Below are 56,263 nucleotides of genomic sequence, written 5' to 3' on the forward strand. Positions count from 1 at the left end.
TGGGTCTGGTTGCCCGCCTCGTCGTAGGCGTACCGCTCCGTCCAGCCGGCCGCGTGCACCGTTGTCACCCGGCCTGCCGCGTCCAGGTCGAAGCGCCGGGAGCCGGACAGGTGATCGTCGATACCGATCAGGTTGCCGTCGGCTCGGTAGCTGTACGTACGGTGCTGCACCGTCCGATTGCCGACGCCGGTCACCGACTGTGTCGTCAGGCGGCCCAGGGAGTCGAAGGTGTGGTCAAGGGTGATCGTGCCGCCGATGTGACGGGACAGCTCTCGGCCTGCCTCGTCGTAGGTGAAGTCGATGGCGTGGCCCGATGCCGTCAGCATGCCGGTGCGGCGGCCCGCGGCGTCGTAGGACCAGGTCGTCGTGGCGCCGGTCGGGGTCGTGCGGCCCGTGCGGCGGCCGAGGGCGTCGTAGGTGTAGGTCAGGGTGCGGCCGTTGACCGTCTCGGAGTGCAGGCGGCCGTAGCGGTCGCGCAGCAGCGTGAGCGTCGTGCCGTCCGGGCCCGTTACCTGGGCGAGTTGGTCGGTGAAGTCGTAGGCGTAGGTCGTGACCTGGCCGGCCGCGTCCTTGCGGACGACTTGGCCCAGTTCGTTGCGTTCGAAGGTCAGCGTCTCGCCGAGATCGTTTCTGCGGGAGATCAGGCGACCTGCGGGATCGTACTCGTACGTCAGATTTTTGTCGTCGAAGTCCGTCTCCGTGACCAACTGACCAGCCGCGTCGTACTCATACGTCCAGGTCAGGCCCTGCGGGTTCGTGACCTTCGTCAGCCGCAGTTCCATGTCGTGGGTGAACTCGTAGCGCACCCCGTCCGGACCGGTCCGCGCCGTCAGCAGGTCGAAGTGGGTGTACTCGAAGCGGGAGACGCCACCCATCGGGTCGGTGTGGCTCGTGCAGTTGCCCTCGCCGTCGTACGTCCAGGTCTCCGTGGTGCCGTCGGGGGCAGTGCGGTGGGTCAGGTGGCCTTCCACCGACCAGTGCAGCCGTGTCACGGCTCCGGTCGGGTCCGTTACGGCGACGGGCCGGCCCAGCGCGTCGCGTTCGTAGCGAGTGGTCGCGCCCAGCGCGTCCGTGATCTGCAGCGGGAGGCCGGCGCGATCGCAGACGACCCGTGTCGTGTTGCCGAGCGGGTCGGTCACAGACGTCAGATGGCCGGCCTCGGTGTACGTGAAGCGGGTCGTCCGGCCCGCCGGGTCCGTGACCGACGTGCGGTTGCCGCGCTCGTCGTACGTCTGGCGGACCACCGATCCGTCGGGGTTGACCACCTTCACCGGCAGGCCGAGCCCGTTGTACTCCGCCGTCGCCTCGCGGCCGTCCGGGCGGACGGCCGACGTGAGGTTGCCGTCCTCGTCGTAGCGGAACGTCGTCGTGTGGCCCAACGGGTCAGTCTGGGAGAGCAGGCGGTTGTAGCGGTCGCGGTGGAAGCGGGTGGTCGCACCCAGGGCGTCGATCTGCGCGACCACCTGCCACGCGTTGTTCACGAGGTAGCGGCGAGTGTGGCCTTCGCCGGTCGTCGCGGTTGTGGTCCGCAGGCCGGTTTTCGGGTCCGGGTCCCCGAACGACAGGGTCAGACTCATGTGGCCCGCCGAGCCGCCCTCGGCGACGCAGCGGTCCCGTTCGTCGTACTCGTACGTGTAGCTGCGGTCGTTCGTGTCCGTCCAGGACGTGACCCGGCCGACCTCGTCGTACGCGAACTGGAGCGGCAGCCCGGAGGAGTTGACGACCTCCGTCAGATTGCCGTCCGTGTAGCCGAAACGCTTCAGTTCCTCGCCGGTCGTGGCGAGGTGGAGGGCCGTGATGCGACCGGATTCCGTGGTGATGCGGACGCCCTTGCCGCCGCTGGAGACCACGGCCAGCGGAGTGCCCTCCGCGTCGTACTCGAAGGTGATCCAGTTGCCGTTGCGGTCGTCTATCTGTTCCAGCACCGCAAGGTTCTCGCCACGATCGGCGAAGTGCCAGGTGCGGCGGGTCCGCGGGTCCGTGACCGTGTATCCGCCTTCCACCCGGTCAAGCGACCGGCGAGGGCCGTGACGAGGAAGCGTGGGTAGGCCGGGTGCGGGATGCGGGTACGCCAGCAGCAGGCCGTCCTCGGTGACGAAGACGACTCCCTCCGCATCGATCTCCAGGCGCTGATCCAGCGTTGAGGACCACGAAGGGCCGAACCAGCGGCCCAGGTGGTAGCCGGACTCCACCCGCCGTTCCAACACCAGCGGCAGCACCCCGGGCAGCGTGACGTCCGTCTGCGGCAGATACATCTTGCCGGTGGCGAGGTTGATCGGGTCGGTGTCGTCGCTGTGCGTACTGGTCTTGTCGTGGGCGGTCGCCGGGGGATCCTCATCCACCGCCTCCCGCGCGCTCTTCCCGCCCGCGCCCTCGGCCCCCGCCCCCTCACGCTCAGCGACCTTCAGTGAGTCCCGCATCGCGAGTCTCTCGGCGGCGGCGGCCCGTACCCCGTTCACCTCCAGGCCCACTCCGTCGGTCAGGAGTACCTGGGGCGCGAAGCGGCCGCCGAACTCGGCGGGGTCCTTGGCGAAGTCCTGGAGTGTTTGTTTGAGCGTCCGCTCGGGGTGCGTCGCGCTGGACACCAGGCCGGCCAGGGTCATGGCCTGGTGCTGCAGTGCCTCGGCGGGGTGGGTCACGTTGTACGGATCGAGGGGGTTGGCGCCGCGGACCATGCTGTAGAGGCCCGCCGTGCCCTTGATCATGCCCCCGCCGACATGGAGCATCTCGGTGTTGAAGGCGCCGTAACCGTCGACCGCGTCCACCTTCAGCTGGGCCAGCGGGGGCGGTTCTGCCGGTGCGTGGGCCATGGCCGACTCGACGGCCTTCGCGGCGGCGCCGGCGGCCTCGTTGCGCTGCTTGCGGGCGTCGTGGAGAAGCTCCTCGGCCTCCTTCACGAGCGCCGCACCGGGGTCGTCGAAGTCGCCGGGATCCGGGCCCGGCGCCTTGTCGCCCGACTTCACCGCGTCCGTGTAGGCGGTGACACGCTTGTCGTACGCGTCCTTCGCCGTTGCGGAGGCCTCCTTGCCCTTCTTGTACAGGTCGACCGCGCCACGGGCCTTCTGCTGCGCCCAGACGACAGTCTCGGCGTAGGTCTCCAGTGCCGTCGCCGCCTTGGCGCAGGCGTCCGCCGCGTGCAGCCAGTTCACCGGGTGCATCTCGAACTTCTTGCGGAACGCGTCGGCCGCCTCGCCCTGCCACTGTGAGGAGTCCAGCTTGCGCATGCCCTGGCCGACCCGGTCGAAGGCGGTGTGGAAGTCCTTCAGGTGCTTGGCGGTGGACCGGATGTCCCCCGCGTCACCGTGGATCAGGTCGGTCGGTTCGTCGGTCTCGCCGAGCTGCTGCTCGCCCGGGGTGGCGCCCAGGGCGGAGGCGGCCCGGTCGCCGTAGTGGTGGACCTTGTCCGCCCAGTCGTGGGCACCGACCTTGTCGAGGGCGTCGGCGGTGACGTCGCTGCCCTTGTCGATGCCCTCGCCGATTTTCTTCTTGCCGGCGTCGTAGACGTTCTTGCCGTACTTCAGACCGCTGTTGAGGCCGTCGTCGATGTCGCCGAGGATGCCCATCAGCCCTCACCGTCCTGCCCGGCCGCCTTCGCGCGTTCCTCGGGGGACGGGCCCCACATGTCGTCGAGGACGCGGTTGTAGTCGTCGCTGGTCCCGGTCGCCTGGTTGACGCGGTCCATCGTGACGCCCGTCGGCAGGCCCAGTGATCCGGTCATGGCGTCCCGCCCGGCGTCCTTGAAGCTCTGCTCGGACTTCTGCCAGGCCTCGTCGAACGACTTCTCGCTGTAGTCGGGATCGGTGACGGCGTCGACACTGCTTCGGCGCAGCTCGTCCCAGCTCATCTTGGTGACGTCGTCCTCGGACGCGTACGGGTTGCCCACGCCCGCGTTGTAGGCGACCTTCATGGCGCCGCTGATGTACTGGTCCGTCTCGTGCAGGGTGCCCGCCGACAGGCCCACGTCCTGGGCGAACTTGTTGCCCTCCGCCACCAGGCCGCGCACGCCCCACTCCCAGCGCTCGCAGAACGACTTGAACCTGGCGGTCAGGTCCTCGTGGCCCAACTGGATGCCGGAGAGTTCCAGGTTCGAGAAGCCCCGGCCCACACCGGCCAGGCTGTCGACACCCAGATCCTTGAGTTCGGCCAGGGTGAGCGTGATGCCCTTCGCTATCTCGTCCAGCCCCGCGGCCTTGATGTCCTTGCCGCCCTTGCCCCCGCTCACCGCCGCGCCTCCTCATCGGTCGCCCCGGCGGCCAGGTCCACGGCCACCGCGTCCGGCACGATCCCCGCGACCGGCGGGAACAGCACGCCCTCGTCCCCGTCGGCCGCGTCCAGAGCCACGCCGCACGGCACCCCGACGGCCGGGACCCCGGCGTCCAGCAGCCTGGCGCCCAGCACCCGCCGGTACGCCCATTCCCGTTCGCCCTCGTCCCTCGCGATCGCGAACCGGGCCAGTGCCGGCTCGTTCGAGAAGGCCAGGATCCAGCGGACGCCTCCCCGGTCGGCGGTCAGCGGGTTCTCGTCCGAGTCGAGGGGCACGAGAACCGCCGTACGACGGAACTCACCCAGCAGAGCGGCGAACTCCCGACGTCTGCGCCGCACGTCGACCGCTTCCGGGGCAGGTACGGAACGTACGTCGTGTGAGATCTCGTCGGGTGCCTCCGCACCCGTCATCTCCGCGTACTCAGAAAGCGACGACCTGCGTATGTCCCCCGCCCGGCCGCCGTCACCCCCGTGATCAGCCATGCCCGGGATCATCACACCAGCCCATTGCCGAACGCAACGCGGTACCCGTCACGGTGAAGGGGCTTTGGCCGAATGTGTCCGGCGGTGGACATGCGGCGATGCGGACACACGAACGCCCGGATCCCCCCGGACATGGGTGCCCGTTCAGTGGAGGCTTCACATAACGGCATCGCGTGCGCATGCGTCCCTCCGCGCCGACTACGCGCTGCTGGACGAGGCGTCTCAGTGGTCCCGGGTACACGTCGCCCTCATCGGCGAGTGAACCTGGCTGAGCACTACTGGTCCTTCGCCTCCCAAACGATCACCTTGGCCGTGCCGGCGGTGAACACATCGCCCATGGAGGTGATCGTCAGGGCGGCGATGCGCCCGGTGCGCGTCCTGACACACAGCACGCTCTCGTCAGCCGCCTGGGCCATGAAGCCGCCGTGAGTGGCGAGCTGATCGGCGCACTGCTTTCTGCTCGGCGTACCGGGGCCGGGCCACGCCGCCACGTCGGGAGCGCCGGATGGATTCGTCATCAGTGCGTCGCTGCTGCTGTACAGCGCGGCGTCGTAGGAATCGTCGGTGCTCTGGGACGGGGGGAGGGAGTCGAGGTCCACCCCCGCCATGCCGATGTTGATCTCCCCCTGCCACCGGACCGGGCCGGCGGCAGCCGCCGCTGTCGTCGGTGATGAAACGGCAGCCTGCTCGGACGGGGAGTCCTGTGCCGGGGCGGTGACGTCGGGGCCCCTGCTCGCGACCGAGTCCGGTGGCGGTGCGGCGCCCTGCGAGCTCCCCTTCCAGGGCGCGAGCGCCATGACCGCGAAGACGGCCCCTCCGACCAGTGCGGTGACGCAGACGGCCGGCAGCAGGAATCCCGATTGCCGGATGTTGATGTTGGGGTTGGCGTTGAACTGTTGGCCGTTCGGCCCGACCTGCACGCCGGAAGGCCCGTGAAGGTTGTTGTGGTCGAATCTGCCGGCACCATCCCCGCCTTGTCCGGGGTCGGTCATTCCTGCGTCCCGAAGTTGTTGACCTGGTGGCCGTTGTGTCCGATCTGGACGGACGTGCTGTCGTGGAAGACGTTGCCTTGCACGACATTCCCGCCCTGGGAAGCGTATTCGGGCCGGGACGGTAGCTGGTCCAGCGCCTTCCGGAGCGCATTGGCGAAGGCCTCGTCGTGATCGACCGCGTCCTTCAGGACGATCTGGAGCCACTGGCGGGTCTCGGGCGTAGGTTCGCCACGGCCGGCCGAGGCCTCCTCGCCCAGGCGGGCCAGGGCGGTCTCCTGCCCGAGCTTTTCGCTGACCACCTCGTGCACCCGGTCCATCGCCGCGTCCAGGGCGCGGTCCGTCTCCTGGTCGGCCCGAGCCCCCACCCGACGCGCCTTGCGAGCCGCCCATGCGAACAGGCAGCCGATCGCGATCTCCACCCCTGTCATCCCGCTCCCCACCCCAAAGCTCCGGCTGACGACAGATCAGACCGTACTATCGGAGGGGGCGCAGACACAGGCATACGGCAGAAATCGCCCGCCCTGACGGACCACCGGCGCGGGCCGACCGGAGCCCGAGCCCTACGAGCGCTCGGGACGCTCACCAAGGCAGCGGATCGGGGCGGCGATCCCACCACCAGCCGCGTCCTGGCGTCATGCCCCTGGCGCGGGCAAGTTCCCTGCACAGTTGGTCGGTGTCCTTGGCCGAGTATGGACATGCGGAAGCCCGGGCCCCCCGGACCCGGGCTTCCGCTCAGCCGAGGCTCATGTCACGGCATAGCGTGCACATGCGCCCCCACCGCGTTGGACCACGCGTTGCCGGACGTGGCGTCCCAGTTCGTGGACCAGGTCATCGCGCCGCGCAGGTCGGGGTAGGTCTTCGAGGGCTTGAAGGTGCCGCAGCCCGTGCCCTTGCTCAGGCAGTCCAGCGCGTTGTTCACGACCGTCGGGGACACGTAGCCGCTGCCCGCGCCGCTCGTCGAGGCCGGCAGGCCCAGGCCGACCTGGGACGGGGAGAGGCCGCCCTCGAGCTGGATGCAGGCGAGGGCCGTCAGGAAGTCCACCGAGCCCTGGCTGTAGACCTTGCCGTCGCAGCCCAGCATGGAACCGCTGTTGTAGTACTGCATGTTGACGACCGTGAGGATGTCCTTGATGTTCAGGGCCGTCTGGAAGTAGGTGTTCGACGTCGACTGCATGTCGATCGTCTGGGGGGCCATCGTGATGATCAGGGACGAGCCCGCCTTCGAGGAGAGGGAGCGCAGCGCCTGCGTCATGTACGTGGCGTTGAGGCCGTTCTCCAGGTCGATGTCGACGCCGTCGAACCCGTACGTCTGCATCAGGGAGTAGACGGAGTTCGCGAAGTTCGCCGCCGAGGCCGAGTCGCTGATCGACACCGTGCCGTTCTGGCCGCCGATGGAGACGATGACCTTCTTGCCCGCCGCCTGCTTGGCCTTGATGTCGGCCTTGAACTGGTCGACGGTGTAGCCGCCGAGGCCCGCCGAGTCCAGGTTGAAGGAGACCGCGCCCGGCGTGGTGGTGGCGTCGGCGAAGGCGACCGCGATGATGTCGTAGGCCGACGGGACGTCGGAGATCTTCTGGACCTTCGCCCCGTTGTTGAAGTTCTGCCAGTAGCCGGTCACGGCGTGCTTGGGCAGCGAGCCGCCGCCGCCCCCACCTCCGCCGGTGGCCGCCGTCGTCCCCGTCACCGTGCCCGACTTCGCGGACTCTCCCGCCGAGTTGGTCGCCGTGACCTGGAAGGAGTACGAGGTCGACGCGGTGAGGCCGCTGATCGTCGCCGAGGTGCCCGTCACCGCCGTCACCTTGGTGCCGTTGCGGTAGACGTTGTAGCCGGTGGCGCCCGACACGGCCGACCAGGACAGCGTGACGGAGGAGGACGTCGTGCCGGAGACCGTCAGGCCGGCGGGCGCGGCGGGAACGGTGGGGGCCGGGTCGCCGCCACCGCCGCCGTCGGGGCCGTAGACGGAGATGTCGTCGGCGTAGTAAGCGGCCTGGCCGTACCAGCCGTGGGTGTACACCGTGACGGACGTCGTCGACGCGCCCGTGGTGAACGTCGTCGAGAGCTGCTTCCAGGACGCCGTGTCGAGGGTCCAGGTCGAGACGTCCGTCGTGCCCGTGCCGGTGACGCCAAGGTAGGTGTAGCCGCCCTGGACCCATCCGCTCAGTGAGTAGGTCGAGTTGGGCTTCACCGCCACCGACTGGGTGCACTGGGCGTTGTCCTGGCCGGCCGGGGTGGCCTTCAGGGCCGAGGAGCCGGAGTGGACGGGGGAGGAGACGGTCGTGCCGCTCGCGGCCGTACAGGTCCAGTTGCCCAGGCCGGACTCGAAGCCGGCGTTCCGGGCGTTGTTGACGTCCGCGGCCGAGGCGGGGGTCGTGGCCAGGCCCGCGACCGCGAGGGCGAGGGCGGTGACGGCGGACCAGGTGCCGATGCGAGTCCGTCGTCTGCGGCCGGTCCGGTCCGATGGCATGGCTGATGCACGGTCCACAGGGACCTCCGGTGGGGGAGTCGGTGGGGCGGGGGACGGTGGCCACCGTTGGCGTACAAGTTGGTCTAGGCCAATCCGGCTGTCAAGAGGTCCAGACCAAAACCATCTCCACCCGAGTGCTCAACCTGTCCGGTTTTGGCGCCACTTGTGCCCGATGAGTTCCACACGAGCTACACAAACGCTGTTCTCCGGTCATTGGGGCGTGGATACAGTGCTCAGGTAGTCACGCAATGAAGTCGTCCCGGCGCGTTGGAGTAACACCGGCCAGCCGCGGGGCGTGAAGGAGCGGGGAGCTGCGCGTGCCAACTGCCATTGCCGTGACCAGTGCCGACATGGCACTGCCGGCGCAGGACGAACGGACCATGCCGGCCGTCGTGCTGCGCGACCTCGACCGGCGCCCGCTGGAGCACACCCTCACCGAACTGCACGCGCTGACGGAGCAGTACGGGTACCTGGTCGTCGTGTGCTCACAGGCCACCCCGGAGCCCGTCGTACGACGGCTGCACACCCTCCGCTCGCTGCTGGAGAGCGACCGCGTCGCCGTCTTCCGGCCCGAGCTCCCGCCGCTCGGCATCGCCGTCCTCGCCCGGCAGTTGCGGCAGCTCGCCTCCTGCGACCTCAGCCCGGGCGTGCTCGCCTCGGCCGGCCGGCTGCTCACCCACTACATCCACGCCGGTGCCGTCCTCGGCTCGGTCGCCCGGCTGGACCGGGTGCCGGTCGGGCTCAAGGCGCACGCCAAGTCCTGGGTGCCTGGCAGCCAGTTCGCCGTCGTCGCCCACCCCGAGCCGCAGCTCGTCCGGGTCGCCCCCGGGGCCAAGCTCAAGGGACCCGAGTTCGGCACCTGGATGCTCGTGGCCAAGGGGCAGTTGCAGAGCGACTGGGTCGCCGGACTCGCCAAGGAGTGGACCGCGCACGCGCTGCGCGAGACCCCGCTGCCCGCCGAGTCGCCGCGCTGGTGGGGTACGGGCCGGGTGATCGAGTTCTGCAGCTACCTCGCCGACCTGTCCGTCCTCTACCAACTGGTCACCTCGGTACGGCAGTCCACCTGCCACTGGTGCGGCCTCGACGTCATCGGCGACCGCTGCGTCTTCTGCTCCGCCACCCCGCCCGCTCACGAGCCGCCCGAGCCGCGCGCCCTGGAGCAGCGAGCGCCCGCCTGACCGGCACGAACGCCAGATCACATCCCGCTCGACCGATTCCCCCAATGAGGTTGCACGGTTCATGAACTCCCGTCAGCGCCGCGGCGTGATACTCCTGATCCTGTCGGTCCTGTGCGCTCTCGGCGCGTTCGCCGGCGTGCTCTCCGTCGTCCACGACGTGAACTCCAAGGTCGGGCCCGAGGTCACCGCCTACCGGGTCAGGTCCGACGTGAAGCCGTACACCGCGCTGGACACGGACCAGTTCGAGAAGACCGAGATGCCCAAGCGGTGGCTGTCCGGCAACGCCGTCACCGATCTGCGGCAGATCCGGGGCAAGATCGCCGTGACGACCCTGCGGGCCGGCTCCCTGCTCCAGACCGACATGATCGTCGACCGGCCCGCCCTCCAGCCGGGCCAGCAGGAGGTCGCCATCATGATCGACGCGGCGACCGGGGTCGCGGGCAAGATCACCCCCGGCTCGCGCGTCAACGTCTATGCCACCTTCGAGGGAAAGAAGGAGGGCGACCCCGACCAGTCGAAGATCATCGTGACCAACGCCCGGGTCCTCGACGTCGGCCGGATCACCGCGCTCGAACCCGACACCGGAAAGGACCGCCGGGAGCCCACCGAGGCCGTCCCGATCACCTTCGCGCTGTCCACCCTCGACGCCCAGCGGATCACCTACGCCGAGTCCTTCGCCCAGCGGGTCCGGCTCGCCCTGGTGGCACCCGGCGGCCAGACCGGCGTCCCGGACAAGGACCGCACGTACGAACTCGCGACGGACAAGTGAGAGGCGGTCCGCATGCCCACCAGGATCCTCCCGGCCGGCGCCGACCTTGACGCCGTCCGCTCCCTCGTCACGCTGCTCAGCCAGCTGCCCGACGCGGAACCGCAGCCGCCCGTCACCGACTCCACCCAGCTGGTCGACGCCCTCGGCCGGCTCGCCGCCGAGTCGGTCGACGAGCTGCCCGAGGTCGTCGTCGTGCACGAACACATCGGCCCGGTACCCGCGCTGGAGCTGATCCGCGAGGTCGCCCTGCGCTTCCCGGCCGTCGGCGTCATCCTCGTCACCACCGACGCGAGCCCCGGCCTGTTCGCCGCCGCCATGGACTCCGGCGCCCGCGGCCTGGTCCCGCTCCCGCTGTCGTACGAGGAACTCGCCGGCCGGGTGCAGGCCGTCGCCCAGTGGTCGACGGGCGTACGCCGCCATCTCGGGCACGGCGCCGAGACGTTCGGCGGGGCCGGCGGCACGGTCGTCACGGTCAGCGGCGCCAAGGGAGGCGTCGGCGCGACCCTGGTCGCCATCCAGATCGCGCTCGCCGCCCAGGCCTCCGGCCGGCCCACCGCCCTGGTCGACCTCGACCTGCAGACCGGCGACATCGCCTCCTACCTGGACGTCCAGTTCCGCCGCTCGGTCGTGGACCTGGCCGCCATCAACGACATCTCCCCGCGCGTCCTCGCCGACGCCGTCTTCCGCCACGACACCGGACTCGCCCTGCTCCTCGCCCCCGCCGAGGGCGAGCGCGGCGAGGAGGTCACCGACCGGGCCGCCCGCCAGATCGTCAGCGCCCTGCGCTCCCGCTACGAGGTCGTCGTCGTGGACTGCGGCGCCCAGCTCGGCGGGGCGAACGCGGCGGTGGTGGAGACGGCCGACACCGCGCTGCTGGTGGCCACGCCCGACGTGGTCGCCGTACGGGCCGCCAAGCGGACCGTACGCATGTGGGACCGGCTGCAGATCCGCAAGGCCGAGGAGACCACGGTCGTCGTCAACCGGCACACACGCAGCACGGAGATCCAGCCCCCGCTGGTGCAGCGCATCACCGGTACGGCCCTGGCGCGCACGGCCGTACCCGCCAACTTCCGGGAACTGCAGGCGGTCGTGGACGCGGGACGGGTCCACGACCTCGACGGCAGAAGCACCGTCAAGCAGGCCCTGTGGGCGCTCGCCGGGGAACTGGGCCTGGCGAAGGCACCCGAGGGCCCGTCCCACCGGGGCGGTGGCCGGCCGCGCGGCGACCGGGGGTCGGTGAGCTTCCGGCGGCGGAAGGAGTGAGGGTCCGATGAGACGCCTGCGCGGTGACGACCGGGGCCAGGTCGCCGTCGAGTTCCTGGGGATGACCCCGCTGATCGTGCTCACGCTGGTGCTGATGTGGCAGTGCGTGCTCGTGGGGTACGCCTACACGCTCGCGGGGAATGCTGCCGACGAGGGTGTGCGGGCTGGTACGGCGGCGCACCGGGGGGAGCGTTTCGGCGCGTGCGAACAGGCGGCGCTGAAACACCTGTCGGGGGCCTGGCGGAAGGGTGCCGAGGTGACACGGTGCGGTGGGGAGGGCTATGTGACCGCCGACGTGTCGCTGAAGGTCCCCGTCCTCTTCCCCGGATCCATCGACTTCCCCGTCACGGTGCACGGCCACGCCGGAGCCGTCGAGGAGGTGAAGGACTGACATGCCACGCAGGGGACGTGACCGCGGCCAGGTGGCCATCGAGTACCTGGGGTTCATCCCGATCCTGCTGATCGTCGGGCTGGCCGGCTTCCAGATCGGGGCGATCGCCTACGCCGCCGAGCAGGCCGGCACGGCCGCGCGGGCCGGGGCGCGGGCCGAGTCGCTGGGGCAGTCCGCCCAGCAGGCGTGCGCGCTGGCCGTCAGCGGGGGGCTGAGCGTGACGTGCGGCCCGAGCGGGGGAGGGGACGACTCGGTCACCGTCACCGCCACCGTCTCCATCCCCTCGATCGTCCCGGGCTGGCACTTCGACCCCGCCGAGAAGTCCGCCACCATGCCCCGCGACCACTGACCGAGGAGAGGCGAACCCATGAGCCTGCGGGCACGCATCAACTCCCCCGAGGAGCAGGGCACCCGGGGTGAGGACGGGCATCTGGTCGCCTCCTACCGGGCCAAGCTGCTGCAGGAGATCGACCTCGCCGAGATGAGTTCGCTGGCCGCCGCCGAGCGCAGGGCGCGGCTCGAGCGGGTGCTCGGGCACATCATCAGCCGCGAGGGCCCGGTGCTCTCCACCGCCGAGCGCTCCCAGCTCATCAGGCGGGTGGTGGACGAGGCGCTGGGCCTCGGCATCCTGGAACCCCTGCTGGAGGACGCCTCCATCACCGAGATCATGGTGAACGGCCCGGACGCGATCTTCGTCGAACGCGGCGGACGCGTCGAGCAGTTGCCGCTGCGCTTCGCCTCCGCCGACCAGCTCATGCAGACCATCGAGCGGATCGTCTCGACGGTCAACCGCCGGGTGGACGAGTCCAACCCGATGGTGGACGCCCGCCTTCCCTCCGGTGAGCGGGTCAACGTCATCATCCCGCCGCTGTCCCTGACCGGCCCCACCCTCACCATCCGCCGCTTCCCGCGCTCCTTCACCCTCCAGGAGCTGATCGGGTTCGGCTCGCTCGACGAGCCCATGGTGTATCTGCTGGCCGGGCTGGTGCAGGCGAAGTTCAACATCATCGTGTCCGGGGCCACCGGCACCGGCAAGACCACCCTGCTCAACGCCCTGTCCGGGCTCATCCCGGCACACGAGCGGATCATCACCATCGAGGACTCCGCCGAACTCCAGCTCCAGCAGACCCACGTGGTCCGGCTCGAGTCACGACCGCCGAACGTCGAGGGCAAGGGGCAGGTCACCATCCGGGACCTGGTGCGCAACTCCCTGCGGATGCGGCCCGACCGGATCGTGGTCGGCGAGGTCCGCGGCGGCGAGTCCCTCGACATGCTCCAGGCCATGTCCACCGGCCACGACGGCTCCCTCGCCACCGTGCACGCCAACAGCGCGGAGGACGCCCTCACCCGGCTGCAGACCCTCGCCTCCATGTCCGACGTCGAGGTGCCCTTCGTGGCGCTGCACGACCAGATCAACAGCGCCGTCGACGTCATCGTCCAGCTCACCCGGTTCGCCGACGGCGCCCGCCGCATCACCGAGATCGCCCTGCTCGACAGCCACGGCGGCGATCCGTACCGGCTCACCACCGCGGCCCGGTTCCACGCCCGGCCCATGACCGCCGACGGCCAGGTGTACGGCGCCTTCGAGTACCACCCGCTGCCCCGGCGCGCCGCCGACCGCCTCCACATGGCGGGCCAGCCCATCCCGCAGGCCTTCGGCGTCGCCCACTCCGCGGAGCAGCTCGCCACCCGAGAAGCCAGGTAGGACCCCCCATGGAACTCCATACGCTCGTACAGCTCACCACCGGTGTCGCCCTGCTGACCTGCGTCCTGGCCGTCGCCGGCACCCACACCTACGCCGCGGGCCGGGCCCAGCATGCCGCCCTCGTCGACCGGCTCGCGCACACCGGAGCCGACTCCGGCCCCGGCCGCCGGCGCCGCTTCCGCACCCTGGACCGCCGGCTGCGCCGCACGGCACTCGGCCGGAAACTGGAGCTGCGGCTGGCCGCGACCGGCCTGGACGTCACCCCGGGCGAGTTCTTCGCCTACATGCTCGCCACGATCGCCGCGCTCTGGCTCATCGGACAGGCCACCCTGGCCCCCTTCTTCGGCCCGCTCGCCGGACTGCTCGGCATCTGGGCGGCCGTGCAGTTCCTGAACTGGCAACGCCAGAAACGCATCGAGCGCTTCATCAACCAGCTCCCCGAACTGGCCCGCATCCTGGCCAACGCCACCCAGGCCGGCCTCGCGCTGCGCACCGCGATCGGCATGGCGGCGGAGGAACTGGAGGCACCCGCGGGCGAGGAACTGGCCAAGGTCTCCGACCAGCTGGCCATCGGCCACTCCCTCGACGACGCGCTCGGCGAACTCGCCGACCGGCTCCCCTCCCGCGAACTGGTCGTGCTCGTCACGACCCTGGTGCTGTCCAACCGGGCGGGCGGTCAGGTCGTCTCGGCCCTGCGCAACCTCACCGAGACCCTCGAGGAACGCAAGGAGACCCGGCGCGAGATCCGCACCCAGCTCTCCCAGGTGACGATGACGTCGTACGCCGTCCCCGTCCTCGGCATCGGCGCGCTGTTCCTGATGAACGGGGTCAAGGACGGCGCCCTCGACCGCATGACCGGCTCACCGGTCGGCCAGGCCTGCGTGATCATCGCGTTCGCCATGTACGCCGTCGGGTTCGTCCTCATCCGCCGGATGAGCCGGATCGACGTGTGAGGGGGCTGACCTGATGGCATACCTGCTGGCCCTGCTGATGGGCCTCGGCGTCTGGGGCGTCTTCGCCGGCATCCGGATGTACCGCGCGGACGCGAGGCTCCCCGGTGACCTGGCGCTCGCCCTGGAGGTCGGTGCCACCCGCACCGGCGCGGTGGACTCCGTGATCGACCGCATGGGCATGCGCTACGCCCCGGCCGTGCTCCGTCTGATGGGCCCGCGCCTGGTCGCCCGGTACCGCCGCAGGATCGACCTCGCGGGCAACCCCGGCGGCCTCACCATCGACCGCTACGCGGCCCGCCGCGCGGTGTACGGCGCGCTCGGCGGCGTCGGCTTCCTGGTCTTCCTGCTGCGCGGCCAGTGGTTCGTGGCCCTGCTCCTGCTGCTGTTCGGGGCGTTCTGGACGGAGGTCGGCATCTGGTCGGCGATCCGCGTCCGCAAGGACGTCATCGAGCGGACCCTGCCGGACTTCCTGGACGTGCTCGCGGTGGTGGTGAGCGCGGGGCTCGGCTTCCGCCAGGCACTGGACCGGGTGGCCACCCGCTACGAGGGCCCCTGGGCGGACGAACTGCGCATCACCCTGCGCCAGATGGACCTCGGCATGAGCCGCCGCCAGGCCTTCGCGGAGCTGCGGCGCCGAAACGACTCCGAGCAGGTGGCGATGTTCGTGACGGCACTGCAGCAGGGCGAGGAACTGGGCGCCCCGATCGTCGACACCCTCGTCGCCCTCGCCAAGGACATGCGCCGCACCGACGCCCAGAACGCCCGCCGCAAGGCCGCCCGCGCGGTCCCCAAGGCCACGCTGATGATCACCACGTTCATGGTCCCGGCGACGATGCTGCTGCTGGGCGCGGGCCTGCTGCTGGGCTCCGGCGTCGACTTCGGCTCCCTGACGGGCGAGTAGGCGGGGCGAGGTGACGACCATGACGCCGGCGAGGGGGGCCACGGGCCGCCGGCACTGGCGTGTCCGGGCGGGGGGCGCGGACGCGGGCGCAGGCCTGGGCACCGGGGCCGGGCGGCCCGCGGCGGGCGGTGACGTCGCCGGCGGTGGCCCCGGTGGTGACGCGAACGCGGTGGCCCGCCGTGCGTACCTTCCTCCCCCCGACCCCGAGAAGCTGCAGATCCGTGCCCTGCAGGCGATGTGCCGGCAGGTCTTCGGGTTCCGCCTCGCCATGATCGTGCTGGCGGCCCCGGCCGCCCTGCTCAACGCCTCCCCCGGCCTGGGCGTCCGCCTGGTCGGCGCGGCCGTCGTCGTCACCTTCATGGTGTCCTACGTGCTGTTCCGTGACTGGGAACGCTTCGGCCCCCTCCTGCTGCGCCACCCCAGCCTGCTGGCCGCCGACACCCTCCTCGGCTCCCTCCCGCTGATCTCCGCGGGCCCGGACACCACCCTCGCCTACGTCAGCGTCTGCACCCCGCTGCTCGCCGGCCTGCTCTACGGCTGGCGGGGCGCGGCCTGCTTCGCCTCGCTCCAGTCCCTGATCCTGCTGCTGGTCCACGCCACCCTGAAGGCCGACCAGCGGGCGGGCATTGCCGAGTCCCTGCTGCTGCCCGGCCTGTGCGTCGTCACCGGCGCGATGGGCTCGACCCTGCGCAACCTGATGCTCCGCTACGGCATCGCGACGCAGGCGCTCACAGCGGTACAGGCCCGCCTGGCGGCGACGGAGGCGGTCCACGCGGAACGGGCCCGGCTGGCCCGCGAGATGCACGACTCGGTGGCCAAGACCCTGTACGGCGTGGCCCTGGCGGCCGACGGCCTGGCGGCGACCGTGTCGGCCGACGCCCCGGACCCGGCCCGGGTCCGCCGCCAGGCCGACCTGGTGTCCCGCTCGGCCCGCAGGGCGGCCGCGGAATCCCGGGAACTCCTGGAGGACCTGCGCCGCGAGGACTCCTCGGCAGCGGCGCCCCACATGGACCTCTGGTCGGAAGCGACGGCCCGCGCCGCGGGCTTCAGCACCCGCACCGGCCTACCGGTGACATGCCGCCGGACGGACGACCCCCGGGCTCCCCTCCCGCCCCTTCCCCCACCCCTCGCCCGTCACCTCCTCGCCATCGCCACGGAGGCGCTGGAGAACGTCCACCGCCACGCGTCGGCGACCCGCGTGGAGCTGACCGCAGGGGTCGAGGGCGACCTGTTCCGCCTGTCGGTCCACGACGACGGCAACGGCCTGCCACCCGGTACGACGCTCGACAACCTGCGCCGCTCCGGCCACTTCGGCCTGCTCGGCATGGTCGAACGCGCCGCCGAAGCAGGGGCCCGCATCCGCATCGGCCGGGGCGGCAACGCACGCGGCACGGAGGTCAGGGTGGAACTGCCCCTGCGGCCCGCGCGGTGCGCACGACCCGACGTCACGCCCGAGAAAACCTGAGCCCTTGAGCCCGAGAGGAGGCACCCGATGCAGCACCTGAACGCCGGCCCGGACTTCCCGCCGGCCACCGTCACGGCCCCCCTCCGCCTCGTGGTGGCCGACGACAACCCGGTCATCCGCGCGGGCCTCACCGCCCTCCTCTCCGACCGCGAGGACACCACGGTGGTGGCGGAGGCGGCGGACGGCCGCGAGGCGTACGAGGCGGCACTGCTCCACCGCCCCGACGTCATCCTCCTCGACGTCCGCATGCCCGGCGTCGACGGAATCTCGGCATTGCCCCACCTGGTACGCCTGGCCCCGGTCATGATGCTGACGTACAGCCACGAGACGGAGACCGTACGGGAGGCGCTGCGGCTGGGGGCGGGGGGTTACCTGGTGCACGGTGACTTCACGACGGAGCAGCTGGTGAGGGCGGTGCGCGACGTACGGGAGGGACGGCCGCATGTGACACCGGGAGCGGCGCGGGCGTTGGTGACCGGACTGCGAGAGAGTGCATCTGCACATGCGGAGTCTGAACTACCGCCTTTGCTGGGCTTGATTCCACCCCAAAACCTTTCGCAACTGCAATCGGATGTGGGACAGTCGTATCGGTCGCGGTCCCAACTGAGCGGCAGGGAGGCGGAGATCATGGACCTCATCGCGTCCGGCATGACCAACCAGCAGATCGCTGCCGCCTGCTTCATCAGCGAGAAGACCGTCAAGAACCACATCAACCGCATCTTCGCCAAGCTCCACAGCACGACCAGGTCCCAGGCGGCGGCCAAGTGGCTGGGGGTGGCCTGAAATGTCTGACCGGGGGAGGGGTTGGGCCCGGGAATGGGTCCTGGGGCCCTTAGAGGAGCGTTGGGCTTCGCCCTACCTTCTCAAGGTTGAAAACGAAGCCGGAGGAGAGCACCGTGAGCGACTTGATGCTGAAGCTGCTGGACGTTCTGCAGCGACGCGACAGCGACAAGGGGCAGACTGCGGTCGAGTACTTGGGGATCATCGCGGTGGTCGTGGCAATCGTGCTGGCAATCACCGGCACGGATATCGGGCAGACGATTCTGGACGCGATCAAGTCGAAAATCGCCGAGATCACCTGAGCCGTCCATGTAGGTTCAGCGACTCAGGGCAGGCCTTCCCCATCTACATCACGGTGGTGGCAGGCCTGCTCTTTCTTGCGTTCGCCTACCTGGCGGTCGGTCAGGCCGCGGTGAATCGGGGCGGCGCGCAGACCGCGGCCGACGCGGCAGCGCTCGCAGCCGCCCAGGAGGCACGCGACCAGCTCGCCGGCCTGTGGGTGGACGCCCTGTCCGACCCCACCAAGTGGACGGACATCTTCGAGGGCAAGGGCGCCGACGATCCGTGCTGGCGAGCGGAACAACTGGCCGCGGAGAACGATGCCAGCCTCAACTCCTGCAACCCCGATCTGCTCAGATACACGGTCGAAGTCCAGACCAACAAGTCGGTCGGAGATTCCGTCGTGCCCGGGACCGAGAACATCAAGTCGACCGAGTCCGCGACGGCTGTGATCGAGCCTCTCTGTCTCCCCGGCGATGACGCCACAACTGGCGCATTGCCACATCTCACCTGCAAGGGCGGGGAATGGGATCCCGACCCGGACGACCCAGCCGGACTGCCGAAGCCCGAAGATCTCTTCGACGTTCACCTGGCCGACTGACAAGCGCACGACGATTCAAGAAGGAAGCAGAGTCATGAGCATTCGGTTCACTGCGCACGCCCGCAGGGGACTGGTCGCGCTCACAGTGTCGACCGGTCTGGCTCTCGGGGTGGCCGCTTGTGGTGGTGGCGATGACGCCAAGAAGCCGGAGGCTTCGGCGCCCGCCTCAAAGAGCGATGGTTCCAAGCCGAGTGCTCAGGAGGGGCAGTCCGAGGAGCCGTTGGCGGAGCTGAAGGGGCCCAACGGACTGCTCCTTCAGATCACGGCTGCCACGCGCGACTCGGGCGGATTCGTCACAGTGAACGGGAACCTGAAGAACGACAGCGGGAGCAAGGCCGTCATCCCGTCCAATCTCAGCGGTAACGAGACGGAGATCATCAAGAACGGCAGCTCACTCGGTGGCGCCACACTTGTCGACTCCAAGGGCAAGAAGCGCTATTACGTACTGCGCGACACGGACGGACGGCCACTCACCACAACGGGCCTGCCTACCCTCAAGCCTGGCGAAACGTTGCCGGTGTTCATGCAGTTCCCCTCCCCCCCGACCACCACCTCCGAAGTCAACTTCCAGCTGCCCGGCTTCCCCACGGCCACCATCCAGATCTCCGGGTGAGGCCAAAGTGACCACCACACCCCGCCTCACCCTCACCCTCACCACAGCCGTCCTCCTCGCCGCCGCCAACCTCACCCTGGCCCGCGCCGACGACACCTCCCCCAGCGAACCCCCGGGCACGGAGCCCTCCGCCTCCGCCCCCGTGAAAGTCGACCCCACCGACCCGGACCTCAAGCTGCCCGAGGGGGCCACCCTCGCCGAGGCCAAGGTGCTGGACATCAAGTCGGTCGTCGAGGACCAGAGCGGGGACGAGCGGCGGGAGGACACCAACGCCGACGTCACCTTCGCCCTGCAGGCCGAAGTCCTCTTCGGCAAGGACAGCGCCAAGCTGGGCGGTGAGGCCAAGGCCCGTATCGCGACGATCGCCGACGAGATCAAGAAGCAGAACGCGACCCGGGTCCGCGTCTTCGGCTTCACCGACAACCTCGGCTCCTCCGCCCACGGCGACGTCCTGTCCAGGCAGCGCGCCAACGCCGTCCAGGCCGTCCTCGACCAGGACTTGAACGACCCGAACGTCACCTTCGAGGTGCGCGGCTACGGCGAGCAGTACCCGATCGCCGACAACTCGACAGAGGCAGGCAGGAAGAAGAACCGCCGCGTGGAGGTCTCCTTCCCACGCACGGAGAGCTGAGGAGATCCCACCTGACCGGCCGCGCGAGGCCCGGCGCCTACGCCGGTTCGCCCTCGACCTCGACCCGTGCCCCAGCCACCAGCCCCCACCCCGCCATGGCCCCCGCCTCCGCCTCCAGCACATGACGGGCCCGGAGCCGGGGCCGACCCAGGCGGCCGGGCTTCATCGTGTGTACGGCCAGGACGGTGAGGCCGCGGTCGAGGTAGGCGACGTCGATGGGGAAGCGCATGCGGAAGGTGTGCACGCTGCTCGCGGGGGACAGCAGCATCGCCCCGGCGAGCGAGTCACGGCCCAGCAGCCCCCTCGTCCGAGCCCGGTAGGACGTCGCCATCTCCAGCGGGACCGTGACCGCCGCCCCGCCCCCGCTCGGCCGGACCACCAGCCTCCCCCGCCCGTTCCGCCAACCCGCCATCCCGAGCCCACCTCCGCCGTGACCGTACCCAGGAGAGGGAAGGAAAAGCGACACCAGGCTCGCCCGTAAAGGAGTTGTCCCGCTCACCGCCGCCCATTAGGAAGGTCTCATGACTGGACTGGGCGCGGTGTTCCGACCTCAGCTTCCTCCCGAGCGGCTCCGTGAAGTGGTGCGGGCCGCGGAGGAGTCGGGGCTCGAGGAGCTGTGGTTGTGGGAGGACTGCTTCCTGGAGGGAGGTGTGTCGACGGCCGCCGCCGCGCTCGCCTGGACCGAACGGTTGCGGGTCGGGATCGGGCTGCTGCCCGTGCCGCTCAGGAACGTGGCCGTCACCGCCATGGAGGCCGCCTCGCTCGAGCGGATGTTCCCAGGCCGGGCCGTCCTGACCGTGGGACACGGCGTCCAGGACTGGATGGGGCAGGTCGGCGCACGGGCCGCCTCACCCCTCACCCTGCTCGGTGAGCATCTCGACGCCCTGCGCGCCCTGCTGCGCGGCGAGCGCCTCAGCGTGAGCGGACGGTACGTCCGACTGGACGACGTCGGTCTCGACTGGCCCCCGGAGCGGCCGGTCGGCGTACTGGCCGGCGCCACCGGCCCCCGCACGCTCCGTCTCGCCGGCCAGAAGGCCGACGGTGTCCTCCTCACCGCCTCCACCTCACCGGACGGCGTACGGCGGGCCCGGCGGATCATCGACGAGGCGCGCCGGGAGGCGGGGCGCGGCGGGCCGTACCGGCTCGTCGCGAACCTCCTTGCCGCCACCGGCCCGGACGCCGCCGCACGGCTGCGCGCGGAACTCGTCGCCGAAAGGCTGGAGTCGGTCCCGGATCTCGGTGTCGCGGGGGACGCGGCGGCCGTGGCCGCGGCGGTGCGCCGACTGGCCGAGGCCGGTGCCGACACCGTCGTCCTGCAGCCGACGGGCGACGAACCGGACCCCGAGGGCTTCGTGCGCTTCGCCGCGCGCGAGGTCCGGCCCCTCGTGCCGTAACGGAGCCGCGGGAGGAGGACGGCGTTGTCAGTGGCGGCTGCCACACTGCACCGCATGACCGACGAACACGACCATGTGCGTCTGCGTGAAGTCAGGGACGACGACCTCCTCGTCCTCCACGCCTACGAGCACGACCCGGAGGCCGTCCGGCGGTCGAGGTTCACTCCCCGGCCGCTGGACGCCTTCCTCAAGCACTGGCGGGAGCGGATCCTTCGTGCTCCCGACAGCCTGGTGCGGACGGTCACCGTCGACGGCGAGGTGGCCGGGAGCGTCGTCTCCTGGACCGCGGAGGACGGGCGCAGATTCGTCGGCTACTGGCTCGGCCGCCCGTACTGGGCGCGTGGCGTGGGGACCCGCGCCCTCGGCCTCTTCCTGGAGCTGGAGCGGGTGCGCCCGCTGTACGCCGACCCCTTCTCCGGGAACACCGCCTCGGTCCGCCTGCTGGAGAAGCATGGTTTTGAACACGTCGGTACGGACCGGGACGGCGACGACGTATTCGCCGTGCTCGCGCTCGGGCACCCTCCCGTGGAAGGCCGGTGACGGGCGCCGCACCGGCCACCGTCGATCAGCCGGCCGCCGGGCGGTGGGCGCCCGTGGCGCCGTCGATCAGTTCGCGCAGGATGTCCATGTGGCCGGCGTGCCGGGCCGTTTCCGTGATCACGTGGACGAGGGTCCAGTGCAGGGAGACGGACTGGTCCCGCCAGGAGGGGCGGCCCAGGGCGTCCAGGGGCAGATCGGCGATCATCCGGTCGGCGGCGGCGCGGGCGCGACCGTAGAAGGCGACGATCCGGTCCGTCGTCTCGTCGGGAGCGATCCGCATGTCCTCGCTCTCGTAGGGGTCGAACCACAGCGGTTCCACCTCGCCGCCGAACGTCTCCACGAGCCAGCCGTACTCGACCGAGGCCAGATGCTTGACCAGGCCGAGCAGGGTGGTCCCGGTGGGCGTCATGGGGCGGCGCAGTTGTTCGTCGTCCAGGCCGTCGAGCTTCCAGAGCACGGCGTCCCGGTGGCGGTCCAGGCTCGCGCGCAGGATGTCCTTCTCTTCCGCGGTGCTACCGGCGGGTGCGTTCGTCATGGACGCGGAAATTAGCAGGACCCGATGACAACGAGGCTGCGACGATGGCGTTCATGACAGAGAGCCGCTCCTTTGAGGACCTCGTGGCCGAGGGCGCCGCCGTACCCACCGAGGGATGGGACTTCTCCTGGTTCGAGGGGCGGGCCAGTGAGACGCGGCCCTCCTGGGGGTATGCCCGTTCGGCGGGGGAGCGGCTGGGGCGGGCCGAATGCGCGCTGGACGTCCAGACCGGGGGCGGGGAGGTACTCGACTTCGCCCTGGCCGGGGCGGGGACGAACCGACCGCACCTCATCGCCGCCACGGAGGGGTGGCCGCCGAACGTCGCCAGGGCCACCGCCCTGCTGCGGCCGCGTGGTGTGGTGGTCGTCGCCGCCCAGGACGACGCGCCCCTGCCGTTCGCCGGCGAGACCTTCGACCTGGTGCTCAGCCGGCACCCGGTGACCCCGCACTGGGCGGAGATCGCGCGGGTGCTGCGGCCGGGCGGTACGTACTTCGCCCAGCATGTCGGGCCCGGCAGCGTGTTCGAGCTGGTCGAGTACTTCCTCGGGCCCCAGCCGGCGTCCGTGCGCCGGGGCCGTGCTCCCGAGGGCGAGCGGAAGGACGCGGAGGCGGCCGGGCTCGAGGTCGTGGATCTGCGGGCGGAGCGGCTGCGGATGGAGTTCCACGACATCGCCGCCGTCGTGCACTTCCTGCGCAAGGTGGTCTGGATGGTCCCGGGCTTCACGGCCGAGGCGTACGAACCCCAACTCCGCGCCCTGCACGAGCGGATCGAGAAGGAGGGGCCGTTCGTGGCGCACAGCGCCCGCCACCTCTTCGATGTCCGGAAGCCGACCTCCTGAAAAGGTGGCGGAACCGGGTTTTTCGGCCCTCCGTCCACCCGTGCTTTCCACGGGGTTTCCACATCGTTATCGGGGACGGTTCACATCCGTCTCACCCGTCACGTAGGTTCAGACCAAGGTAATTCGCGTCAGCAAAGCTGCGCGGGCGGCACCGCGCAGTGGAGGGGGCTGCGCGGTGCCGCGATGTCCGGCGGATGCACGGCGGAGCCGTCAAGTGGCTGTTCGCTCGCGGGGTAGCCCATCGGGGGGACCCCGGGACAACTCGCCGAGCTTTCACCAAGACGGCCCAAACCCTCTTGATCTCGCCGATCATCACCCGATTCCCTGAGAATCCGCCGTGAATCGGCCATGCGGCACCTCTGAATCCATCGTTCCGCGCACACCTCGCCGTCGCTGGTCGATTGCGGAGAGTAGTTGTGGCACGCCGATGCACGCGTCCGCCCTTACGAAGGGTTATGGTGGAAACCCCCCCTCGGGCCGGTCCGTCTCCCCCCCACGGACCGGCCCGTTTTTTCTTCGGGAACCACCCGGCAGGGGCCGGCGTCCCACCTCGGGGGGTGGGCCGCCGGCGGCGGTACCCTCGAAACCCGCCCGAACCCCGAAGGGTCTTTCCCGTGAACCTGCGCGACAAGCTGCGTGGCCTGCTCGTCGGGCTCTACGCGCGCCGGGTGGAAGGTCACCTGGACCACGCTCAGGTGCCCAAGCACATCGGCGTCATCATGGACGGCAACCGCCGCTGGGCGAAGGCGGCCGGTTCCACCACGGTCCACGGCCACCGGGCCGGTGCCGAGAAGATCGAGGAGTTCCTCGGCTGGTGCAGCGAGACCGATGTCGAGGTCGTCACCCTGTGGCTGCTGTCCACCGACAACTTCGACCGTCCGCAGGAGGAGCTGGTCCCGCTCCTCGGCATCATCGAGGACGTCGTCCGCACCCTCGCCGCCGACGGCCGCTGGCGGGTGCACCACGTCGGTACCCGCGACCTGCTGCCGGCCGGGATGCAGAGTGTCCTCAAGGAGGCCGAGGAGACCACCGCCCATGTGGACGGCATAGTGGTCAACGTGGCCATCGGTTACGGCGGCCGCCAGGAGATCGCCGACGCCGTGCGCTCCATGCTCCTCGACGCCCAGGACAAGGGCGCTTCGCTGGAGAGCCTCACCGAGTCCGTCGACGTCGACATGATCGGCCGTCACCTCTACACCGGCGACCAGCCCGACCCCGACCTCGTCATCCGCACCAGCGGTGAGCAGCGGCTGTCCGGATTCATGCTCTGGCAGACCGCCCACTCCGAGTACTACTTCTGCGAGGTCTTCTGGCCCGCCTTCCGCAAGGTGGACTTCCTGCGTGCGCTGCGCGACTACGCCGCACGTCACCGCCGTTACGGCGGCTGACGCCGCACGCGCCCAGACCTCACGCCCCGCCGGCCACCGCACCGGCGGGGCGTCCCGTATACCCCGGTTGGGTGGGAAGTAACAAGGAGTTCACCGGTGCGCTGTCGGCCACTTCTGCATGGCGGCGCTTTTCACAGGGCATAAGGCAAGCAGGTTGACACCCGAACCACGGGTGTCGGATCTCAGCGGGCGGCACGGGGCCGTCCGCCCGGGAGGCCCTTTGTACCAGCCCGACCGTGCGGTCACCGTACGGAAGCAGCCGCGGAGGTCCGGTGTCCGGCCCGTCCTGCGCGGGGGCCGGGGACCGGTCGCAACGCTCCCGCCCTCCCGGCCCGGCTTCCGCTTCGTCGCTCCCCGACCTCATCCGAGGGGGTACGTCCTTCCGTGGTGACCAGCACAAAGCGCCACAAGCCAGATCGGCGCACTTATGTTCTCGACACCAGCGTCCTGCTGGCCGACCCCAACGCCCTGACCCGCTTCGAGGAACACGAGGTCGTGCTCCCCGTCGTCGTGGTCACGGAGCTGGAGGCCAAGCGGCACCATCCCGAACTCGGCTACTTCGCCCGCCAGGCGCTGCGCCTGCTGGACGACTACCGGGTGAAGCACGGTCGCCTCGACGCCCCCATCCCGATCGGTGAACTGGGCGGAACCATCCGTGTCGAGCTCAACCACTCGGACCCCAGCGTGCTGCCCACCGGCTACCGCCTGGGGGACAACGACTCACGCATCCTCGCGGTGGCCCGCAATCTGCAGGCCGAGGGGTACGACGTCACCGTCGTCTCGAAGGACCTGCCGCTCAGGATCAAGGCATCCTCGGTCGGCCTGCTGGCCGAGGAGTACCGGGCCGAGCTCGCCATCACGGAGAACTCCGGCTGGACCGGAATGTCCGAACTGACGCTTCCGGGTGAACAGGTGGACATCCTCTTCGAGGAAGGGCACGTGTACGCCCCGGAGGCCTCCGGCCTCCCCGTGCACACCGGTCTGACCATCCAGTCCGAGCGCGGCAAGGCGCTCGGCCGGGTCACCGCCGAGGGCAACGTCCGGCTGGTACGCGGCGACCGGGAGGCGTTCGGCATCAAGGGCCGCAGCGCCGAGCAGCGCATCGCGCTCGACCTGCTGCTCGACCCGGACGTCGGCATCGTCTCGATGGGCGGCCGGGCCGGCACCGGCAAGTCGGCGCTCGCGCTGTGCGCGGGCCTGGAGGCGGTCCTGGAGCGCCGTCAGCACCAGAAGGTGATGGTCTTCCGGCCGCTGTACGCGGTCGGCGGGCAGGAGCTGGGCTATCTGCCGGGCTCCGAGGCCGAGAAGATGAGCCCGTGGGCCCAGGCCGTCTTCGACACGCTCTCCGCCGTCACCAGCCGCGAGGTCATCGAGGAGGTCACCGCCCGGGGCATGCTCGAGGTCCTGCCCCTGACCCACATCCGGGGCCGCTCCCTGCACGACGCCTTCGTGATCGTCGACGAGGCGCAGTCCCTGGAACGGAACGTACTGCTGACCGTTCTGTCCCGGATCGGGGCCAATTCACGGGTCGTTCTGACCCATGACGTCGCGCAGCGGGACAATCTGCGGGTCGGTCGCTACGACGGTGTCGTCGCCGTGGTCGAGAAGCTGAAGGGGCATCCGCTCTTCGCCCATGTCACGCTGACCCGGTCCGAGAGGTCCCAGATCGCGGCCCTTGTGACCGAAATGCTCGAAGAGGGCCATATCTGACGGGAGTAGCCCGTTGGCGCCGTCCGGCAAAGGGCAAGAGCCTAGCCGGGCGGCGCCTTCGCGTGTGGGGATTTCCTGAAAACCCCTGGGGCAAACGAGGTGTGAGCTTTCACACGCAACTCGGAATTGCCACCCGGTGTCTGGTTACGGCAGAGTCTCACTCCTGTCAGGCCCCGCATACGACACACCTGTACCCCTGGGGGTACCCCCACGCCCTCTAGGCAGTGGGGGAGGTACGGCACCACAGAAGCATCACCCCAATTCCATAGCGTCGTCGTATGCCGCCCGCGCACCACGCGGCGCTCCCCGCACGGGAGTTGCCCACCGGGCCCGCGCCTCCGTGACCCGCAGTTGGGAGGCCAGTGCCAGGGGCACGATTGCGTCCGCCACGGTCACCGAAGCGGGCGATGCTGGAAGGAAACCGTGTGAGCCGGATTTCGGTCCGGGGATTCGCAGTGGCCTCGGCCACCGCGGTCACCGCCGTCGGAAGCGTCGTCGGTGTTGCCTCGGGCAGCACCGCGCAGAACAACGACGCCGAGGCGACGGCAGCCGACACCACGCTCCTCGCGGACATACCCGCGGGTCAGCAGGCCCAGGTGCAGACCGCGTCCCTGACGCAGCAGGCCGACGCGCAAGCCATCGCCGCTGACGCGAGTGCCAAGAAGGACGCCGAGGAAACCGCCCGCAAGGCAGCCGCCGAGACCGCGGTCGCCAAGAAGGCGGCCGCCGAGAAGGCGGCCGAGGCAGCCGCCAAGGAGCGCGCCGAGGCGAAGGCCGCGGCCACCCGCTCCACCCGGGACTCCTCCAGCTTCCCGGTGCAGAGCAACTACAGCGTGGCGCAGATCCAGGCGATGGCACGTCAGATGGTGGCGGCCGACCAGTTCCAGTGCTTCAGCAACATCGTGAACCACGAGTCGAGCTGGAACTACCAGGCGGTCAACGCCTCGTCCGGTGCCTACGGTCTCTTTCAGGCCCTGCCCGCCGGCAAGTACTCCTCCGCCGGTGCCGACTGGCGGACCAACCCGGCGACCCAGATCAAGTGGGGCCTCAACTACATGAACGAGCGGTACCACAGCCCCTGTGGCGCCTGGTCGTTCTGGCAGGCCAACAGCTGGTACTAGGCCGACAGCCGGTCTCGGGCCGGCCCCGGCAGTGGGCCGGCCCACGCTCAACCCCGCGCAGCCCCTCCCCGTCCTACGGGGAGGGGCTTTCGCACTGTACGGTCGTACGCGAACGGCTCCCGGGTGAGCGGTGGCGTACACCCGGGAGGCGGGGGAAGAGGACGGATCATGTCGCGAGTGCCAGGGTGGCTGGGCCGGCTGGGTGCCGGACTGACCGAGATGAGTGAGCGGTTGAACGAGCGCCGCGCCGAAGTGGACAAGGACACGGGGTCCGATCCCGTCGCCGGCCGCACCGCCGGCCGGACCGCCGGCTCCGTACCGCCCTCTCGTCGGCCGGCCGTACCGGCCGGGCCCCGGCCCGACCCGGCCCAGGCCGTGCCCTGGGGCGTGCGGGTCGCGGCCGAGGCGGGCTGGCGGCTGCTGATCCTGGCCGGCACCGTGTGGGTCCTGATGCGCGTCATCAGCGCCATCCAGCTCGTCGTCTTCACCTTCGTCATCGCCCTGCTGGTCACCGCCCTGCTCCAGCCGACGGTCGCCCGGCTGATGCGGCACGGGGTGCCGCGCGGCCCGGCCACCGCGCTGACCGCGATCCTCGGCTTCGTCGTCATCGGACTGATGGGCTGGTTCGTGACCTGGCAGGTCATGGAGAACATCGACACCCTCTCCAGCCAGATCCAGAGCGGCATCGACGACCTGCGCAACTGGCTGCTGAAGAGCCCCTTCCACGTCACCGACAAGCAGATCAACCAGATCGCCAAGAACCTCCGCGAGGCCATCGGCGCGAACACCGACCAGATAACGTCCGCGGGCCTGGAAGGTGTCCAGGTCGTCGTCGAGGCGCTCACCGGCATCCTGCTGGTGTTCTTCTCGACGCTGTTCCTGCTCTACGACGGCGAGCGCATCTGGCAGTGGTTCCTGAAGCTGGTCCCCTCCGCGGCCCGTCCGGGCGTGGCCGGCGCCGGCCCGCGCGCCTGGCGCACCCTGACGGCCTACGTCCGGGGCACGGTGCTGGTGGCCCTCATCGACGCCATCTTCATCGGCATCGGCATCTACTTCCTCAACGTGCCGATGGCCGTCCCGCTGGCCGTCTTCATCTTCCTGTTCTCGTTCATCCCGCTGGTCGGCGCCGTCGCATCCGGCGCGCTGGCGGTGATCGTGGCCCTGGTGACACAGGGCGTCTTCACCGCGCTGATGACCCTCGTGGTCGTCCTCGCCGTCCAGCAGATCGAGGGCCACGTCCTGCAGCCCTTCATCCTGGGCCGCGCGGTCCGCGTCCACCCGCTCGCCGTCGTCCTCACGGTGGCGGCCGGCGGCATGGTGGCCGGCATCGGCGGCGCGGTGGTGGCCGTACCGCTGGTGGCGGTGACGAACACGGTGGTGGGATATCTGCGCGCGTACTCGGCGGACGCGGCCGAGGACCAGGACGAACCGTCAGCCGTAGAGGACGACCATGGCGGCGAGGAGCAGCCCGGCCGAGACGGCGAGGGCCCAGAACCGGTAGCGGTGCCAAGCGGCGAGCGCGACGGAGTATGACCAGGCCCCGCCCGTGAGGGAGACGGCCCACCAGCCGGCCGCCGCGTGCGCGGCCGAGAGAAGGATCGGCGCGAGCAGGAGCGTCGGCGGAACGACGACGAGCCGTGGCCCGATGCCGAGCCTCTTGTACACGACGAGCAGCACGGTGAGGGAGACCGCGAACAGGAGCGGGACGGCGGTCAGGTTCCATCCGGTGAAGCAGAGGCCGTCGGTCGTCCGGCAGATCCGGTCGCTGCGCCGGCCGACCCAGGAGAGGTAGGCCTGGGCGCCGGTGGCCAGAACCGCTCCGGTGACGGCGGCGCCCAGCAGCCGCGGCAGGGCGGGCGCCGGTTCCGTGCGGGGGGTGGTCATGTCCTGCAGCCTTCCGTATGCAAGGGCCGGGGGCCTGAGTACTGGTACTCAGGCCCCCGGTTCAGTCGTCGGTCACAGCTTCCGAAGGGTCTGTTCCAGGGTGTCCGCGTAGATACGGGCACCGGCGATCTTGGGGTGAAGGGTCTGCATGGACGGCTTCGGGCCGTCGTTGTCCGCCTTCTCCCGCCCGTTCTCCACGAGGGCGTTGATGGTCTCCGGACTGCCGCAGGCGGCCTTGCCGTCGAAGTTGGCCCGCGGGTCGGCGAAGGCGGCCCACGTTCCGCCGTCCTGCTCGGCGGCGCCCTTCATCTCGGTCGCGAGAGTGTCGGCCACGGTCCGGACCCAGTCGTTCTCGACGGTCTCGTAGGCGCCGGGGAAACAGCCGTGGTCCTTCTCCACCAGGCGCGGGTAGCCCATGAGGACGACCTTCGCGTTCGGGGCCTGGGCGTGGATGGCGTTCAGCGTCAGGGCGATCTGCGGCCGCACGGAGTCGTGCAGCCACTTCGGCGCCCAGTCCTTGAGGGCGCCGGTGGAGCCACCCGTCTTCTCACCGGTCGCGGGGTCGACGTTCTCCATTTCCGAGTAGGGACAGGTGGTCGTCGACGGCACGGGAAGGTCGATGCACTTGCCCATGACGTCGCTGAAGCGGGCGTCGTTGCCGCCGATGCTGAGCGTCACCAGGGTGGTGTTCTCGTCCAGGTAGCCGGTCTCGAGCTGCGGCAGCTCGCCGGACAGGGGCTGGTTGAGCACGTTGTAGGTGCGGGCTCCGGAGCAGGCCACGAAGTGGTAGTCCATCTTCGGGTCAAGGCTGTCGGCCATGGCCCCGATGGAGCTGGAGTAGCCGGGAAGAGTCGCCTGCCTCGACCACGCCAGCTTGGAGCGGTGGCACTTGTCGACTTCCTTGTCGTTCTGCTTGTCCGGGTGGTCGGTCTCCGGGTACAGGTCGGAACCGTTCGCCCCGGTGACCGCCTCGCCGGAGGAGTAGGAGTCACCCATCGCGACGACGAAGTTGGCCGGCTTGGCCGCGAGCGGCTGGAAGGCGACCGCGCCCCAGGCGATGTCCTCGTCGGCGGTTCCGTCCTTGGTCGCGTTGGACAGCTCGACCCGCGGGGTGCCGGTGAAGTGGAACACGCCCAGGCTGGCCCAGCCGCCGGCCCGCTGGAGCACGACCCGCTTGTGGCTCTGGCTGTCCGTGCCCAGCACGTCGTACGTGGCCTGACGGGTCTGCGCGCCGGTGTCGGGAAGGTGCACGAGAACGCGTGCCCAGTTCAGGCTCTGGCCGAGGGTCCAGGTCCCGTCGACGGTCATGTAGCCGGCGGAGCCACCGAAGTGGTCGGCGTCGCGGGTGCGGGTGTACCAGAAGTGGCCGCCGTAGCCGCCGCCCACCGAGTGCAGGTCGGCCTTGGCCTCGTAACGGCCCTCCGTGCCGGGGTTGAAGGCGAACTGGAAGCTTCCCGCGGACGAGATCGTCGCGCAGTCGCTCTGATCGCTCCAGGACGGCGTTCCGTTCGGTACGGAGGCGACGACCTTGGAACCGGCCGGAGCGCCGGAGCACACCGGCGTGCCGTTCTGCAGACGGTTACCGCGCCCCGGTTCCTGCACCAGGGACTGGTACTTGATGTTCTCGTGGCCGCAGGTGGCGCCGCAGTCGCTCTTCCAGGTCACATTGGGCTGGTTCCACCAGTACTGCGCGTAGCACTCGGCGTCCGGGCACTTCGGCGGCGTGTCGGGGTCGCAGTTGTTCTTGGAGTTGCAGAACGCGTCGAGCGACGGCGTGACGTGCACCCGGTTGTACCGCGCGCTGCCCTCGTACAGGTAGGGCTGGTCCGTTCCGTTCCAGTAGGCGGGACGGAAGCCGGCCGAGGAGAAGCCCGACTCACCCGGCCAGTCCTGACGGCCGGAGGTGGAGTAGGAGTAGCCGGAGTCGATGGACCAGGCGGCCCAGCCCATCACCTTGACCTCGTAAGGCCAGTCCTGGGGATGAGCCGCGTCCTTGACGGCGTACGGGTCCACGTCGGTGTTCATGAACGGGTGGCCCCAGCCCTTGGCGTAGATCGGGTTGGCGGGGTTGTTGTACCAGCCCAGGCCCCAGTGCCCCGCGTGCTTCCCGGCCTCCGACGGAGGGTTGAAGCCGAGGTTGTAGTTCCAGACGGCGGTGAACCAGTTCTCCACGTAGGAGGGGTCGTCGTTGTTGACGGTGATCTTCTGGCCGTCCTTGTGGACCTCGTTCCACTTGTCGGCGAGGATCTTCAGCGAGGCGGCGATGTTCGTCGCGTAGTCGACCGCGATGAGCTTCTGCAGGGCCGGCGACAGGCTGGTCTCGTGCGGTTTCGCGTGACCGGCCAGCCGCATGCCGTCGGTCACCTGGCCGACGCCGTAGCCGCAGTCCGACTTGTCCCAGTTGATCTGCCAGTAGGCGGCCGGGTCGTTGGGGTCGGCCTTGTGGCCGTAGTAGCCGTCGACGGCGGCCAGCGGGTTGCCCATCTGACCGGGGATCGAACCGCCCTCGGCCTGCCACAGGTTCGACTCCTGGGCCATGATCCCGAGGAGCACGTTGACCGGGATCCGGCCGCCTCCCGTCAGCTTGGGCAGCGGGAACAGGGCCTGCGGGTCGATGGTGCCGAGACCGGCCTGGCCGCGGTATCCGCCCTGGCGGATGTAGCTCGCGCTCAGATCACCGCGCACCGCCATGTCGGCGGCCCACTCGACCTGGTTCGGCGTCGGCTGCAACGCCTGCGCCTTCATGTCGTTGCGGGACACGGCGCACCAGCGGTCGTCGTCCGTCGGGGAGCTCGCGGTCAGCCCGGCTTTCGGGGAGGCGCCCCGCGACCGGTGGGTACCGGCGGCCGTGGCCAGGGCCGGGGAGGGATCGTTCCCCGAGCCGTTGACGGCGTCGTGCCGCACGCTCTGGGTCAGTTTCGTCCCGGTGGTGGTGGCGGTGCTGGTGACCGTCAGCGCCTTGTCGCCCTCGTCGGCCGGCGTCGCCGTCCGCGAGGCGGGTTCCCCGGACCTCGTGAAGCCCTTGCCCGCGCCCTTGATGTGGGTCAGGCCGGCGCGGACACCGGGCGTGAGCACGGGCTCGACGGCGAGCCTGCCCTGCGAGGACACATCGGTGCCGGCCGGGGCGTTCAGGTGGGTGACGCCGGTTCCCGCGGTGGCGGGAGAGCCCTTGGGGCGGCCGGTGAGGAAGACCCGGCCGGCGTCGCCCGGCATGAGGTCGAGGTCGCCGAGTCTGCCCGAGGCGATGTTCTTCGGCTTGCCGCGTCCGGTGAACAGCTTGGCGTGCGCCGTGGACTCGCCCTCTCGGTCGACGAAGGCGATCCCGCCGTCGGCGGCGGGCCGGATGTCGAACGGAGCACTGTCCGTGTCCGCGAGGTTCTTCACCTTGCCGGAGCGGTCGAGGTGGACCAGCCGGCTGCCGAGCGCGGCGACCGTGCCGTCCTTCACCGGAACGGCGCTCGTGATCTCCCCGCGCGCCGCCGCCGTGCCCGTCGTCCTCCCGGACACGTTCACGGTGATCACACGGGTGCGCGTGCTCGCGGCGTCGTTCATGTCCCGGAAGCCGGTGAACGCGGCCTGGTGCGTGGCCGTGTTGCAGGACGGATCGAAGTAGGCCAGCGACGCGGTGAAGGGCAGCTTGGTCACCTTGCCGGACGTCAGATCGACGACGGCGGCGAACGCGCCCCCCTGCATCAGGTCGGGCTTGTTGGTGAAACCGCGCGGCGCGTAGACGACGGCCGCGTGCGAGCGGTCCATCAGGCACTGGTTGCCGATCCACGAATCCGCCGGCATGCCCGGCTCCGACAGCAGCGCGACGGTCTTCCACGCGTAGGCCTTGGAACTGTCGGCGACGAGGATCCGCAGACCGTCCGCGTCAGCGGCGGCGGTGACCGCACGGTCGGGACTCTTCTGCCAGCCCCCGCCGAGCTTCTCGCCCGGGTTCCGTACCCCGCCGGAGGGAGCGGGCGCCGCGGTGGCGGGACGGGCGGAGGGGTGGGATGCCGGAGTGGCGCCGGCGGGCGCCGCCTGGAGCATGCCGCCGGTCACAGCGGCGCAGGCCACGAGGGCCACCAGGGGCGCGCGAGTTCGTCTCTTGGAACGCAAAGGAGCTTTCCCCGTATTTCATTGAGTTGTTTCCGTGCCTTTCCGGGCACGGCGAAACGCCCCTCCGCCCTGGGCGGGACAGCCCTGTGGGACGGACGGGAGCGGGAATTCAGCGATCCGGGACTCCACGCGTGCGACGCGTGAAGTCCCGGTGCACCGTTCGGGCAGCGCCCGCTAGTTGCAGTTCGTGCTGTCCGTGACGTTGTTGATGATGTAGGTGCTCGAGCTGGAGCTGGTCTTCATCAGCGACGTGACCGTGCCGCAGCCGCCGTGGTTGCGGTAGACGGGGCCCGCGTACTCGGAGTACGTGCCCGCGTCGCTGGCGCAGCCCTCCGCCGTGTAGTTCGAGCAGAGCTTGATCTTCATCCACTTCGCGCCCGACGTGTTGTTGTCGAGGATGGCGCAGGTGGGAGCGTCGTTGCTCGCGGGGTTGCTGCCTTTGACGTAGACGAAGAGAGTCGCCTTGCGCGACGCGTCGGGCAGCATGTCCGCCTTGTAGAGCTTGTATCCCGTACCGCAGACGGTCGCGCCCGCGGCGGCGGCCGCGGGCTGCGTGGCCGCGATCGCCTTCGTGTGCTTGTCGGCCTTGACCGAGATGGCGGGCACCGGCTGGTCGGCGGCGGCGACCTGCGGAGCGGCCGTGCCGAGGAGGCCGAAGCCGGCCGCGGCCGTGGCGAGCGCGGTCCTCGCCGAGACACGGATTCGAATAGACATGCGTTCCCCCATGGAATGCATTTGAGCTGCATTTGAGCAGCCGTCGTAAAAGCAGGCCGACGGCTTGAATGTGGTCCCGGGGAGCTAATCAGATCTGCTTTGCGACTGTCGAACAGTAATTCGGAAGCAAAGTGGAGATTTGAATTCCGCTATGACTCTGGGCTGCGGAGCTTCTTCGCATGAGGGGGTGAACCGGGCATCGTTCGGTGGCTTGTTCACTCATGGTTTCGGGCCCTGAGCGGAGTGAGTAGTTCTTGTCACATCGCCGAACGCACGACGGCCCCCGCCCATCGGATGGGCGGGGGCCGTGATGTTCCGGAGCGGTTACTCGGCCGCCTGGGCCAGGGCCGCCTCCGCGTCGAGGGTCACGCCGACGGCCTGGACCACGGAAGCGATCTTGAACGCCTCCTGGACCACGTCGCGCTCGACGCCGGCCTTGCGCAGCACCTGCTCGTGCGAGTCGAGGCACATGCCGCAGCCGTTGATCGCGGAGACCGCGAAGGACCACAGCTCGAAGTCGACCTTCTCCACGCCCGGGTTGCCGATGACGTTCATCCGCAGGCCGGCGCGCAGGGTGCCGTACTCGTGGTCGGACAGCAGGTGCCGGGTGCGGTAGAAGACGTTGTTCATCGCCATCACCGCGGCGGCGGCCTTGGCGGCCGTGTACGCCTCCGGCGACAGGTTCGCCTTCGCCTCCGGCTCCAGCTCACGCAGCACGATCGGGGAACGGGAGGCGATGGCGGTCGCCAGCACCGTGCCCCACAGCTGCTGGGCCGGCAGGTCGGAGTTGCCGATGACCGAGCCCAGGTTGAGCTTCAGGTCCTTGGCGTAGTCCGGGACGCGGGACTTCAGCGAGTCGAGCGACATGGGTCACTCACCGGCCAGCAGCGCGACCGGGTCGAGCGTCTCGTCGCCCTTGCTCCAGTTGCAGGGGCACAGCTCGTCCGTCTGCAGGGCGTCGAGGACCCGCAGGACCTCCTTGGGGTTACGGCCGACGGAGCCGGCGGTCACCATGGTGAACTGGATCTCGTTGTTCTGGTCGACGATGAAGACGGCGCGCTTGGCGAAGCCGTCCTCGCCCTCGATGCCCAGCTCGCGCATCAGCTCGTGCTTGGAGTCGGCCATCATCGGGAAGGGCAGGTCACGCAGGTCGTCGTGGTCCTTGCGCCAGGCGTGGTGGACGAACTCGGAGTCACCGGAGAAGCCGAGGATCTGGGCGTCGCGGTCGGCGAACTCGTCGTTCAGCTTGCCGAACGCGGCGATCTCGGTCGGGCACACGAAGGTGAAGTCCTTGGGCCAGGCGAAAACGATCTTCCACTTGCCCTCGTAGGTCTTGTGGTTGATCGTGTCGAACTCCGCGCCCTTCTCCAGCGAGACGCAGGCGGTCAGTTCGAACTCGGGGAACTTGTCACCGACAGTGAGCACACGCTCTCCTTGCAGCGAGGCAGCGCCCGGATCGCGGGCACTACCCATGGGTTGGACTTTGCCGATGTTGGCACAGGGTGCATTGATACGAGAAATAGCTACACTCGGTCGTGTTGATCGGAGGTATCTATCAGTGACCGTCAGTAGCGCGAGCGGCAAGCGGCGCCAGCCCAGCCTGTCCCAGCTCCGTGCCTTCGCGGCCGTGGCCGAGCATCTGCACTTCCGGGACGCGGCCGCCGCCATCGGGATGAGCCAGCCCGCCCTGTCCGGCGCGGTCTCGGCGCTGGAGGAGATCCTGGGCGTGACCCTCCTCGAGCGTACGACCCGCAAGGTACTGCTCTCGCCCGCGGGCGAGCGGCTGGCGGTACGGGCGAAGGCGGTGCTGGACGAGGTCGGGGCGCTGCTGGAGGAGGCCGAGGCGGTCCGGGCGCCGTTCACCGGGGTGCTGCGGCTCGGGGTGATCCCGACCGTCGCGCCGTATCTGCTGCCCACCGTGCTGGGCCTGGTCCACGAGCGCTACCCGCACCTCGACCTGCAGGTGCACGAGGAGCAGACCGCCAGCCTCGTCGAGGGCCTGCAGTCCGGCCGCCTGGACCTGCTGTTGCTGGCCGTCCCGCTCGGGGTCCCCGGCGTGACCGAAATCCCGCTCTTCGACGAGGACTTCGCGCTCGTCACCCCGCCCGACCACCGGCTCGGCGGCCGCGAGGGAATCCCGCGCGAGGCGCTGCGGGAACTCAAGCTGCTGCTGCTGGACGAGGGCCACTGCCTGCGCGACCAGGCCCTGGACATCTGCCGCGAGGCCGGGCGGGAGGACGCGCCGGTCACCACCACGGCCGCCGGGCTGTCCACACTGGTGCAGCTCGTCGCGGGCGGCCTCGGCTGCACCCTGCTGCCGCGCACCGCCCTGAAGGTCGAGACGACCCGCGGCAGCCGGCTCCTCACCGGCTACTTCGCCGACCCCGCCCCCAGCCGCCGGATCGCCTTCGCCATGCGCGCGGGCGCCGCCAGGGGAGCGGAGTACCAGGAACTGGCGGCGGCCCTGCGCGAGGAGCTGCGGCCCCTGCCCGTGCGGGTGCTGGACGCCTGACCGCCCTACCGGGGCGCGCCCCCGGCGCCCCGCACGGGTCGCCGGGGGCCTACTCGGTGCGCAGCCCGTCCGGCCGCATCAGCCTCAGCAGCGGGGGCAGGCTGAGCAGCGTCACCGCGAGCACCACCGCCGCGCCGACGCCGGTCATGGCCAGCACGCTCGCCCAGTCGACCGTCACCGGGGTCGCCGTCATCTTCAGCAGCACCGCGCCGAGGGTCAGGCCGACCACCGAGGACAGCAGCAGTCCGAGGGCGATCGGGACCGCCGTCTGCCACAGCACCGACAGGCCCAGCGTGCGGCGCCGGGTGCCGAAGGCGACCAGCGAGGACAGCAGCTTGCGCCGCTCGCGAAGCTGCTCCAGCTGCGAGACCAGCAGGCTCGCGCCGATCAGCGCCAGCACGCAGACCGCGCCGACGAACAGACCGGTGCGCAGCGAGGTGTACTTCGTGGACTCCTCGGTCGCCGTCCAGGTGAACACGTCCGCGGCCGGATCCACCCGGGCGGCCGTGTTGCGCACGTGCTCCGGCGCGTCCGGCACCGACTCGTCGGTGCGGACGTAGACATGGCCGCGCAGCGAGGGCCGCGCCTTCGCCGGCAGCGCGGACGGCGTGACCAGCAGGCCGTTGGCGGCGCTCTGCAGCGAGTCGTCGCGGTAGGGCACCTGCCGGAGGCCGGCCGGCAGCTTCCAGGGCACCTGAAGGCTGGGCGAGTCCGAGTAGCCCGGGTCGAGGTAGAGCTGCCGGCCTGGCCGTACGACGGTTCCTATGGAGTCGTTGTAGGCGGAGTCGTAGTGCGGGTTGCGCAGCCGGAACACGTCGCCGTCCCGGCAGGAGGACAGCCGGGCCACCTCCCGGAGGGCGGCGCAGTCACCGACCGTGAGGTCGATCAGGTTGTCCGGGTCCCGGCGCTTGTCAGCGGCCGACGCGGTGGACAGCACCACCGACACCCGCACCCCCTCGGTCCGCCGGAACGCCTCGCCCACGGCGGCGGCGTCACCGCGGTCCGGCAGCGTGACCTCCATCGACGCCCGGCCGGGGTCCCGGCCGGTGTCCTTGGTGTACTGGCTCTCCACGCCCGCGAACAGCATCTGCAGCGCGATCGCGCCGGCCACCGCCACCGCGATGCCGTTGACCATGCGGGCCGCCGAGCCGCTGCTCAACTGCAGTCGCCGCACCGCCAGTTGCCAGGAGACCGGGCCGGAGCCGAGCCGGGCGACGACCCGCTCCACGATCCACGGCAGCAGCGCGGTCACGCCGACCAGCAGCAGCAGGACACCACCGGTCACCAGGTACTGGTTGAAGCCGCCGTTGTCCCGGCCCTTGCCGATCATCGGGTACAGCAGCGCGAGGCCCGCCAGCGGCAGCAGCAGCCGCCACCACAGGCGGCGCCGGGCCGGCCTGGCCGTCCGCACCACGCCGAGCGGCTCCACGACCACCCCGCGCATCGCGAGCAGCGTCACCAGGACCGCGGACGCCGGCACCGCCACCGCGACCAGTGCGACGAGCGCGGGGGAGGGGTCGAGGTAGTCGGGGAACACGCTCTCACCCAGCACCTGCACCGACCCCGCGATCTGACGGCCGATCAGGAAGAAGACCGTACCGACGGCCAGTCCGAGCAGGGCCCCGGCCAGCGCCTCGCCCGCCGCGATCCGCCGGGTCATCCCGCTGTCGGAGCCCACCAGCCGCAGCGCGGCCAGCCGGCGGTCGCGCCGCTCACCGCCGAAGCGCACGGCCGCGGCGATGAACACGGCGACCGGCATCAGCAGCACCACGAACACGACCAGCACCATCAGCAGCAGTACCGGGTCGGTCTTCTCGGTGGTCGGGTGCGGATCGCCGAAGTGGACCAGCCGGTCCACCCGTACGCCGCCGCTCGCATCGGGGTCCAGGCCCTTGGCGCCCGCGTAGTACGCCAGCTCCTGCGAGCCGATCAGCCCGCTCTCGCCGATCGTCCCGACGATCCGGTAGGGCAGCCGCTCGCGCAGCAGCCGGGCGCCGTCCGAGGCGAGCAGCTCCCGCAGCGCGGGGGAGACGACCATCTCGCCCTTGGCGGGGAAGCGCCCGAGGCCCGGCGGCAACGGCGCCCGCGCGCCCTCGGGTTCGAGGAGCCGGCCCCGGACGTCCTTCGAGTGCCACTGGGTGTCGGTCGCGGCGACCAGCACGGTGTTGTCGGCCTTGGGGCGTGTGGTGCTGGAGAACGTGTAGTCGTAGCGGGCCTCCTCGACCCGGTGGCGGGCGGTGAACACGTTCGGCAGCGCGGTGGTCAGCAGCAGCAGGGCGACGCCCAGCCCGACGCCGACCGCCGTCAGCGTCATCCGGACCCAGCCCTCGCGCCCGCCGGTGAGGGCGAACCGGGCGCCCATGGTGAGATCCCTCGTCCTCCCCCACGCTCGGTTCCGCTCGCGCGGGAGAGCCCCCCTGCGCGGCTTCATACGGCCCGCTCCATGTCCCGGGATTTGCCGTCGCGCACGACGATCTCGCGGTCCGAGTACGCGGCCACCCGGGCCTCGTGCGTGACCAGTACGACGGCCGCGTTGGTGGAGCGGGCCGCGTCGGTGAGCAGCTCCATCACGCGCTCTCCGTTGAGCGAGTCCAGCGCGCCGGTCGGCTCGTCGGCGAACAGCACCCGGGGCCCGGTGACCAGCGCCCGCGCCACCGCGACCCGCTGCCCCTGACCGCCGGAGACCTCGCCGGGCCGCTTGCCCCGGAGGTCGTCCACCTCGAGCCGCTCCATCCAGCCCAGCGCGGCCCGTTCGGCTTCCTTGCGGGAGGTGCCGTTCAGCCGCAGCGGAAGCGCCACGTTCTCCACACAGGTCAGCTCCGGCACCAACTGCCCGAACTGGAAGACGAATCCGAAGTCGCTGCGCCGCAGCGCACTGCGCTCGACGTCGCTCATGGTGGCGAGTTCCCGCCCGGCGTACGTGATCGAGCCCGAGTCGGGCGGCACGATCCCGGCGAGGCAGTGCAGCAGCGTGGACTTGCCGGAGCCGGAGGGGCCCATCACCGCGACGACCTCGCCGGGGTGGATGGAGAACGCGGCGCCGTCCAGGGCGAGCGTCGGGCCGTAGGCCTTGCGCACGTCCTCGGCGGCGAGCAGGGAGCCGGGGGGAGGGGTCACCGGGCCACCTCCGCACGGAGCTTGTCCAGCCGGGCGGCGGTCAGTTCCAGCCAGCGCAGATCGGCCTCCAGGTGGAACAGGGCGTGGTCGCAGATGAGCTGGTCCGCGAGGTCGCCCCTGCGCTTGCGGTCGGTGAGGATGCGCATGCTGCGCAGGTGCTCGGCGCGCTGGGTGTCCAGGATGTCCGACGCGTCGCGGTGGGTCAGCAGCGCGAGGACGACCTTGGTGTAGAGGGTCGACTGGAGGTACTCCTCCGGCTTCTCCGGGGTCGCGAGCCACTGCTCGACGTCGGTGACGCCTGCGTCGGTGATGGCGTACCGCTTGCGCTCGGGGCCGCCGCCCGACTCGATCCCGTCGACTTCCACGAGCCCGTTCCTCAGCAGCCGGGACATCGTCGAGTAGACCTGGCCGTAGTGCAGCGGCCGGTCGTGACCGAACTTCTCGTCAAAGGCCCGCTTCAGGTCGTAGCCGTGTCGGGGGCCGGACTCCAGGAGCCCTAGGAGGGTGTGACCGATGGACATGCGAGCACTCTACACACGGTGTATACGCCGGGTGTATACGCGGAGTGTTCAGTGTCTGGCGCGCGGTGGCGCGGCGCAGGTGGGAGCCGGTTGTCCTGATTCGGTAACGACAGCGGGCCCGCCTCCGTGTACACGGGGACGGGCCGGTCGGGGCGCGGCTGCTCTCAGGCCGTCGGCGGCCCGGCGGCCGGACCCCCGGGCGGACGCCCGCGGCGGGGCAGCGGACCGGTGTCACGAGGCAGCCGCCCCGCCTCCGACAGTGCCTTGCGCAGCAGGAACTCGATCTGCGCGTTGGCCGACCGCAGTTCGTCCCCGGCCCAGCGCGCGAGGGCGTCGTAGACCGACGGGTCCAGCCTCAGCAGCACCTGCTTGCGCTGCTGAGGCCGTCGCCTGGGCGTCTCCTCCGACGGATCCGTCACTGGTAGAGGGTCCCGGTGTTGAGTACGGGCTGCGGGGCCCGGTCCCCGCACAGCACCACCATCAGGTTGGACACCATCGCCGCCTTCCGCTCCTCGTCCAGCTCCACGATGTCCTGCTCCGCGATCCTGGCGAGCGCCGCCTCCACCATGCCGACCGCGCCGTCCACGATCTGCCGCCGGGCCGCGACGACCGCGCCGGCCTGCTGGCGCTGGAGCATCGCCGAGGCGATCTCGGGAGCGTACGCGAGATGCGTGAAGCGCGACTCGACGACCCGCACTCCGGCCGCCTCCACCCGCGCCTGCAGTTCGACGGCCAGCTTCTCGGTGATCTCCTCGGCGTTGCCGCGCAGCGAGAGGCCGTCCTCCTCGTGGGCGTCGTAGGGGTACTCGATGGCGATGTGCCGTACGGCCGTCTCGGTCTGGGTGGCGACGAACTCGGCGTAGTCGTCCACCTCGAACGTGGCCTGAGCGGTGTCCTGAACCTTCCAGACCACGACCGAGGCCAGCTCGATCGGGTTGCCGTAGGCGTCGTTGACCTTCAGTACGGCGGTCTCGTGGTTGCGTACGCGGGTGGAGATGCGGGTGCGCGAGGTGAAGGGGTTCACCCAGCGCAGGCCGTCCTGCCGGATCGTGCCCCGGTAGCGGCCGAAGAGCTGGACCACACGGGCCTCGCCGGGCGCGACCGTGTTCAGGCCGCGCATCGCGATCACGGCGGCGAGGAAGACGAGCACACCACAGACGATGAGCCCGCCCTTGGCGCCACTCGCGGTCACCGCCGAGGCGGTGGCGAACAGGGCCACGGCCGCGGCGAGCCCCAGCAGGCCGAGGAGCAGGGCGAGACCGCCGCCGATGCTGTGGGCCTGGAACTCGCGCACGCGCGGCGCGGGCATCTCGGGTATGTCGGCGGCCGCGGACGTGTCGTGTGCGGACGTGTCGTGTGCGGACATGGAGGGTCCCCCGTTCTCGAAGGCGTCCGGCATCCTCGGACGCCTAGCTTCCTTCTAGCTAAGTGATATCACTTTACGTCTCGGGGCAACCCAACGCCAGTGATAACCGTCGGTTCCCTTGGGGCGGGTGCTGATTCTCACGTCCGTAAAAGAGCGGATCGGGCGCCCTTTGTCATATAGACGGGTGTTAGCTTTCGGAGCTGACCACTGAGACGGAAGCGGGAGCGTAGGACTCATGGGACGAGCGGAAGAGAGACGAGCGCGACAGCGTGGTGGTCGCCGCGCGGCGCCCAAGCGCCACCGCTCGCAGTCCACGGCCGAATCCGCGGCGGCGGCGCCCGGGGGCAAGCCCGCCAAGGGCCGAATACGCAGGCTGTTCACCTGGAAGAAGATCCTCGGCACGTTCTTCGGACTGTGCCTGCTGTCGATCGGCGCCTTCTTCGCGCTGTACATGGCGGTCGACGTGCCCGCCGGCAACATCGCCGCCCAGCGGCAGAGCAACGTCTACAAGTACAGCGACGGCAGCATCCTGGCCCGCGACGGCAAGGTCAACCGCGAGATCGTGGACCTGGACAAGGTGCCCAAGGAGGTCCAGCGGACCTTCGTGGCGGCCGAGAACAAGTCCTTCTACACCGACCCCGGAGTGGACCTCAAGGGCACCGCCCGGGGCCTGGTCAACACCCTGGCGGGGCGGGGCAAGCAGGGCGGCTCGACGATCACCCAGCAGTACGTCAAGAACTTCTACCTGAACCAGGACCAGACCGTCTCGCGGAAGCTGAAGGAACTGGTCATCTCGCTCAAGGTGGAGCGCGAGAAGTCCAAGGACGACATCCTCGCCGGCTACATCAACACCTCCTACTACGGCCGCGGCGCCTACGGCATCCAGGCCGCCGCCCAGGCCTACTACCGCGTCGACGCCCAGGACCTCAGCGTGCAGCAGGGCGCGTACCTCGCCGCCCTGCTGCAGGCGCCCAGCCAGTACGACTGGGCGGCGGCGACCCCCACCGGCAAGCGGATGGTCAAGGCGCGCTGGAACTACGTCCTGAACAACATGGTCGAGGAGAACTGGCTGCCCAAGGCCAAGCGCGACGGCTTGACGTTCCCGGTGCCGAAGGAACCCAAGGGCGCCCCGGGTATGGAGGGCCAGAAGGGCTACCTGGTCCGGCTCGCCAATGACCAGCTGGCCCGGCAGCTGATGGACGACGAGGGCCTGTCCAGGTCCGACGCGGCGGCCAAGGTCGAGACTCAGGGCTGGACCATCACCCTGAACGTCAACCGCAAGAAGCAGGCCGCGCTGGAGAAGGCGGTCAAGCAGCGGCTGACCAGCAAGCTGGAACCGAAGAAGCGCAAGGTCGACGACGACGTCCAGGCCGGCGCCGTGTCGGTGGATCCGAAGACCGGCAAGATCGTCGCGATGTACGGCGGCGTCAACTACTTCGACCACTTCTTCAGCAACGCCACCCGCCGGGACTACCAGCCCGCGTCCACGTTCAAGCCGATCATCCTCGCCGCAGCGCTGGAGCAGAACGCCACCACGCAGGAGGGCAAGCCGATCGGCGCGAGCACGGTCTACGACGGCACCAGCCGCCGCCAGGCCGTCGACCACGGCGCCAGGGTCGGCTTCGCACCGCCGAACGAGGACAACCACAGCTACGGGCCGATCACCGTCCAGCAGGCGATGAACCAGTCCGTCAACTCCGTCTTCGCGCAGATGGGCGTCGACGTGGGCATGGACAAGGTCATGCGCACCGCCAAGCGGCTCGGCATGGACACCGAGGGCATGCAGGCGGTACCCGCGCAGACGCTGGGCTCCATGGGCGCCAGCCCGCTGGAGATGGCCGGCATCTACGCCACCTTCGACAACCACGGCCGTGAAGTGACGCCCAGCATCGTCAAGTCGGCCGAGAAGAAGGGCCGCTCGGTCGAGATGCCCGACCCCGTCGGCGACCAGGTGATCAGCCGCACGGTCGCCGACAGCGTGACCTCGGTGCTCACCGGTGTGGTCGACGACGGCACCGCCCGCACGTCCGTGGCGGGCAACCCGCTGCGGAACGGCCAGCAGGTGGCGGGCAAGACGGGTACCTCCGACTGCAACCGCTCGGCCTGGTTCACCGGCTACACCCCGGACCTTGTCACCTCCGTCGGCCTTTTCGGCCAGGCGGCCAAGGACGGCGGCACCGGCTGCGACGGCAGGCCGGTCAAGAAGAACGACCACGTCTCGCTCAGCGGCGCGATGGGCGGCGGCCGGGTCAACGGCGGCGGCCCGCCGGCGGAGATCTGGGCGGCCTACACCTTCGGTGTCACCGAGAAGTCCGAGTTCGACCTGGACACCACCCAGGGCGCGGCCGTCGAGCCGACGGACACCCCGACGGTCAGCGAGTCCCCGTCCGAGACCCCGTCGAGCTCACCGAGCAGCGAACCGCCGGTGTCCGAGTCGCCGTCGCAGACACCGTCCCAGACCCCGTCGCAGACGCCGAGCCAGTCGCCCTCCCAGTCGCCGTCCCAGAGCCCGTCCAGCGAGCCGCCGACGGGCCCCGTCACGGAGGATCCGCTCGACCCGGCTGGCGACGTCGGCCAGTAGCCAGTATCCAGCCTGCGCACGGCAAGAGGGGCGCCCGGAATACTCCGGGCGCCCCTCTTGCCGTGTTCGACCTTGCCGTGTTCGACGTCAGGCGGTGACGTCGGCGTTGATGTGCCCGCAGGTCGACCACATGATCCCGCCGGTCGCGGTGCCCTTCCACTCACCCAGACAGGACCTGATCGCCAGCGGCTGCCCCTCGCGGAAGTTGAGGTTCACCTCCCGGGTCGAGCCCGCGCCGTCGTGGTTCCAGTAGTAGTAGAACGAGCTCCCGACGTTGACGACACCGATGGCGGAGTGGCCGTCCGCACAGGTGTCGCTGACAGAGATGTCGTCGCCGTAGGACGCGAAGCCGATCGCCCCGCCGGACTCGCAGTTAGAGTCGTCAGCAGGGTACGAGTACGCGACGTAGACGTCATGTCCCGCCGCGTTTGCCGGAGCCGCGGACAGACCCGCCATCGCGGCGACGCCGAGCGCTGTCAGCAGGCTCCGCTTGATGATCTTGCGCATGGGTGATACCCCGTTTCACGCTGAAATCGCGTTCGTAATCGAATGCGTGGTCGATCCGGAGCTTAGGCTCGGCCGGAAGGGAAGCGCACCCCATTTCGGCGATCAAGGAATGTGACCTCCGCCGTGCCCGCACGGGCCGGGCGTCCGCGGGCCGGACGCCCCCAAACCCCGTGCGCTCACCCCTTGTTCAGCTCGAACCAGACCACCTTGCCGGTGCTCAGCCGGGTCGCGCCCCAGCGCCGGGCCAGCTTGTTGACCAGGTACAGCCCGCGGCCGCCCTCGTCCGTGGCCCGCGCCTGGCACAGCCGCGGCAACTGGGGCACGTCGTCGCCGACCTCGCAGCGCAGCACGTCCGTGCGCAGCAGACGCAGCGTCACCGGACGGGAGGCGTAGCGCACGGCGTTCGTGACCACCTCGCTGACCAGCAGCTCCACCGAGTCCGTCAGCTCCTCCAGATCCCATCGGGCCAGCGCGCGCCGGGCCAGCCGGCGGGCCTGGCCGGGCGCCGCGTCCTCCGGCTCCAGCGTCCAGTACGCCACATCGCTCGGTGCGATCCCGTCGAAACGGGCCGCGAGCAGGGCGATGTCGTCGTCCCGGTCACCCGGGCCGAGCATGTCCAGCACCTCGTCGCACAGCGCCTCGAGCGGCGGCGGATGGTCCGGACCGGTCAGCCGCGCGGTCGCGGCGAGCTTCTCGCGCAACTGCTCTATGCCGGTCCACACGTCCCGCAGCCGGGACTCCACCAGCCCGTCGGTGTACAGCAGTAGCGTGGCCCCGGCCGGCGCGTCCAGCTCGACCGCCTCGAAGTCCACCCCGCCCACGCCGATAGGCGCGCCCGAAGGCACCCGCAGCACCTCCGCCCGGCCGCCCAGATGCAGCAGCACGGGCGGCGGATGACCCGCGTTGGCGATCGTGATGCGATGCGTCACCGGGTCGTACACGGCGTACAGGCAGGTCGCCATGCGGTCGGTGCCCAGCCGCTGCGCCTGTTCGTCCAGATGGTGCAGCACCTCCTGCGGAGGCAGGTCGAGACCGGCCAGCGTCTGCGCCGTCGTACGCAGCTGACCCATGATCGCCGCCGAGGTCATGGAGTGCCCCATGACATCCCCGACCACCAGCGCCACCCGGCTGCCGGGCAGCGGGATCGCGTCGTACCAGTCGCCGCCCACCCGCGCCGTCTCCGCCGCCGGAAGGTAGCGCGACGCCAGCCGCACCCCGGTCGGCCGGGGCAGCGTCTCCGGCAGCATGGTGCGCTGAAGTTCGTCGGCGATGTACGCCTCCCGGCCGTACAGCACCGCCTTGTCGATGCCGAGCGCGCTGTGCGTGGCCAGCTGCGCCGCCACCAGCAGATCGTCCGCCTCGAACGCCGGCCGCTCCGGGCGCCGCAGGAACAGCGCGGCACCGATCACCCGGCGCCGGCCGCGCAGCGGCGCGAGGATCGCGTGCCGCCCGCCCGGTACGGCCACCTCCCCGCCCTCGCCGAGCAGCTCGGGCAGCGCGGCCCGGGCCGCGGGGGCGTCGGCGAACACCGGGCGCACCCCGCGCAGCACCTCGTTCAGGGCACCGCCCGGACGCACCTCGCACAGCTCGGTGGTCAGCGACGACAGCTCGGAGAGGGCCGAGGCCTCCGGTTCCGGCTCGGGGAACGGCGGCAGCGCCAGGCCCTCCGTGTCCCGCTCGTCCGGAATCCGGTCCGTGCGGCGCAGCCGCAGCACCACAGGCCCGGTCGGGCGCTCGTCACCCACCGGCAGCGGGTCGCGCAGATAGACCAGGATCGCGTCGGAGAACGTCGGCACGGTGGCCCGGCACAGCCCCATCACGATCTCGTCCAGATCGAGGCCGCGCGCGATCCGCCGGGTCGCCGCGCCCACGAACCTGAGCCGGTCCCCGTCGCGCCGCATCGGCATCGGCCGCCCCGGCGGCAGCCCCCGCCCGGTACGGCGGTCCTGGCCGCCGGGCCCCCGCTCCTGCTCGGCGCCCGGCTGCGGCGGAATGGCCTCCGGCGCGGGACGCGGGCGTCCCGTGTCCGTCGGCGCGGTGGCGGGCTGGGAGTGCTCGGGGCCGTTGACTGGGGGCTCCTTCCCCTTGTTCCCCTGGCCGCGGGGCGTGGTCGCCCCCGGTGCGGAGGGCGGTCCGTCGGCCCGGGCCTGTGCCGGTAAGGCGGGGCTGCCGAGCTGCTCCGGGGTACGCAGGAGCGCCCCGCGGGACTCCGCGGGGTCGGCGCCCGACTGCGGGCGGTCGTAGAACGTGGGGTGCTCCGTCACGCGCGTCGAATCCATCCGTCCGGGGCTGCGCGCCGGGCGCGCACATGGTCCCGCCGAAAGTCCGATACCCGGAATACGTGCCCCAGGAACGGAATTCCCGCGTGGTCAGAGGTCGTGCCTGTGCCGCCGGTGAACCCTGCCGGGCCCGCCGGGGTGTTGCCCTCGTACCCCTCGCTCACTCCTGCCGCCCCTCGGTGACGTCTGGTCAGGCCCGGTTCGCACCCCGGGAGTTGCCTTGCGGATTCTTGCGGAGGACGATCCTACGGTTGTGGGCCGGGGGCGCATCAAGGGTCTCATGAGGACACGTGCGCGGGCGTACGGTCCCAGTCCTCGGGGAGTGACGGTACCGCCCAGGACGGATCCGGGCGCCAGTGCTGCCAGCCGTCGGAGAACGGCGGGCCCCAGGCGTCGATCACCTCCACCGCGGCCCGGCCGGCCGCCCGCACCCGCTCGGCGGTCCCCTCGTCCATCAGCCCGTCCCGCTGAGCCTGCGTGAACTCGTCCTCGTCCCGCCAGTGCCAACTGCGGTCCGGGTGGACGGAGATGTCCAGGAAGTGGTCCTCGGAGTCGACTCCGCCCGCCCAACGGGTCAGCGGCTGCTCGAGATTGACGTACCAGTTCTTGAACCGCCAGCCCGGATCCCAGAACAGCCACACCGACCAGGGCTCGGCGGGCCGGGCCAGCTTCAGCACACCCGTGCCGAACCACCGGTCCCGCTGCACCGAACGCGGCCTGGTGTAGCGGGTCTCCAGCGGCTCCACGTGCACCGGCGTACCGTCGGCGAGCACCGGCTTCACACACTCGGTACCGGGCGCCATCCACACGGCGAGCAGTTCCGCGTCGTCCCGGACGACGGTGACGGGCCGTGCGATGTGGAAGCGCGCGCCGGCGTTCTCCCGGTACCGCCACAGGATCTGGCTCCCGGGGGTCCAGTAGGTCGCAGGCCCCGCCGACACTCGTCTCACCGCTCCGTCGTCCGCCATGAACAGATATTAGGTGCCGTACACATTCGACGCTGCGATACGCGTCACGGTCCTACGCGGCGGGGCCGGTTGTCACGGCCGTGTCATCCGCAGGACATCCAGCGCCTCGTCGAGCTGCTCCAGGGTGAGGTCGCCACGCTCCACATAGCCGCCCTCCAGCACGACCTCGCGGATGGTCCTGCGCTCGGCCAGCGACCTCTTCGCGACCTTCGCGGCCTCCTCGTAGCCGATGTACTTGTTCAGCGGCGTCACCACCGAAGGCGAGGACTCGGCGTACTCGCGGGCGCGTTCGCGGTCGGCGGTGACGCCGTCCACGGTCCGGTCGGCCAGCAGCCGGGAGACGTTCGCGAGCAGCCGGACCGACTCCAGCACGTTCTTGGCGATGACCGGGAGCATCACGTTCAGCTCGAAGTTCCCGGCGGCGCCGGCGGTGGCGATGGTCGCGTCGTTGCCGATCACCTGGGCGGCGACCATGAGCACGGCCTCGGGGATGACCGGGTTGACCTTGCCCGGCATGATCGAGGAGCCCGGCTGCAGATCGGGCAGCCGGATCTCGGCCAGCCCGGTGCGCGGCCCGGACGCCATCCAGCGCAGATCGTTCGCGATCTTCGTCAGCCCCACCGCGATGGTCCGGAGCTGTCCGCTGGTCTCCACGACCGCGTCCCGGGCGCCCTGCGCCTCGAAGTGGTCGCGGGCCTCGGTGAGCGGCAGCCCGGTGGCCCGCGCGACCTCCTCGATCACCGCGGCGGAGAACCCGGGCGGCGTGTTGATCCCGGTGCCGACCGCCGTCCCGCCCAGCGGCAGTTCCGCCAGCCGGGGCAGCGAGGCCCGCAGTCGCTCCACGCCGTACCGGACCTGGGCCGCGTACCCGCCGAACTCCTGCCCCAGGGTCACCGGCGTCGCGTCCATCAGATGCGTTCGCCCGGCCTTGACGACGTCCGCGAACTCCTCGGACTTGCGCCCGAGAGCGGCGGCGAGGTGTTCCAGGGCCGGGATCAGGTCGTGGGTGACGGCGGCGGTGGCGGCGATGTGCAGGGACGAGGGGAAGACGTCGTTCGAGGACTGCGAGGCGTTGACGTGGTCGTTGGGGTGCACGTCCCGGCCGAGCCGCTCACCGGCCAGGGTGGCGATGACCTCGTTGGTGTTCATGTTGGACGAGGTCCCGGACCCGGTCTGGAACACGTCCACCGGGAAGTGCTCGTCCCACTTCCCCTCGGCGACCTCCCCGGCCGCGTCCTGGATCGCCGCCGCGACATCCTTGTCCAGCACGCCCAGCTCGGCGTTCACCTTCGCCGCGGCGCCCTTGATCCGCGCCAGCGCCTCGATGTGCGCCCGCTCGATCCGCTGCCCGGACACCGGGAAGTTCTCGACGGCACGCTGCGTCTGCGCCCGCCACTTGGCATGGGCGGGCACCCGGACCTCGCCCATGGAGTCGTGCTCGATGCGGTAGTTGCTCATGCCCTTGTCAGCGATCGGGGCGCGGTGGTTGTTCCGGACCGTGGGCCCATTGGCACCACCGGCGTCACCGGGTCGGGGGACCGGGCTCCCGGCCACCGGGCGGGACATCACGGATAAATGTAACTATCAGCCCAAGGTGGTGGGCGATTCCCGCCGTCACCACGGCTGGCAGGAGGACCGATCGATGCATTTCACTCCCAAGGGTCTGCTCGGCGCCATCGCGGCGGTGTCCATAGGCACGGCGACCCTGCTGGGCGCGGGAGCCGGCACCGCCGGCGCCGCGGGCAGAGCCCACTGCGACCGCGCCGAACGGCCCGTCTGGAGCGGCGATCCCAGCCGCAATCTGACGGCCCACGGATGCAGCCTGCCGTCCGGCGAACGCCGCTGGTACCGCGTCGAGGTCGACGACCTGGTGGAGGCCCACCACACGACGGACTACCTGAACGGCCCGGTCGACCGGGCCGAGAAGCTGCACGACAGGACCATCAGGTGCATGGGCTTCACCGCCGACGGCGCCACGGTGAACTGGTTCGGCTGCGTGCCGCACTGACACGCGGCCCGGTCACGGCGCCGGGGGCGGCGTTGCTCCACGGCGAGTCCGGTCCGCCGACCTTCCTGACGCGGTGATCCCGGGTCTCGACGCGGTCATCCCGTGCCGGGGGAACGGCAGAGCCCCCGGCGCCGTGCCAGGGGCTCCCCACGGGTGTCGCCGCCGGATCAGCCCAGGCCCGGACCCCGCACCGGGATGCTGGTGAACGTCGGCTGCGGAGCCGGGTCCTGGAAGAAGTCGTTGCCCTTGTCGTCCACGACGATGAACGCCGGGAAGTCCTCCACCTCGATCTTCCAGACGGCCTCCATCCCCAGCTCCTCGTACTCCAGCACCTCGACCTTCTTGATGCAGTCCTGGGCGAGGCGGGCGGCCGGGCCGCCGATGGAGCCGAGGTAGAAGCCGCCGTGCGCGTCGCACGCGTCGGTGACCTGCTTGCTGCGGTTGCCCTTGGCGAGCATCACCTTGGAGCCGCCCGCCGCCTGGAACTGCTCCACGTAGGAGTCCATGCGGCCGGCCGTCGTCGGGCCGAAGGAGCCGGACGCGTAGCCCTCGGGCGTCTTCGCCGGGCCCGCGTAGTACACCGGGTGGTCCTTCAGGTACTGCGGCATGTCCTCACCCGCGTCCAGCCGCTCCTTGATCTTGGCGTGCGCGATGTCGCGGGCGACGACCAGCGGGCCGGTGAGGGACAGCCGCGTCTTGACCGGGTACTTGGTGAGCTCGGCGAGGATCTCGTCCATCGGCTGGTTCAGGTCGATGTTGACGACATCCCCGTCCTGCTCCAGGTGCTCCTCCGTGGTCTCCGGCAGGAACCGCGCCGGGTCCGTCTCGAGCCGCTCCAGGAAGACGCCCTCGGCGGTGATCTTGGCGACCGCCTGGCGGTCCGCCGAGCAGGAGACGGCGATCGCGACCGGGCAGGACGCGCCGTGCCGCGGCAGCCGCACCACGCGCACGTCGTGGCAGAAGTACTTGCCGCCGAACTGCGCGCCGATGCCGATCCGCTGGGTCAGCTCGAAGACCTTGTCCTCCAGCTCCTTGTCCCGGAAGCCGTGGCCGAGCGGCGAGCCCTCGGCCGGCATGTTGTCCAGGTAGTGCGCGGAGGCGTACTTCGCGGTCTTCAGCGCGTACTCGGCGCTCGTGCCGCCGACGACGATCGCCAGGTGGTACGGCGGGCAGGCGGCCGTGCCGAGCGAGCGGATCTTCTCCTCCAGGAACTTCATCATGGAGGCCTCGTTCAGGACGGCCTTGGTCTCCTGGTAGAGGAAGGACTTGTTGGCGCTGCCGCCGCCCTTGGCCATGAAGAGGAACTTGTAGGCGCCGCCGTCGGTGGCGTACAGCTCGATCTGCGCGGGGAGGTTGGAGCCGGTGTTCTTCTCCTCCCACATGGTGAGCGGAGCCATCTGCGAGTAGCGCAGGTTCAGCTTGGTGTAGGCGTCGAAGATGCCGTGGGAGAGGGCCTTCTCGTCCTCGCCCTCGGTGAGGACGTTCTGGCCGCGCTTGCCCATGACGATCGCGGTGCCGGTGTCCTGGCACATCGGGAGCACGCCGGCCGCCGCGATGTTCGCGTTCTTCAGCAGGTCCAGGGCGACGAACTTGTCGTTGCTCGAGGCCTCGGGGTCGTCGATGATGCGGCGCAGCTGGGCGAGGTGGGCCGGGCGCAGGTAGTGCTGGATGTCGTGGATGGCCTCCTCGGCGAGCTTGCGCAGCGCCTCCGGCTCCACCTTGAGGAACGTCCGCCCGTCCGGCCCCTCGACGGTGGACACGCCTTCCGAGGTCACCAGCCGGTACGGGGTGGTGTCCTCGCCCTGGGGAAGCAGATCGGTGTACGCGAACTCAGGCATCTCAGCCCATTCCTCACTCTGACGGACGGCTGCCCGCCGACGTTGGCGGGCCCCACCAGCGTAGAACCTGCCCTCGGCGCGGAACCTGTGAGGTGGGGCTCAGTTCGACACGCCCGGGGTTGTCCACAACCCTAGTCGCGATCTATCGCGTTTCGGTACGCTGCTGCCGTGGACCTTCAGAAGCACGCCCAAGCCCAGGAAGGGGCGCCGGCCCCCGCCGATCTGCGCGCCTCGGACGCGGACCGTGACCGCGTCGCCGACATCCTCCGTGAGGCCCTGGCCGAGGGCAGGCTGACCGCGGACGAGCACGCCGAGCGCGTCGAGGGGGTGCTGCACGCCAAGACGGTCGGTGAGCTGGAGGTCTTCATCCGCGACCTGCCCGCGGCCCATCAGGGGCCCGCGGCGCCCGCCTACGCGTCCGTGCCGCCCCGTCCGGCTCCCGGCGCGATACCGGCCGAGGCGGACGCCAATGTGGTGGCCGTCTTCAGCAGTGCCATGCGGCGGGGCCGCTGGCGGGCCGGGCGCCGGCTGCACGCCTACGCGGTCTTCGGCAGCGTCGAGATCGATCTGAGCGAGGCGATCTTCGAGTACCAGCAGGTCGTCATCAAGGCCGTCTCGGTCTTCGGCGACGTGCAGATCCGCGTCCCGGAGAACGTCTCGCTGCGCGGCACGGGGGGCGGCGTGCTGGGCAACTTCGAGGTGGCCCCGCTCGATTCGGTCGAGTCGGAGGCGCCCGTGATCTACGTCGACGGCTGGGCCGTGCTCGGCAACGTGGAGGCGCGGCCCAAGCGCGGCAGGCTTGTGGCGGACATCCTCGACCGCGTCCAGGACAAGGTCGACCGGAAGCTGCGCAAACACCTGGACCGTTGACGGTCGCGAATCCGCCGGTGACCGGAAGGGTGCCGTCCGGTCGACGGCGGGCGCGTGGGGGCGTGAACAGGACGACGTGCGCCCGCGGTTGGAAACGCTGTGCATAGGCGCGCGCACAGCGGGTAGGCCTTGCTGCATCGTCGCTCGCTCGCGAAGCCGTCGTCAGGAGTAGACCGTGCTGCAACCGCCGCATTCGTCCCTGCAGGTAGCTGCCGTTCCGGCCCAGCGGGTGCCAGTGCCAGACAGGGACCAAGACGCCCCCTGGCACACCGAGGCGGTGTGCCGGCGTGACGAGGCCGGCCTGTTCTTCGCCCCGTCCAAGGAGCCGACGGCCGCCCGGCTGTCCCGCGAGGAGGCGGCCAAGCGCGTCTGCGCGCGCTGCCCCGTCATGGTGGAGTGCCGCGAGCACGCCCTGCTCCAGCCCGAGCCGTACGGCGTCTGGGGCGGCCTCACGGCGGCCGAACGCCGCGTGGTGCTGGCGCGTCGCCGCCGACGGGAGCTGGAGCTGAAGAACTCGGCACGGACGACGACGGACCGCATAGCCGGCTAGGGCCTGTCCGGCGGATCAGGCCGGACAGGTCCTGGATGCGCGAATGGGCGCCCTCTCCGCACAGAGGGCGCCCATTGGCTTTCGGGGGGAGCGGGGCTCACCCCGGTCGGGTCACTTCGCCCGGTCGAAGTCGATCGCGCTGTAGGCCCGCAGCTTGCTCAGCCGGTGCTCGGAGTCGATCCGCCGCACGGTGCCGGACTTCGACCGCATCACGATCGAGTCGGTGGTGGCGGTCTCCGACCGGTACCGCACCCCGCGCATCAGTTCGCCGTCGGTGATGCCGGTGGCGACGAAGAACACGTTCTCGCCGGTGACCAGGTCCTCCGTGGTCAGGACGCGGTCCAGGTCGTGCCCGGCGTCGACGGCCCGCGCCCGCTCCTCGTCGTCCTTGGGCCACAGCTTGCCCTGGATGGTCCCGCCCAGGCATTTCACGGCGCAGGCCGAGATGATGCCCTCCGGGGTGCCGCCGATGCCGAGCAGCAGATCGATGCCGGTGCCCTCGCGCAGGGCCAGGATCGAGCCGGCCACGTCACCGTCGGAGATCAGCTTGATGCGCGCACCGGTGTCGCGGATCTCCTTGATGATGCCTTCGTGCCGGGGCCGGTCCAGGATGACGACCGTGACGTCCTCGGGCGTGCGGTGCTTGGCCTTGGCGACCCGGCGGATGTTGACCGACACGGGTGCGTTGATGTCGACGAAGTCGGCGGCCTCGGGGCCGGTGACCAGCTTGTCCATGTAGAACACGGCGGACGGGTCGAACATGGCCCCGCGCTCGGCGGCGGCGAGGACCGCGATCGCGTTGGGCATGCCCTTGGCGGTCAGGGTGGTGCCGTCGATCGGGTCGACGGCGATGTCCACCTCGGGACCGGTGCCGTCGCCCACGTGCTCCCCGTTGAAGAGCATCGGGGCTTCGTCCTTCTCGCCCTCACCGATGACGACGACGCCGTTCATCGAGACGGTCGAGACGAGGGTGCGCATGGCGCGCACAGCGGCGCCGTCGGCGCCGTTCTTGTCACCGCGCCCGACCCAGCGGCCGGCGGCCATGGCGGCGGCTTCGGTCACCCGGACGAGCTCCAGGGCGAGGTTGCGGTCGGGTGCCTCGGAGGGCACATCGAGCTCGGACGGCAGATGATGATTCTCGGTCATCGGAGCGCACCTTTCTGATACGACGACGGCCGGATGAGGGTGTTGGTCCGACTCTATCGTTGAGCAGACAAAACGAGCAGGGGACCCCACGGATGAGCGCTCCCGGCACCTGCGACGATAGAGGGCGTGGCAGGTTCCAACGGCAAGCAGAAGACGGTCCGGGACATGATTCTCTCCCTGGGCCTCATCGGGATCGCGGCGGCGGTCATCTACGTCTTCGTCCCGCACGACGATCACGCTCCCGACATCAAGCGGGTCGACTACCGGGTCGAGCTGGACACGGCGCGGCGTGCCGCGAGCTACCCGGTGGCCGCCCCCGAGGGCCTGCCCGGCGCCTGGAAGGCGACCTCGGTGCGCTTCCAGGGCGAGAACTCCGACCGCTGGCACCTCGGCTTCCAGGATCCCGAGGGTCAGTACGTGCAGGTCGAGCAGTCGGCTCAGAAGCGGTCCGACTTCATCCAGCAGGCCAGCCAGGGCTCGAAGGCGACGAAGCGGACCGAGCGGATCGGCGACCGCACCTGGACCCGCTACACCGGCGGCCGCTACGACGCCCTGGTCCTGGAGGACACCCCCGGCTCCACCACGGTGGTGGCCGGCACGGCCCCCTTCGACCGGCTGACGAAGATGGCGGCGGCCCTGAAGATGTCCTGAGCGCCCCGCCCGTACGCGCGAAGAGGCCCCCGGCGATGCCGGGGGCCTCTTCGCGTGTACGGAGGTCAGACGGTCGTGACGACGTCCTCGTACGCCAGGCGCGGCGAGCGCGGGTACCAGGCGTCCGGGCCCGGCCGGCCGATGTTGACGACCATCAGCGGGGTGTGGTCGTCGTCCAGGAACTCCTTGCGGATGCCCTCGAAGTCGAGGCCGGTCATCGGGCCGGCGGCGAGCCCCGCGGCGCGGACGCCGACGATGAAGTAGCCGGCCTGGAGGGCGGCGTTCATCGCGGCGGAGCCCTCACGGACCGGGCGCTCGGCGAAGAAGAGGTCCTTGGCCTGCGGGAAGGCCGGGAACAGGGCCGGCAGCTCCTCGTGGAACTCGTTGTCCGCGGAGAGGATCGCGACCAGCGGGGCGGCGGCGGTCTTGGCCTGGTTGCCCTCGGACATGTGCTTCACCAGGCGCTCGCGGGCCTCCGGGGAGCGGACCAGAGTGATGCGCAGCGGGGTCTGGTTGAAGGCGGTGGGGCCGTACTTGACCAGGTCGTAGATCGCCTGGAGCTGCTCCTCGGTCACCGGCTCGTCGGTGAAGGTGTTCGCGGTGCGGGCCTCACGGAACAGCAGGTCCTGGGCGGCGGGGTCAAGAACGAGAGACATGCGTGACTTCCTCGGGTGCGCGTCCGGTCCGGGGCGCCGGACCGGCTGACGCGTACGACCCTACGGCAAAGTTCAACCTTCAACCAAACCGGGTGTGCGGTGAGCCCCGGCACAGTCTCGCGTGCCGTCCCGCCGCCCTACTCGGCGTCCTCCTCCTCGGCCTCCTCGGCCAGCGCCGCGTCCAGCCGGGCCCGCGCCCCCTCCAGCCAGCGCCGGCACACCTTGGCCAGCTCCTCGCCCCGCTCCCACAGTGCCAGGGACTCCTCGAGCGTCGTACCGCCCGCCTCCAGCCGCCGTACGACCTCGATCAACTCGTCCCGGGCCTGCTCGTACGAGAGCGCCTCGTCCACCTTGCTGGTCATCCACCCACCCTAGGTCCTCTCGTTTGGATCAGGCCGGGCTCGCGGGCCCTGGTGCCGCCCCTCGCCGCGTTGTCGTCGGTTGCCATGGCTCCGCCATGTCGCCCTCCTCCGCCTTGCGAGGCACGGCACCAGACCCCGCTCCCTGATCCGGCTGATCCAAACGAGAGGACCTAGACATCGACTCGGACACCGAACTCGCCCTCGGCGACCCGCGCCCGCAGCGCCTCGCCCCCGGCCACTTCCTCCGGGTCGCGCACCACATGCCCGTCCGCCCGCTGCAGCACCGCGTAGCCGCGCTTGAGGGTGGCGGCCGGCGAGAGGGCCACCACGCGCGCGTGCGTGTGAGTGAGCTCGGAATCGGCACGGTCCAG

The 56,263-nt window shown here is 70.5% G+C and carries 54 protein-coding genes (2 of these 54 running past the window's edge); 27 read left to right on the forward strand and 27 right to left on the reverse strand.

Annotation, left to right across the window (positions count from 1 at the left end; all coding sequences use genetic code 11):
* The 6 genes from ACFVVO_RS02685 to ACFVVO_RS02710 all read right to left on the reverse strand — a co-directional run.
* Positions 1-3,563, reverse strand: partial view of a putative T7SS-secreted protein gene (locus ACFVVO_RS02685; RefSeq protein ID WP_390051145.1) — the 5' portion only. Its footprint begins 1,201 nt before the window's first position; 3,563 of the gene's 4,764 nt are visible here — the first part of the coding sequence; its start codon is at positions 3,561-3,563; its stop codon lies beyond the left edge, outside the window.
* The gene (locus ACFVVO_RS02690) at positions 3,563-4,222 is read right to left on the reverse strand and encodes a hypothetical protein (protein WP_390051146.1); all 660 of its coding nucleotides are present in this window, start codon (positions 4,220-4,222) and stop codon (positions 3,563-3,565) included. Before ACFVVO_RS02690 ends, ACFVVO_RS02685 begins: the two co-directional genes overlap by 1 nt.
* Positions 4,219-4,746, reverse strand: a complete 528-nt coding sequence (locus ACFVVO_RS02695; protein WP_390051147.1) for a hypothetical protein — start codon at positions 4,744-4,746, stop codon at positions 4,219-4,221. The genes ACFVVO_RS02690 and ACFVVO_RS02695 overlap by 4 nt, the downstream gene beginning before the upstream one ends.
* A 275-nt stretch (positions 4,747-5,021) precedes the next feature.
* Positions 5,022-5,666 (reverse strand): hypothetical protein, encoded by a 645-nt coding sequence (locus ACFVVO_RS02700; protein WP_390051148.1) that lies wholly within the window; start codon positions 5,664-5,666, stop codon positions 5,022-5,024.
* Between the two features lie 68 nt (positions 5,667-5,734).
* A complete protein-coding gene (locus ACFVVO_RS02705) occupies positions 5,735-6,157 on the reverse strand; it encodes a hypothetical protein (protein WP_390051149.1) in 423 nt (140 codons plus the stop codon).
* A gap of 329 nt (positions 6,158-6,486) precedes the next feature.
* Positions 6,487-8,202, reverse strand: a complete 1,716-nt coding sequence (locus ACFVVO_RS02710; RefSeq protein WP_390051150.1) for a chitinase — start codon at positions 8,200-8,202, stop codon at positions 6,487-6,489.
* A gap of 350 nt (positions 8,203-8,552) precedes the next feature.
* Here ACFVVO_RS02710 and ACFVVO_RS02715 point away from each other — a divergent pair, with 350 nt between their 5' ends.
* The 14 genes from ACFVVO_RS02715 to ACFVVO_RS02780 all read left to right on the forward strand — a co-directional run bounded on the left by ACFVVO_RS02715 (position 8,553) and on the right by ACFVVO_RS02780 (position 19,731).
* Positions 8,553-9,380 carry a hypothetical protein gene (locus ACFVVO_RS02715; RefSeq protein ID WP_390051573.1) on the forward strand — a complete coding sequence of 276 codons (828 nt, stop codon included), beginning with the start codon at positions 8,553-8,555 and terminating at the stop codon, positions 9,378-9,380.
* 61 nt (positions 9,381-9,441) lie between these two features.
* Positions 9,442-10,149 (forward strand): Flp pilus assembly protein CpaB, encoded by a 708-nt coding sequence (cpaB, locus tag ACFVVO_RS02720; protein WP_390051151.1) that lies wholly within the window; start codon positions 9,442-9,444, stop codon positions 10,147-10,149.
* Between the two features lie 12 nt (positions 10,150-10,161).
* Positions 10,162-11,412: a CpaE family protein gene (locus tag ACFVVO_RS02725; RefSeq protein WP_390051152.1), complete on the forward strand. Its 1,251-nt coding sequence runs from the start codon at positions 10,162-10,164 to the stop codon at positions 11,410-11,412.
* Between the two features lie 7 nt (positions 11,413-11,419).
* Positions 11,420-11,803 (forward strand): TadE/TadG family type IV pilus assembly protein, encoded by a 384-nt coding sequence (locus ACFVVO_RS02730; protein ID WP_390051153.1) that lies wholly within the window; start codon positions 11,420-11,422, stop codon positions 11,801-11,803.
* A gap of 1 nt (position 11,804) precedes the next feature.
* The gene (locus tag ACFVVO_RS02735) at positions 11,805-12,152 is read left to right on the forward strand and encodes a TadE/TadG family type IV pilus assembly protein (protein WP_390051154.1); all 348 of its coding nucleotides are present in this window, start codon (positions 11,805-11,807) and stop codon (positions 12,150-12,152) included.
* 18 nt (positions 12,153-12,170) lie between these two features.
* Positions 12,171-13,508 carry a CpaF family protein gene (locus ACFVVO_RS02740; protein ID WP_390051155.1) on the forward strand — a complete coding sequence of 446 codons (1,338 nt, stop codon included), beginning with the start codon at positions 12,171-12,173 and terminating at the stop codon, positions 13,506-13,508.
* 8 nt (positions 13,509-13,516) lie between these two features.
* Positions 13,517-14,461, forward strand: a complete 945-nt coding sequence (locus ACFVVO_RS02745; RefSeq protein WP_390051156.1) for a type II secretion system F family protein — start codon at positions 13,517-13,519, stop codon at positions 14,459-14,461.
* Between the two features lie 13 nt (positions 14,462-14,474).
* Positions 14,475-15,362 (forward strand): DUF5936 domain-containing protein, encoded by an 888-nt coding sequence (locus tag ACFVVO_RS02750; protein ID WP_390051157.1) that lies wholly within the window; start codon positions 14,475-14,477, stop codon positions 15,360-15,362.
* Positions 15,363-15,381: 19 nt separating this feature from the next.
* Positions 15,382-16,827 (forward strand): sensor histidine kinase, encoded by a 1,446-nt coding sequence (locus ACFVVO_RS02755; RefSeq protein ID WP_390051158.1) that lies wholly within the window; start codon positions 15,382-15,384, stop codon positions 16,825-16,827.
* A 27-nt stretch (positions 16,828-16,854) separates the two neighbouring features.
* Entirely contained in the window at positions 16,855-17,610 is a 756-nt protein-coding gene (locus tag ACFVVO_RS02760) for a response regulator (RefSeq protein ID WP_390051159.1), read from the forward strand.
* Positions 17,611-17,723: 113 nt separating this feature from the next.
* Complete coding sequence (locus ACFVVO_RS02765) at positions 17,724-17,909, forward strand: hypothetical protein (RefSeq protein ID WP_390051160.1); 186 nt, start codon at positions 17,724-17,726, stop codon at positions 17,907-17,909.
* Positions 17,906-18,487: a pilus assembly protein TadG-related protein gene (locus ACFVVO_RS02770; protein ID WP_390051575.1), complete on the forward strand. Its 582-nt coding sequence runs from the start codon at positions 17,906-17,908 to the stop codon at positions 18,485-18,487. Before ACFVVO_RS02765 ends, ACFVVO_RS02770 begins: the two co-directional genes overlap by 4 nt.
* Positions 18,488-18,521: 34 nt before the next feature.
* Positions 18,522-19,100 carry a hypothetical protein gene (locus tag ACFVVO_RS02775; RefSeq protein ID WP_390051161.1) on the forward strand — a complete coding sequence of 193 codons (579 nt, stop codon included), beginning with the start codon at positions 18,522-18,524 and terminating at the stop codon, positions 19,098-19,100.
* 7 nt (positions 19,101-19,107) lie between these two features.
* A complete protein-coding gene (locus ACFVVO_RS02780; RefSeq protein WP_390051162.1) occupies positions 19,108-19,731 on the forward strand; it encodes an OmpA family protein in 624 nt (207 codons plus the stop codon).
* A gap of 37 nt (positions 19,732-19,768) precedes the next feature.
* Here ACFVVO_RS02780 and ACFVVO_RS02785 read toward each other — a convergent pair whose 3' ends face one another.
* Entirely contained in the window at positions 19,769-20,143 is a 375-nt protein-coding gene (locus ACFVVO_RS02785; protein ID WP_390051163.1) for a DUF192 domain-containing protein, read from the reverse strand.
* 109 nt (positions 20,144-20,252) lie between these two features.
* On the opposite strand from ACFVVO_RS02785, the gene ACFVVO_RS02790 reads away from it, so the two are divergent.
* Together ACFVVO_RS02790 and ACFVVO_RS02795 are read left to right on the forward strand one after the other, a co-directional pair.
* Complete coding sequence (locus ACFVVO_RS02790; protein WP_390051164.1) at positions 20,253-21,125, forward strand: LLM class flavin-dependent oxidoreductase; 873 nt, start codon at positions 20,253-20,255, stop codon at positions 21,123-21,125.
* Positions 21,126-21,179: 54 nt separating this feature from the next.
* Complete coding sequence (locus tag ACFVVO_RS02795) at positions 21,180-21,665, forward strand: GNAT family N-acetyltransferase (RefSeq protein WP_390051165.1); 486 nt, start codon at positions 21,180-21,182, stop codon at positions 21,663-21,665.
* A 25-nt stretch (positions 21,666-21,690) separates the two neighbouring features.
* Here the strand turns inward: ACFVVO_RS02795 and ACFVVO_RS02800 are convergent, their stop codons facing one another.
* Positions 21,691-22,200 (reverse strand): DinB family protein, encoded by a 510-nt coding sequence (locus ACFVVO_RS02800; protein ID WP_390051166.1) that lies wholly within the window; start codon positions 22,198-22,200, stop codon positions 21,691-21,693.
* 53 nt (positions 22,201-22,253) lie between these two features.
* Here ACFVVO_RS02800 and ACFVVO_RS02805 point away from each other — a divergent pair, with 53 nt between their 5' ends.
* From ACFVVO_RS02805 to ACFVVO_RS02825, 5 genes are all read left to right on the forward strand, one after another.
* Positions 22,254-23,039, forward strand: a complete 786-nt coding sequence (locus tag ACFVVO_RS02805) for a class I SAM-dependent methyltransferase (protein ID WP_390051167.1) — start codon at positions 22,254-22,256, stop codon at positions 23,037-23,039.
* 614 nt (positions 23,040-23,653) lie between these two features.
* Positions 23,654-24,427, forward strand: coding sequence for an isoprenyl transferase (locus ACFVVO_RS02810; protein ID WP_390051168.1), 774 nt, complete (start codon positions 23,654-23,656; stop codon positions 24,425-24,427).
* A 384-nt stretch (positions 24,428-24,811) separates the two neighbouring features.
* Positions 24,812-26,137, forward strand: a complete 1,326-nt coding sequence (locus tag ACFVVO_RS02815; protein ID WP_390051169.1) for a PhoH family protein — start codon at positions 24,812-24,814, stop codon at positions 26,135-26,137.
* Positions 26,138-26,562: 425 nt separating this feature from the next.
* The gene (locus tag ACFVVO_RS02820) at positions 26,563-27,258 is read left to right on the forward strand and encodes a transglycosylase SLT domain-containing protein (protein WP_390051170.1); all 696 of its coding nucleotides are present in this window, start codon (positions 26,563-26,565) and stop codon (positions 27,256-27,258) included.
* A 168-nt stretch (positions 27,259-27,426) separates the two neighbouring features.
* A complete protein-coding gene (locus tag ACFVVO_RS02825) occupies positions 27,427-28,791 on the forward strand; it encodes an AI-2E family transporter (protein ID WP_390051171.1) in 1,365 nt (454 codons plus the stop codon).
* Here the strand turns inward: ACFVVO_RS02825 and ACFVVO_RS02830 are convergent.
* The 5 genes from ACFVVO_RS02830 to ACFVVO_RS02850 all read right to left on the reverse strand — a co-directional run bounded on the left by ACFVVO_RS02830 (position 28,690) and on the right by ACFVVO_RS02850 (position 35,385).
* Positions 28,690-29,142, reverse strand: a complete 453-nt coding sequence (locus ACFVVO_RS02830; protein WP_390051172.1) for a hypothetical protein — start codon at positions 29,140-29,142, stop codon at positions 28,690-28,692. The two genes, ACFVVO_RS02825 and ACFVVO_RS02830, sit on opposite strands and share 102 nt — an antisense overlap.
* A gap of 72 nt (positions 29,143-29,214) precedes the next feature.
* On the reverse strand, positions 29,215-33,204 hold the full coding sequence (locus ACFVVO_RS02835) for an SGNH/GDSL hydrolase family protein (RefSeq protein WP_390051173.1): 3,990 nt from the start codon (positions 33,202-33,204) through the stop codon (positions 29,215-29,217).
* Positions 33,205-33,420: 216 nt separating this feature from the next.
* Positions 33,421-33,960, reverse strand: coding sequence for a hypothetical protein (locus ACFVVO_RS02840; protein ID WP_390051174.1), 540 nt, complete (start codon positions 33,958-33,960; stop codon positions 33,421-33,423).
* A 324-nt stretch (positions 33,961-34,284) separates the two neighbouring features.
* A complete protein-coding gene (locus ACFVVO_RS02845; RefSeq protein ID WP_390051175.1) occupies positions 34,285-34,827 on the reverse strand; it encodes an alkyl hydroperoxide reductase in 543 nt (180 codons plus the stop codon).
* Positions 34,828-34,830: 3 nt separating this feature from the next.
* A complete protein-coding gene (locus tag ACFVVO_RS02850; RefSeq protein ID WP_390051176.1) occupies positions 34,831-35,385 on the reverse strand; it encodes a peroxiredoxin in 555 nt (184 codons plus the stop codon).
* 133 nt (positions 35,386-35,518) lie between these two features.
* Here ACFVVO_RS02850 and ACFVVO_RS02855 point away from each other — a divergent pair, with 133 nt between their 5' ends.
* Positions 35,519-36,472 carry a LysR substrate-binding domain-containing protein gene (locus tag ACFVVO_RS02855; protein WP_390051177.1) on the forward strand — a complete coding sequence of 318 codons (954 nt, stop codon included), beginning with the start codon at positions 35,519-35,521 and terminating at the stop codon, positions 36,470-36,472.
* A 49-nt stretch (positions 36,473-36,521) separates the two neighbouring features.
* Here ACFVVO_RS02855 and ACFVVO_RS02860 read toward each other — a convergent pair whose 3' ends face one another.
* The 5 genes from ACFVVO_RS02860 to ACFVVO_RS02880 all read right to left on the reverse strand — a co-directional run bounded on the left by ACFVVO_RS02860 (position 36,522) and on the right by ACFVVO_RS02880 (position 41,476).
* Positions 36,522-38,834, reverse strand: a complete 2,313-nt coding sequence (locus ACFVVO_RS02860; protein WP_390051178.1) for an ABC transporter permease — start codon at positions 38,832-38,834, stop codon at positions 36,522-36,524.
* A gap of 65 nt (positions 38,835-38,899) precedes the next feature.
* Positions 38,900-39,589 carry an ABC transporter ATP-binding protein gene (locus ACFVVO_RS02865; protein WP_390051179.1) on the reverse strand — a complete coding sequence of 230 codons (690 nt, stop codon included), beginning with the start codon at positions 39,587-39,589 and terminating at the stop codon, positions 38,900-38,902.
* On the reverse strand, positions 39,586-40,110 hold the full coding sequence (locus ACFVVO_RS02870; protein WP_390051180.1) for a PadR family transcriptional regulator: 525 nt from the start codon (positions 40,108-40,110) through the stop codon (positions 39,586-39,588). Before ACFVVO_RS02870 ends, ACFVVO_RS02865 begins: the two co-directional genes overlap by 4 nt.
* Before the next feature lie 164 nt (positions 40,111-40,274).
* Positions 40,275-40,529, reverse strand: coding sequence for a hypothetical protein (locus tag ACFVVO_RS02875; protein ID WP_390051181.1), 255 nt, complete (start codon positions 40,527-40,529; stop codon positions 40,275-40,277).
* On the reverse strand, positions 40,526-41,476 hold the full coding sequence (locus ACFVVO_RS02880) for an SPFH domain-containing protein (protein ID WP_390051182.1): 951 nt from the start codon (positions 41,474-41,476) through the stop codon (positions 40,526-40,528). Before ACFVVO_RS02880 ends, ACFVVO_RS02875 begins: the two co-directional genes overlap by 4 nt.
* 235 nt (positions 41,477-41,711) lie before the next feature.
* On the opposite strand from ACFVVO_RS02880, the gene ACFVVO_RS02885 reads away from it, so the two are divergent.
* Positions 41,712-44,057, forward strand: a complete 2,346-nt coding sequence (locus ACFVVO_RS02885; protein WP_390051183.1) for a transglycosylase domain-containing protein — start codon at positions 41,712-41,714, stop codon at positions 44,055-44,057.
* 87 nt (positions 44,058-44,144) lie between these two features.
* On the opposite strand, the gene ACFVVO_RS02890 is transcribed toward ACFVVO_RS02885, so the two are convergent.
* From ACFVVO_RS02890 to ACFVVO_RS02905, 4 genes are all read right to left on the reverse strand, one after another.
* Positions 44,145-44,564 carry a hypothetical protein gene (locus ACFVVO_RS02890; RefSeq protein ID WP_390051184.1) on the reverse strand — a complete coding sequence of 140 codons (420 nt, stop codon included), beginning with the start codon at positions 44,562-44,564 and terminating at the stop codon, positions 44,145-44,147.
* A gap of 176 nt (positions 44,565-44,740) precedes the next feature.
* The gene (locus tag ACFVVO_RS02895) at positions 44,741-46,828 is read right to left on the reverse strand and encodes a SpoIIE family protein phosphatase (RefSeq protein ID WP_390051185.1); all 2,088 of its coding nucleotides are present in this window, start codon (positions 46,826-46,828) and stop codon (positions 44,741-44,743) included.
* A 293-nt stretch (positions 46,829-47,121) separates the two neighbouring features.
* Positions 47,122-47,811 (reverse strand): DUF402 domain-containing protein, encoded by a 690-nt coding sequence (locus ACFVVO_RS02900; protein WP_390051186.1) that lies wholly within the window; start codon positions 47,809-47,811, stop codon positions 47,122-47,124.
* Between the two features lie 72 nt (positions 47,812-47,883).
* Positions 47,884-49,269: a class II fumarate hydratase gene (locus ACFVVO_RS02905; RefSeq protein ID WP_390051187.1), complete on the reverse strand. Its 1,386-nt coding sequence runs from the start codon at positions 49,267-49,269 to the stop codon at positions 47,884-47,886.
* Between the two features lie 184 nt (positions 49,270-49,453).
* Here ACFVVO_RS02905 and ACFVVO_RS02910 point away from each other — a divergent pair, with 184 nt between their 5' ends.
* Positions 49,454-49,819 (forward strand): hypothetical protein, encoded by a 366-nt coding sequence (locus ACFVVO_RS02910; RefSeq protein ID WP_390051188.1) that lies wholly within the window; start codon positions 49,454-49,456, stop codon positions 49,817-49,819.
* A gap of 167 nt (positions 49,820-49,986) precedes the next feature.
* Here the strand turns inward: ACFVVO_RS02910 and ACFVVO_RS02915 are convergent, their stop codons facing one another.
* Positions 49,987-51,657: a fumarate hydratase gene (locus tag ACFVVO_RS02915; RefSeq protein WP_390051189.1), complete on the reverse strand. Its 1,671-nt coding sequence runs from the start codon at positions 51,655-51,657 to the stop codon at positions 49,987-49,989.
* Positions 51,658-51,825: 168 nt separating this feature from the next.
* Here ACFVVO_RS02915 and ACFVVO_RS02920 point away from each other — a divergent pair, with 168 nt between their 5' ends.
* Together ACFVVO_RS02920 and ACFVVO_RS02925 are read left to right on the forward strand one after the other, a co-directional pair.
* Positions 51,826-52,527 carry a DUF1707 domain-containing protein gene (locus ACFVVO_RS02920; protein ID WP_390051190.1) on the forward strand — a complete coding sequence of 234 codons (702 nt, stop codon included), beginning with the start codon at positions 51,826-51,828 and terminating at the stop codon, positions 52,525-52,527.
* Positions 52,528-52,702: 175 nt separating this feature from the next.
* Positions 52,703-53,077: a WhiB family transcriptional regulator gene (locus tag ACFVVO_RS02925; protein ID WP_390051191.1), complete on the forward strand. Its 375-nt coding sequence runs from the start codon at positions 52,703-52,705 to the stop codon at positions 53,075-53,077.
* Positions 53,078-53,188: 111 nt separating this feature from the next.
* On the opposite strand, the gene glpX is transcribed toward ACFVVO_RS02925, so the two are convergent.
* Positions 53,189-54,223 carry a class II fructose-bisphosphatase gene (gene glpX / locus ACFVVO_RS02930; RefSeq protein ID WP_390051192.1) on the reverse strand — a complete coding sequence of 345 codons (1,035 nt, stop codon included), beginning with the start codon at positions 54,221-54,223 and terminating at the stop codon, positions 53,189-53,191.
* 126 nt (positions 54,224-54,349) lie between these two features.
* Here glpX and ACFVVO_RS02935 point away from each other — a divergent pair, with 126 nt between their 5' ends.
* Positions 54,350-54,874: a DUF4245 domain-containing protein gene (locus ACFVVO_RS02935; RefSeq protein WP_390051193.1), complete on the forward strand. Its 525-nt coding sequence runs from the start codon at positions 54,350-54,352 to the stop codon at positions 54,872-54,874.
* 65 nt (positions 54,875-54,939) lie between these two features.
* On the opposite strand, the gene ACFVVO_RS02940 is transcribed toward ACFVVO_RS02935, so the two are convergent.
* The 3 genes from ACFVVO_RS02940 to xseA form a co-directional block, all read right to left on the reverse strand.
* Positions 54,940-55,530, reverse strand: a complete 591-nt coding sequence (locus ACFVVO_RS02940; RefSeq protein WP_390051194.1) for a malonic semialdehyde reductase — start codon at positions 55,528-55,530, stop codon at positions 54,940-54,942.
* A gap of 137 nt (positions 55,531-55,667) precedes the next feature.
* Positions 55,668-55,892 carry an exodeoxyribonuclease VII small subunit gene (locus ACFVVO_RS02945; RefSeq protein ID WP_365579631.1) on the reverse strand — a complete coding sequence of 75 codons (225 nt, stop codon included), beginning with the start codon at positions 55,890-55,892 and terminating at the stop codon, positions 55,668-55,670.
* A 170-nt stretch (positions 55,893-56,062) separates the two neighbouring features.
* Positions 56,063-56,263: the 3' end of an exodeoxyribonuclease VII large subunit gene (gene xseA / locus ACFVVO_RS02950; RefSeq protein WP_390051195.1), read on the reverse strand. The gene runs 1,008 nt beyond the window's last position; 201 of the gene's 1,209 nt are visible here — the last part of the coding sequence; its start codon lies beyond the right edge, outside the window — the gene reads right to left on this strand; it ends in the stop codon at positions 56,063-56,065.

The organism is Streptomyces sp. NPDC058145, assembly GCF_042884245.1.
Lineage (GTDB): Bacteria > Actinomycetota > Actinomycetes > Streptomycetales > Streptomycetaceae > Streptomyces.

Excerpts from the sequence above, each read along its gene's own strand:
- ACFVVO_RS02695 (WP_390051147.1), bottom strand. The coding sequence starts at position 4,746 with ATGGCTGATCACGGGGGTGACGGCGGCCGGGCGGGGGACATACGCAGG.
- ACFVVO_RS02710 (WP_390051150.1), bottom strand. The coding sequence starts at position 8,202 with ATGCCATCGGACCGGACCGGCCGCAGACGACGGACTCGCATCGGCACC.
- ACFVVO_RS02715 (WP_390051573.1), top strand. The coding sequence starts at position 8,553 with ATGGCACTGCCGGCGCAGGACGAACGGACCATGCCGGCCGTCGTGCTG.
- cpaB (WP_390051151.1), top strand. The coding sequence starts at position 9,442 with ATGAACTCCCGTCAGCGCCGCGGCGTGATACTCCTGATCCTGTCGGTC.
- ACFVVO_RS02725 (WP_390051152.1), top strand. The coding sequence starts at position 10,162 with ATGCCCACCAGGATCCTCCCGGCCGGCGCCGACCTTGACGCCGTCCGC.
- ACFVVO_RS02730 (WP_390051153.1), top strand. The coding sequence starts at position 11,420 with ATGAGACGCCTGCGCGGTGACGACCGGGGCCAGGTCGCCGTCGAGTTC.
- ACFVVO_RS02735 (WP_390051154.1), top strand. The coding sequence starts at position 11,805 with ATGCCACGCAGGGGACGTGACCGCGGCCAGGTGGCCATCGAGTACCTG.
- ACFVVO_RS02740 (WP_390051155.1), top strand. The coding sequence starts at position 12,171 with ATGAGCCTGCGGGCACGCATCAACTCCCCCGAGGAGCAGGGCACCCGG.
- ACFVVO_RS02745 (WP_390051156.1), top strand. The coding sequence starts at position 13,517 with ATGGAACTCCATACGCTCGTACAGCTCACCACCGGTGTCGCCCTGCTG.
- ACFVVO_RS02750 (WP_390051157.1), top strand. The coding sequence starts at position 14,475 with ATGGCATACCTGCTGGCCCTGCTGATGGGCCTCGGCGTCTGGGGCGTC.
- ACFVVO_RS02755 (WP_390051158.1), top strand. The coding sequence starts at position 15,382 with ATGACGCCGGCGAGGGGGGCCACGGGCCGCCGGCACTGGCGTGTCCGG.
- ACFVVO_RS02760 (WP_390051159.1), top strand. The coding sequence starts at position 16,855 with ATGCAGCACCTGAACGCCGGCCCGGACTTCCCGCCGGCCACCGTCACG.
- ACFVVO_RS02775 (WP_390051161.1), top strand. The coding sequence starts at position 18,522 with ATGAGCATTCGGTTCACTGCGCACGCCCGCAGGGGACTGGTCGCGCTC.
- ACFVVO_RS02785 (WP_390051163.1), bottom strand. The coding sequence starts at position 20,143 with ATGGCGGGTTGGCGGAACGGGCGGGGGAGGCTGGTGGTCCGGCCGAGC.
- ACFVVO_RS02790 (WP_390051164.1), top strand. The coding sequence starts at position 20,253 with ATGACTGGACTGGGCGCGGTGTTCCGACCTCAGCTTCCTCCCGAGCGG.
- ACFVVO_RS02795 (WP_390051165.1), top strand. The coding sequence starts at position 21,180 with ATGACCGACGAACACGACCATGTGCGTCTGCGTGAAGTCAGGGACGAC.
- ACFVVO_RS02800 (WP_390051166.1), bottom strand. The coding sequence starts at position 22,200 with ATGACGAACGCACCCGCCGGTAGCACCGCGGAAGAGAAGGACATCCTG.
- ACFVVO_RS02805 (WP_390051167.1), top strand. The coding sequence starts at position 22,254 with ATGACAGAGAGCCGCTCCTTTGAGGACCTCGTGGCCGAGGGCGCCGCC.
- ACFVVO_RS02825 (WP_390051171.1), top strand. The coding sequence starts at position 27,427 with ATGTCGCGAGTGCCAGGGTGGCTGGGCCGGCTGGGTGCCGGACTGACC.
- ACFVVO_RS02830 (WP_390051172.1), bottom strand. The coding sequence starts at position 29,142 with ATGACCACCCCCCGCACGGAACCGGCGCCCGCCCTGCCGCGGCTGCTG.
- ACFVVO_RS02840 (WP_390051174.1), bottom strand. The coding sequence starts at position 33,960 with ATGTCTATTCGAATCCGTGTCTCGGCGAGGACCGCGCTCGCCACGGCC.
- ACFVVO_RS02845 (WP_390051175.1), bottom strand. The coding sequence starts at position 34,827 with ATGTCGCTCGACTCGCTGAAGTCCCGCGTCCCGGACTACGCCAAGGAC.
- ACFVVO_RS02860 (WP_390051178.1), bottom strand. The coding sequence starts at position 38,834 with ATGGGCGCCCGGTTCGCCCTCACCGGCGGGCGCGAGGGCTGGGTCCGG.
- ACFVVO_RS02870 (WP_390051180.1), bottom strand. The coding sequence starts at position 40,110 with ATGTCCATCGGTCACACCCTCCTAGGGCTCCTGGAGTCCGGCCCCCGA.
- ACFVVO_RS02880 (WP_390051182.1), bottom strand. The coding sequence starts at position 41,476 with ATGTCCGCACACGACACGTCCGCACACGACACGTCCGCGGCCGCCGAC.
- ACFVVO_RS02885 (WP_390051183.1), top strand. The coding sequence starts at position 41,712 with ATGGGACGAGCGGAAGAGAGACGAGCGCGACAGCGTGGTGGTCGCCGC.
- ACFVVO_RS02890 (WP_390051184.1), bottom strand. The coding sequence starts at position 44,564 with ATGCGCAAGATCATCAAGCGGAGCCTGCTGACAGCGCTCGGCGTCGCC.
- ACFVVO_RS02900 (WP_390051186.1), bottom strand. The coding sequence starts at position 47,811 with ATGGCGGACGACGGAGCGGTGAGACGAGTGTCGGCGGGGCCTGCGACC.
- ACFVVO_RS02905 (WP_390051187.1), bottom strand. The coding sequence starts at position 49,269 with ATGAGCAACTACCGCATCGAGCACGACTCCATGGGCGAGGTCCGGGTG.
- ACFVVO_RS02910 (WP_390051188.1), top strand. The coding sequence starts at position 49,454 with ATGCATTTCACTCCCAAGGGTCTGCTCGGCGCCATCGCGGCGGTGTCC.
- ACFVVO_RS02915 (WP_390051189.1), bottom strand. The coding sequence starts at position 51,657 with ATGCCTGAGTTCGCGTACACCGATCTGCTTCCCCAGGGCGAGGACACC.
- glpX (WP_390051192.1), bottom strand. The coding sequence starts at position 54,223 with ATGACCGAGAATCATCATCTGCCGTCCGAGCTCGATGTGCCCTCCGAG.
- ACFVVO_RS02940 (WP_390051194.1), bottom strand. The coding sequence starts at position 55,530 with ATGTCTCTCGTTCTTGACCCCGCCGCCCAGGACCTGCTGTTCCGTGAG.
- ACFVVO_RS02945 (WP_365579631.1), bottom strand. The coding sequence starts at position 55,892 with ATGACCAGCAAGGTGGACGAGGCGCTCTCGTACGAGCAGGCCCGGGAC.